The organism is Rhodococcus koreensis (assembly GCF_900105905.1).
Classification (GTDB): Bacteria; Actinomycetota; Actinomycetes; order Mycobacteriales; family Mycobacteriaceae; genus Rhodococcus_F; species Rhodococcus_F koreensis.
Genome location: NZ_FNSV01000005.1, coordinates 7100783 through 7155929, shown reverse-complemented (window position 1 = coordinate 7155929; position 55147 = coordinate 7100783). Strand labels below are relative to the sequence as shown.

The following is a 55147-nucleotide window of genomic DNA, read 5'->3' as shown; positions in this document are numbered from 1 at the left end:
AGCAGGAACGTGTACGCCACCAATTCCGAGTCGACGTCACTCAGATCCGCGTCTTCCGTTGCCGCGAGGATCCGCGGCGTCCAGTTCATCACCTCCGAGTGCGCGCCCCGGATGGCCCACAGGCCACCGAGCACCGGGAACACGATCGCAACCGTCTCGGCGTCGCCGCGTTCCACAGCCCAACGGAGCACGGCGAGGAAGTTGTCGTGGTCGGCGTCGATGTCGTCGGCGAGCGCGACCTGGTCGGCACGGCACCGCACCAGCGCCTCCGACGCGAACGCGTGTGCCCACACTCGCTGGCGGGCAAACACTTCCGGCTCCTCGGCAGCCTCGGCGAGTCGCTCCTCGCCGTATTCCCGCACCGTCTCGAGCATGTAGTAGCGCAGCGTGTCCGACGTCTCGGACACGGACAGCAGGGATTGATTCACGAGGCCCTCGACAGCCTCCACGACATCGTCGACGCCGTCCCATTCCGCGATCGTCCGGGCGGCGTCGAGGGTGAAACCGGCCGGGAACCGGCAGAGCCTGCGCAGCGCGATCTGCTGCTGCTCGCCCAGAAGCTGCCAGCTCCAATCGATGACGGCGTGCAGGGTGCGGTGCCGTTCGGGCGACGTCGGGTCGTGTGAGCGCAGCAGCGCGAACCGGTGCTCGAGCCTTCGTCCGATGTCCTCGACGCTCATGCTGCGTACCCGCGCGGCGGCCAGTTCGATTGCGAGCGGAAGGCCGTCGAGGGTGCGGCAGACACTGCGCACGGTCTCCGGGTCGAGACGCGCCGTGGGCCGTACGGCGCGGGCCCGGGCCGTGAACAGTTGCACGGCGGGCGCATCGTCGTCGTCGATCGCCAGCGGCGGCAGTGGGTACACCGCCTCGGATGCGAGCATGAGCGGTGATCGGCTGGTCGCGAGGACGGTCAGCTGATCGCCTGCGGCCACCAGATCGGCCACGATCTCGGAGCAGGCCCCGACGACGTGCTCGCAGTTGTCGAGAATCAGGAGCATCGGCCCCGCCGACAGCGCTTCCCGGAGCTTCTCCCGCGCGGAATGGATGCGGCCGAGGGTGAGCCGTCCCGGCGCGATGTCGATTTCGCTGAGACCGAGGGTGCTGCTGATCGCCGCGACGACGTCCTCACTGCTGCGCAACGACGCGAGTTCCACCAGGGCCACGGACGTCCGCGCGGCGGCCCGCGCACCCAGTTCGTGCGCGAGCCGGGTCTTGCCCGCACCGCCCGGTCCGAGGATGGTCACGACACGCGAGGACGTGAGCAGTCCCTCGATCTCCACCACGTCGATGTCACGCCCCAGCAAGGCGTTCGGTGCTGCCCGGAGGCCGATCGCCGTGCGGTCCGGCGCCGCGGGGCGCCTGCCGTCCGACTCGGGTGCGCCGTCGCCGCGCAGGATCTCGGCGTGCAGGGCGACGAGGGCGGGCGACGGGTCTGCCCCCAGCCGATCCACCAGCCGCCTGCGGAAGGTCGCGAACACATCCAGCGCCTCGTTGTCACGCCCGAGCCCGGCGAGCACGCGCATGAGGTCGGCGTGCGCCCGCTCGTCGAGGGGTTCCGCGGCCACGTGGGCCTGCGCCTTCGGCAGAGCGGTCGCCCAGTCTCCCGCCTCCACCAGCGCCGCCCGGTCCGCGGCCTCGAGCCGGCCCCGGATCACCGCGGCGTCCGCTGCGAGTTCCGTTGCGGCCGCACCCTCGGGCAGGTCGGCGCCCGGGTCGCCCCGCCACAGCGCGAGCGCGTCGCGGATCTCGTCCGGCCCGGCGCCGCCGACGTGACCCCGGCCCTGTAGTCGGCGGGCCACGTCCTCCGCGCGGGTCAGGTCGACGGCGTCCCGCGATACCGCCAGCCGGTATCCGGCCGGGCCGATCTCCAGCGCCCCATCCGGCAACGCCGCCCGCAGCCGGGAGACCTGCGTGTGCAGCGCGTTCATCGGGGACCGCGGCGGATCCTCGCCCCACACTTCGTCGATGAGAGCCTGCGCGGACCGGCTCCGGCCGGGCTCGCGGGCGAGGGCAACGAGCAGGCTGCGCGCGCGGGTGCCGGGGAGCGGTGCGAGCGCGCCCGATCGCCGCGTCGATACCTCACCCAACAAGGCGACCTGGATCGGTGCGCTTGCCGGTGCCACCGTCTCGTCCACGCTCATCTGCTGGTCCACCGCGTTCGATGGTATTGCACCGAGCGGACGCGAACTTCTCGAAGTTCGGTGTGGGTGCGGGCGCCTTCTCGCTCGGTGCAAAGATCGGTGCATGGCAACGGCTGCTCAATGGATCGAAGGCGCTCGTCCGCGCACCCTCCCGAACGCGATCGCCCCGGTGCTCGTGGGCACCGGCGCCGCGGCATCGCTCGGCGGCGCGGTGTGGTGGAAGGCGGTACTGGCACTGGTGGTCTCTCTCGCGTTGATCGTGGGAGTCAATTTCGCCAACGACTACTCGGACGGGATTCGCGGCACCGACGACGAGCGCGTCGGACCGCTGCGGCTCGTCGGGTCCAAGCTGGTGAAACCGTCGGCGGTGAAGGCGGCGGCCATCGCTTGCTTCGCGGTCGCCGCGGTGGCCGGCCTCGTCCTCGCGGTCACCACCGCGTGGTGGCTCGTGCTGATCGGCGCCCTGTGCATCGTGGGCGCCTGGTTCTACACGGGCGGCAAGAAGCCGTACGGGTACAGCGGCTTCGGCGAGGTCGCCGTCTTCGTGTTCTTCGGTCTCGTCGCCGTCCTGGGCACCCAGTACGTGCAGGCCGAGACGATCGATTGGGCCGGTGTGGTGTCCGCGGTCGCCGTCGGGTCGTTCTCGAGCGCGGTTCTCGTCGCCAACAATCTGCGGGACATTCCCACCGACACCGAATCCGGCAAACGCACGCTCGCCGTCCGGCTCGGCGACTCGCGTACCCGCATCCTGCACCTGGTCACGCTGACGGTCCCGTTCGTCGTGACCCTGGTCCTGGTGCTGCGCACCCCGTGGGCGCTCGTCGGACTGCTCGCGCTGCCCCTCGCCGTCCGGGCGAACGCCCCCGTCCGCTCGGGCGGCCTGGGTCTCGCACTGATTCCCGCGCTGCGGGATTCGGGGCTGGCGATGCTGATCTGGGGCGCCGCCACGGCCGTGGCACTGTCGGCCGCCTGACCCTCCGCGTCAGTCGCCGTCCGGCAGCAGGATGCCGAGGACGAAGTTGACGATCGAGATGATCAGGCCGCCCCACACGGCCGTCCAGAAGCCGTCGACGGTCAGGCCGTACTCGGTCTGGGAGCTCAGCCACGCGGTGAGCAGCAGCATCAGGGCGTTGATCACCAGGGTGAACAGGCCGAGCGTCAGGATCAGCAGCGGCAGCGACAGCAACTTCACCAGCGGCTTGACGAAGATGTTGACGACGGTGAACACCAGCGCGATGCCGAGCAGCACCACGATGTCCCAGCCGGTTCCGTTGCCCGAACTGGAGATGTCGATACCCGACACCCAGGCTGCCGCCAGCCAGATCGCGAACGCGTTGATGACGAGGCGTACCAAGAAGGTCATGCGTGCATGCTGGCACACCGATTGGACAAACGGGAACCGGGCGACCGGTCAGGCAGCGCGGTCGTCGAGCGCCGCGTGCACGCGGCGGCGGAGTTCGCCGACCCCGACCCGGACCTCGAGGATCTCCTTCGTCGTGCCCTCGGCGACGCGCAGCACCCCGAGGAAGATGTGCTCGGCGCCGATGTGATCGTCCTTGCGCGCCAGCGCCTCCCGCAGTGAGAGTTCGATCGCCTTCTTCGCGTCGCGGGTGAACCCGATGTGTCCCGACTTCCGGCCGAACCAACCGCGCTTCTCCGAGGGCTGTTCCGGATCGAGCACGCCCTTGCCGAAGTTCTGCTCGAGACTCTGCCGCACGGCGTCGAGGTCGATCCCGATCGATTCGAGTGCTTCCGCGTCGGCGTCACTCAGGGCGGTGCCGTGGGCCGCGACGGTTGATCGCGCGGTGTCCTCCTCGATGCCGGCGTCGGCGAGGATGCCGTGGACGGGTTCGGTTTTCACGGACAGCAGGGCGAGCACGAGGTGTTCGGGCCCGATCTGCGGTGACTTCACGTCGCGCGCTTGCTGCTGCGCGCCGATCACCACGGCCCGGGCGTCCGTCGAGAATCGTTCGAACATGCGCCGTTACCTCCCTCTCCGGTTGTGTTTCTGGTGGACGGCCTGCCTGCTCACCTCGAGGGAGTCGGCGATCGCCTGCCAGGACCAGCCCTGGGCGCGGGCGTTGGCGACCTGGATGGCCTCGAGCCGTTCGAGGAGACGCCGCAGCGCACGCACGGCCCGCAACCCCTCGGCGGGGTCGGGGCTGCCCGCCGCTGCGGCGAGCGTGGTTGCTTCGGTCATGCATGTCAATTTAGGTTGACACCGACCGGGCGTCAACCCTGATTGACAGATTTCGGGAAGGCCGTCAGTACGCGGCGACTGCCCCGTCGACGGCGATCTGCAGGTCCTTCTGCACGACGTGCGCGATGTCCATCGGTTTCGCCGGAAGGTCGAATACCGGCTCCGACACGAACACGCTGGCCGACTTCACGTTCTCGGGGTCGGGCCCGTGGGCGTCCGGCCCGTAACTGATGCCGATGGACAGCAGCACGGGCGAGACTCCGCGGTCCGCCGCACGTTTCGCGATGTGACCGATGCCGCTGTTGATGTGCTGCAGCCGGGTCGGATCGTCCTCGTTGCACGTGCCCTCGGGAAAGATCGCCAGGTTGTCGCCGCGACAGAGCCGCTCGGCGGAGATGTCCATCATGAGCCTGCCCGCATCGGCGACCGCCCGGAGCCCGTAGTTCTTACTGCGGAACACCGGGATACCGCCCATCATGTCGACCTTCTTGTGCAGGTCGGGGTCGACGAACAATTCGTCTTTCGCGAGCACCCGGGTGCGTCCGATCGCGCGGCGCAACGGCGTGTTCCAGGCCGTCGCCGCCAGCGTGTACTGATCGCTGTGGGTCACGTGATTGGCGGCGACGATCAGCACCCTGCCGGACTTCACCAGCCCGGCGAGCTGCGCCTTCGCGTCGTCCGCGTAGACGATCCGCGGCCGGTACTTCGCATACAGCGACGCGTACGCCAGCTTGGCGAGCACCCGATTCTGCCGGTGGTCGCGGTAGTACGCGTACACCGCTTCGTAGTTCTCGAGAGTCACCTCGGGCTTGTTCATGCGTATCCCCGCTCCGTCGTCCTCACGCCAGGCTACCAACCTACGGTTGCGTAGCCTACGGAGGAGTAGGTATTGGGAAAGTGCAGGGAAACTGTGCGAACAGCACGATTTCGGGTACAAAAGACCTGTGATCCGCCCGGCCATTTCCACCGACCTGCCCGCTCTGCAAGACATCGAAATCGCGGCGGGTGCGCCGTTCCGCGACATCGGCATGGACGCCGTCGCCGACGATCCCCCGTTCTCACTCGACGAGCTGACCGAATACCTCCAGCTGGAATGCATCTGGGTCGCGGTCGACGCAGACGATGCCCCGGTCGCCTACGCACTCGTCGCCGTCGTCGACGGCGGCGCGCACATCGAGCAGGTTTCGGTCCACCCCGGCCACGCCCGCCAGGGCCTCGGCGCCCTGCTGCTCGACGAGATCTCGTCGTGGGCGGCCGTCCGCGGACTGCCCGCCCTCACTCTCACCACGTTCGTCGACGTCCCGTGGAACGCCCCCTATTACGAGCGGCTGGGTTTTCGCCCCCTGCCGGAGACCGACCTCACTCCGGGCCTGTCACGCATCCGCGACGACGAGGCCCGGCACGGTCTCGCCGCGTGGCCGCGGGTCACGATGTCCCGCGCGGTGACCGCACCGGTGCGCACCGCCGCCACCGCGCCTCAGCCGGGCTGACCGGGCCACTCCCCGGTCGCCGCGAACCGGTCGAGCACCGCGGTCGGGCCTGAGAGGTCGATGCCCTCGCCTGCCACCCAGTCGTCGTCGAAGTAGGTGTCGGCGTACCGTTCGCCGCCGTCGCACAGGACGGTGACGACACTGCCCGACCGTCCGGCCGCGAGCATCTCCGCGACGACGGTGAACGCGCCCCACAAGTTCGTGCCCGTCGACCCGCCGACCCGGCGGCCCAGCACCGAACTGGCGTGCCGGGCCGTCGCGATGGACGCGGCGTCGGGCACCCGCATCATGCGGTCGATGACCTGCCCGACGAAGGACGGCTCCACCCGCGGCCGGCCGATGCCCTCGATCCGCGAGGGCATTCCTGTCGCGTATTCGCAGGAGTTGCTCTCGTAGCCGCCGAAGAACGCGGAGTTCTCGGGGTCCACGACGAGAAGGCGGGTCGCGTGCCTGCGGTACCGGATGTACCGGCCCAGCGTCGCGCTGGTGCCGCCGGTCCCGGCGCTCATGACGAGCCACTCCGGCACCGGGTGCTCTTCCTGAATCATCTGCTGGTAGATCGACTCGGCGATGTTGTTGTTGCCGCGCCAGTCGGTGGCCCGTTCCGCGTGCGTGAACTGGTCCATGAAGTGACCGTTCGTCTCCGCGGCGAGCCGACGGGCCTCGCTGTAGATCTCCGGCGGGTGGTCGATGAAGTGGCAGCGACCGCCCTGCGCCTCGATGAGGGCAATCTTCGCGCCGCTCGTGCTGCGCGGCACGACGGCCACGAAGTCGAGCCCGAGCATCTTCGCGAAGTACGCCTCACTGACGGCCGTCGATCCCGACGACGCCTCGATGACCGTCGTTCCCTCGGTGATCCAGCCGTTGCAGATCGCGTACAGGAACAGCGACCGGGCCAGCCTGTGCTTGAGGCTGCCCGTGATGTGGGTCGACTCGTCCTTCAGATAGAGCTGCACACCCCAGTCGACGGGCAGCGGGTACCGCAGCAGGTGCGTGTCGGCGCTGCGCTGCGCGTCCGCGTCGATGAGGCGGACAGCGTTGTCGACCCAGTCGCGCGGCAAGCTCCGGTCGATGACGACGCAGTCGTCGACCGTCACCGGGACGTGCCCTCACCACGGAGCCGGGCACGCAGGTCGGCCTGGTCGGCGCGGCGCTGCGCGTCGAATGTGGCGATCCCCTCGTTGACCCGCTTGCGGAGTTTCGCGAACAGCAGCAGCGACAGCGGGAGCGCGATGAGGACCGCGAAGATCGCGGCGACGAGCAACGGAACGGCGACCCCGACGAGTGCGGCCACCCCGAGGATGATGGCGCCGATGACGACGACCAGCAGCAGCCGGGCGATCGAATAGATCGCGACGTCGCGCGCCAGCTGCCCCTTGGTCACCCGCCCGTCCTGCTTCGCTTTCGCGCTCGAATTCGCGGGCTCGACCTGGTCTTCTGGCTTTTCGGATGACTCGCTCACGGTCCCAGGTTACCCACCGCCGAGGGGGCTCCTCACACGTCCGACTTATCCGATTTGTCTATTACCTCCCCTTTACCAACATTAGATCGTTCGAGTACCCGGGGTCTCGGATGTCACGATGACCGAGATCAGTCGCAACAGCGGCCGGCTTCAGCACAGACCAGTCGAAAGCAGTGGAGGATCGTCGATGAGCGCACCCACCTACAACGGACCCGGATTCAGCGGATCCAACGAAGCCCTCATGACCCCGGGCCAGGTGGCTGCCCTGTTCCATGTCGACCCGAAGACCGTGACGCGTTGGGCGCACGCGGGCCGGCTCGGATCGCTGCGCACCCCCGGCGGGCACCGCCGCTTCCGCGAGGCCGAGGTCATGCAGCTGCTCCGCTCCCTCACGACGGAGGCGGGCCGACCCTGACGCTGCAGGCGGGCCGACCCTGAGGTTCGCCGAGTAACACCGCACTGCCCGGACGCCCTGCGACCGGGTAGGTGCCCTCTGCTGCCGACGCGGCTACGCTCGAGGAATACCGGCTACCCTCGAGCGGTGTAAGGAGGTGCGCGGTGATCTATCTGTTGGCACTCATCGGGCTCGTGACAGTGGCGGTCCTGATGTGGAAGGCGTTCGGCCCGAATACGAGGCCCGTGCTGAGCACGCGGGTGCAGGGACCGGACGACGATCCGGATTTCCTGTGGAAGGTGGATCGGGAGACGCGTCGGAAGAAGTCCGACGAACCCGATGCCGGTCCGGCGGACCCGGCCGGATGAGAAACAGCCGTGGTGCCGGTTGGGCCGGCACCATCGGCGTCACTGCCTCAGCGACGGTCCTGTAGCGCGAAACTCGACGCCGGGAAGTCGGAGGCCACCGCGGCGGCCAGTTCGAGGAGTGCGTTGCGCGTCTTCGGACGCAGCCGCTCGAGTTCGATCTCGGCGCCCTCTTCGAGGTGCGGGTCGAACGGAATCAGCCGCACGAGGCGGCATCGCTGCTCGAAGTGCTCGACGACCTTCGGCAGATCCACCTTGCCCGACCTGGGGCGCACCGCATTGACGACGGCCACCGACCGGGCCACGAGTTCGCGGTATCCGTGGGCGTCAAGCCAGTCGAGTGTGGCGGAGGCGCTTCGGGCGCCGTCGACGGATCCCGAACTGACCACCACGAGTGCGTCGGCCTCTTCGAGGATGGTCTGCATCGCGGAGTGCATCAGTCCGGTGCCGCAGTCGGTGAGGACGATGCTGTAGAACTTCTCGAGCATCGTGACGGTCCGCGAGTAGTCGTCGGCGCTGAACGCCTCCGAGACGGCCGGGTCGCTGTCGGATGCGAGCACCTCGAGCCGGTGCCGGCTCTGCGACGTGTAACTGCGGACGTCGCTGTACTTTTCGATGCTCTTCTCGTCGCGCAGCAGGTTCCGCACCGTCGCGGGGGTCTCGAGCGGAATCTTCTGACTCAGCGTGCCGCGGTCGGGGTTGGCGTCGACGGCGATGACGCGGTCGCCGCGCAGTGATGCGAACGTAGAGCCGAGGGTCGCGGTGGTCGTGGTCTTGCCGACTCCGCCCTTGAGGCTGAGCAGCGCGATCTTGTAGCACCCCTGCAGCGGCTGGTTGACCTGCTTGGTCAGCTCGATCCGCCGCTGTTCCTTCGCGCTGTTCCCGACGTTGATGTAGCGGCCGGACAGTTGGTACAGCGCCTTGCGCCACCCGGTGGTGGGGGCGGGCTTGACCTGCTTGAGGAGCAGCGACGTCGACAGGTCACGGGCGGACACCGCGTACTGCTGATCGGCGTTCGTGTTGTGCGGACGATTCGCGGGCTGCTGGGGCGCGAACGCACCCGGCTGCGGCGGGGGTGTGTGCTGGACCGGCGGCTGCTGCGGGGGCGTGAACGCCGCCGGCTGGGGTGCCTGAGCCTGCGGTACGGCGGGGGCAGCCGGCGCCTGCTGCGGGGCGGGGGCCTGGGTCTGCGGCCGCACGGGTGCGGCCGCGGGGGCCTGGGCGGCGGGCTGTGCGAACGGATTGGGACCCTGCGGCTGAACGTACGGGGCCTGCCGCGCGGCGTTCCAGGCGACGGTCGATCCGGTGTCGTCCGCGGGCGGATTCGATGCAGGCCGTACCGGCTCCCACATGCCGGAGTTGTTTTCGGACATGGCTGAACGTCCCCCTCGTGAAGTCTCCATCGTCCCCACCGGATCTCACCGGTCGGAGACGTCGCGGCGGAAGGATATCAGTCGGTGGCGACCGTCAGTTCAGGCCCGCGTACGAGTGCAATCCCGACACCACCATGTTGATGATGAACAGGTTGAACAGCATTGCGACGAAGCCCGCCACGTTGATCCATGCGGCCTTGGTGTCGCGCCATCCGGACGTCGCGCGGGCGTGCAGGTAGGCGGCGTAGATCACCCAGGCGATGAACGACACCGTCTCCTTGGGGTCCCAGCCCCAGAATCGGCCCCACGCCGCCTCGGCCCAGATCGCGCCGAGGATGACTCCGGCACCGAACAGCGGGAACCCGATGATGGTGGTCTTGTATGCCAGGCGGTCCAGTGTCTGCGCGTCCGGCAACCGCTCCGCGATCCGCGCGAACAGGCTCGTCCCCTCCTCGCCGTGCGGGTACCGCATGCGCAGCAGGAACAACAGGCTCGCGATGCCCGACACGAGGAACACACCGGAACCGACGCTCACGATGGTGACGTGGATCGGCAGCCAGTACGACCGCAGCGCGGGCACCACGGGTGCCGCGTCCGCGTACAGCACGGTGGCGGCGAGGAACATCAGGATCAGGACGGGAACGAGCAGGAACACCCACATCGACCGGTACGCCGGCTTCGACAGCAGTGCGAGACCGACGACGAGCGCGGCGGCGCAGGCCATGGTCACGAACTCGTACATGTTGCCGAGCGGGAACCGCTCGGTCGCGAATCCGCGCAGCACGATCGACGCGAAGATCAGTACCGTGCCGACGACGAGCACGGCGGCGCCCATGCCGCCGAAACGCTCGGACAGGGGCTTCTTCGGCTGCTCGACCACCCGACCGGGGACGTCGGGCGCTTCGGACGGGCGAGCGCCGGATCCGGCCGACACGAGTTCCCGGTCCTGCACGGCCTGCGCACGGGTGGACGCGTACTGCACGATGAGCAGCACGAGCGCCAGCACCAGCACGGTGAAGGCTGATCGGAAGGCCCAGTCGCTGTATTGCGCCAGTGTCTCGTTGGTCGTCATCGTTGGCTCTCCTGCGCGTCAGGCTTCGTGTCGTCCGTGAGCAGACGGGTGCAGAGCCGGCCGAACTCGTCGCCCCAGCCGGCCTGATCGGTCCGGGCGAGTCCACCAAGCTCTACTACAGTACGTCGTGGCCCCGGCTCGGCGGCGTCCGCGGGGTAGATGCGGGCCCAGATCCGGCGGCGCTTGACCAGCAGTGAGACGAGCAGTCCCGCCATCATCGTCAGGGCCGACACCAGCACCCACTGCTGCGCCGGGTCGTGCGACACCTGCAGGTTCACGAAGTCCACGGCGCCGTCGAACCGTACCTGGGTGCCGTCGGACAGGGTCGAGCTCTCCCCTGGCTTCAGATTCACCCGGTCCTGCTTCACGAGCCGGCCCTGGTTGATCAGTTCCGTGTTGAGCGAGAACAGCGACTGCGGGTTGCCGGTGTCGAGGCCGGTGTCGCCCTTGTAGATGTCGATGGCGACGGCCGGGTCGTTCATCGCCGGGAAACTCGACGCCAGCAGGTTGCCGTGCAGCAGCGCGGTCGGGGCGAACAGCCCCTCGATCGCGATCTGGTTCTTCCGGCGCTCGTCGGTGTCGGTGTACATGCCGCCGGGCGGGTCGAACCGCATCGCGCCGCTGCTCAGGAATGTCGTCGCGTCGTCGGGACGCCACTGCAGCGTCTCGGTGCGGGTTTCCCCGTTCGGGAACGTGACGGTGAACGTCGGCGCATACCCGTGTCCCTGAAGGTAGACGCGGTCACCCTCGACGCGCAGCGGGTGGTTGACCTGCAACTGCCCGTCCCGCCAGGTGTTCGTCTCGAGGTCGTCGCCGGCCTGGTAGGCGATGTTGGACGTGAACATCTCGGCCTGACCGCTGTCGAGGTAGTCGGCGGCGAAGTCCTTCACCTTGATGCACAGCGGCGTCATGCCGGTGCCGTCCTGGGTGTTACCCGCCTTGAACGAGTCGAACACCGCGGGCGAGGTGGTGCAGAACCCCGGACCGTTGTTGGCGACGACGATCACGTTGCCCTCGTAGCCGAACAGCTTGCCGACGGCGATCGCGACGAGCAGCGCGACGAGCGACAGGTGGAAGACGAGGTTGCCGAGTTCGCGGAAGTAGCCCTTCTCCGCGGAGATGGTGATCTCGCCGTCGTGGGCGGCCCGTTCCCCGCCCGCGCGGGTCTCGACCCGCCACCCCTTCAGGTGGGTACGGATGCGCGCGGCGAGTTCCTCCGGTGTCTCGTCGACCCGGTCCTCGTGGTGGTGCGGCAGTCGCGCGAGGTTCCGCGGGGCGGGCACCGGACGGGTGCGCAGCGCCTTGGCGTGGTCGACGCAGCGCGGCAGGATGCAGCCGACGAGGGAGACGAAGAGCAGGACGTAGATCGCGGTGAACCAGAAACTGCCGAACACGTCGAACAGTTCGAGCTTGTCCATCCACGGACCGAGGGTCGGCCGGTTCGCGATGTACTCGTCGACCTTGCCGGCGTTGAGGCTGCGCTGCGGCAGCAGCGCGCCCGGGATCGCGGCGAGGGCGAGCAGGAACAGCAGCACCAGCGCCGTGCGCATGGACGTGAGGCCGCGCCACGTGTTGCGGACCAGCGCGAACGCGCGGCCCGGCAACGATTGACGGGGCACCGGTGCGGCTTCCGGGGCCTCGGGAGTCTGGATGTCGCTCATATCGGCAGGGTCACTTCCGAGATAAAGGCGTCGCGAACCCAGCCGACGAACTGGTCCCACGCGCCGGTGACGAGGGCGATACCCACGGCCACCAGCATGATTCCGCCGAAGATTTGAATCGTGCGCGCGTTGCGGCGCAGCCAGCCGACGCCGCGCAGCGCGCGGGACGAGCCGAGCGCGAGGATCACGAACGGCAACCCGAGGCCGAGGCAGTACGCGACGATCAGGGCCACTCCGCGGGCCGCGGTGGCACCGTCGGTGCCCGCGGCGAGGGAGATGACGCCCGCCAGGGTCGGTCCGAGGCACGGCGTCCAGCCCAGCGCGAAGACGGCACCGAGCAGCGGGGCCCCGGCCAGGCTGGAGATGCGCCGCGGCTCGAGCCGGGTGTCGCGCTGCAGGGCCGGGATCAGACCGATGAACACCAGGCCCATGGCGATGGTGACCACTCCGCCGACCCGCATCAGGACGTCGCGGTTGATCGCGAGGGCCGAGATGGCGCCGAACACCGACGCGGTGGCCAGCACGAACACCACAGTGAAACCGGCGACGAACAGGGCTGCGGCGCCCGCGACCCGCAACCGTCCGTCCGACACGGTCTTCGTCCGGGTGGCTGCTTCCTCAGCGGTGACGGCCGGGGCGTCCGCACCGACGACACCCGCGAGGTAGGACAGGTAACCGGGGACGAGCGGCACGACGCACGGCGACGCGAACGACACCAGACCGGCGAGGACGCACGCGCCGAGCGCGAGCAGCAGCGGTCCGGTGGCCGCGGTGGACTGGAAGGCGTCGCCGACGCCGCCGGCGAGAAGGGCAGTGCTGGTGTTCACGATTCCTGTGCCACCCGTTCGACCACCGGCATCAGGTCCTCGACGAGCAGTTCCTTCAGGAACACCGCGGCCACGCGGTGTTCCCGGTCGAGCACGATCGTGGTGGGGATGACGCTCGTGGGGTAGTTCTGACCCAGCGCGATCATCGTCCGCATGGCGGGGTCGTAGATCGACGGGTACGACACCTTGTTGTCGATCACGAAGTCCTGCGCCTTGTCCTGCTGGTTGTCCCGCACGTTGATCCCGAGGAACGACACGCCCTGGTCCTTGGTCTCCTCGTACACCTGCTCGAGGTCGTTCGCCTCACCCCGGCACGGGCCGCACCACTGCCCCCACACGTTGAGGACCACGACCTGACCTTCGAAATCGTCGATCGAGGTGGTCCTACCGTCGGTCATCAGATCGGGTCCGGACACCGTGCCGATGGTGCCGCGGTCGGCAGGCGGGTCGTAGAAGATCTCCGTCTGACCGCCCGGCGACACGAAGTCGAACGTGCCGCCCTGGGCCACGGCGTCGTCGCCGGACGCACACGCCGACAGCGACACCGCGGCCGTACAGATCACCGCGAGAAGCCCGGCGAAGCGCCCTCGGTTCATGCCCCGGTCACCCTCGGATCCGACGCGCCCGCGGGCTCCGAGTACACGATGTCGATGAGGGTGTCGCCCTCGTAGACGAGCGACGTCAGCGACGCGAGACCGCACTGCCGGTGGCGCGGATCGTGCCACAGCCGCTCCCCCTGCAGGAACCGGCGGAGGGTCCAGACGGGGAGTTGGTGGCTGACGACGACGGCCTCGTGTCCGACCGCCGACACGCGGGCGGTGTTGACGGCGGCCAGCATGCGGTGCGCGATCTGCAGGTACGGCTCGCCCCAGGACGGTGTGAACGGGTCGCGCAGTTTCCACCAGTGCCGGGGACGGGACAGCGCGCCGTCGCCGACGGAGACCTTGAGTCCCTCGAATTCGTTGCCGGCCTCGATGAGGTTCTCGTCCGTCGCGATGTCGACGCCGTGTGCGTCGGCGATCGGGGCGGCCGTCTCCTGCGCCCGCTGCAGCGGTGAGGACACCACGTGCGTGATGTCGTGCTTGGCCAGCACCGACGCCACCGCGCGGGCCTGCGCCTCACCCGTCACCGACAGCCGGAACCCGGGGAGCCTGCCGTAGAGGATCCCTCGCGGGTTGTGCACCTCGCCGTGCCGGAGCACGTGCACGATGGTGCGGGTCTGTGTGTGGTCGGGATGATCGGCTTCGGTCACGTTGCGGTTCCTCGGGTCGGGGCGGGAGGTCAGGTGGGTGTCGGCGGCGGGGCCGCCGGCCCCCGGAGGGGAAGACTCGTCAGGGCTGGACGGCCGCGGCGGCGGCCTTCGCGGCGTGCGGCAGGGCGTCGGCGATGATCGAGAACGCTCTGTCGTCCATGGCGGCGGAGACGAACCACGCCTCGAACGCGCTCGGCGGCGGGTACACCCCGCGGGAGAGCAGTCCGTGGAAGAAGGCCGGGAAGCGCCAGGTCTGGGCGGCCTTGGCCTCGGCGTAGTTGGTGACCGGGTCTTCGCTGAAGAACACGCTGAGCATGGTGCCCGCGGTCTGCACGCGGTGCGGCACGCTCGCCGCGGTCAGTGCGTCGGACAGCAGCGTCCGCAGGGTGGCGCTGTTGCGCTCGAGGGCGTCGTACACACCCTGGTCCGCGGCGCGCAGGCTGGCGAGCCCGGCGGCGACGGCGACCGGGTTCCCGGACAGGGTGCCTGCCTGGTAGACGGGTCCGGCGGGGGCGAGGTGCGCCATGACGTCGGCGCGGCCACCGAACGCGGCGGCGGGCAGACCACCGCTCATCACCTTGCCGAACGTGTAGAGGTCGCCGGCGACGCCGTCGAGCCCGAACCAGCCGGCGGAGCTGACCCGGAATCCGGTCATCACCTCGTCCATGATGAGCAGTGCGCCGTTGTCGCGGGTCAGCTTGCGCAGGCCCTCGTTGAATCCGGGCTGCGGCGCCACCGCGCCCATGTTGCCCGCGGCGGCCTCGGTGATGACGCACGCGATCTGGCCCTCGTTCGCGGCGAAGGCCTGGGCGACGGCGTCGAGATCGTTGTAGGGCACGACGATGGTGTCCTCGGCCTGCGCGCCCGTGACGCCGGGCGACGTGGGGAGGCCGAACGTGGCCAGTCCCGAACCGGCGTCGGCGAGCAGCGCGTCGACGTGTCCGTGGTAGCAGCCGGAGAACTTGAGGACCTTGGTCCGGCCGGTGAATCCGCGGGCGAGGCGGACGGCGCTCATGGTGGCCTCGGTGCCGGAGTTGACCAGCCGCACCTTCTCCACCGGTGCGACGCGGCGGACGATCTCCTCGGCCAGTTCGATCTCGCCCTCGGTGGGCGCGCCGAACGAGAGGCCGGTGGTGGCCGCCTTCTGCACGGCCTCGACGACGGCGGGGTGCGCGTGCCCGAGGATCATCGGTCCCCAGGAGCAGATGAGGTCGACGTAGTCGTTGCCGTCGACGTCGGTGAGCGTGTAGCCGGACGCTTCCCTGATGAACCGCGGGGTGCCGCCGACCGAGTGGAACGCCCGCACCGGGGAGTTGACACCGCCGGGAATGACCAGATCAGCCCTCTCGAAGAGCTGGGCGGAGCGGGAAGCGTGCACGTCGGGGTCACCGGAGGAAACAGTCACGGCCTCCAGTGTCCCAGTTCTGTCGAATTTGCCAACGACAGGGTGTAGTGGGTGGCCAGGATCACTCTGCCCGATCCGTCGCGCCGGGACGTTCCGGGACGAGCGAGGCGAACATCGCCCGCATCGCCATCATCGCCATCATCGCCATCCGTCGATGATGCACCGCGTGCCGACCGGAGCTCACAGATTGCCGCGGGCCGCCTGTTCGCGCTCGATGGATTCGAAGAGGGCCCGGAAGTTACCTGCCCCGAACCCCAGTGATCCGTGCCGTTCGATCACCTCGAAGAACACCGTCGGCCGGTCGCCGAGCGGTTTGGTGAAGACCTGCAGGAGGTACCCGTCCTCGTCGCGGTCGACGAGGATTCCGCGTTTCTGCAGTTCCCCCACCGGCACCCGCACCGTGCCGATGCGGGCTCGGAGTTGCGGATCCTCGTAATAGGCGTCGGGGGTGGCCAGGAACTCGACGCCCTCAGCCCGCAGCGCGTCGACGGTCGCGAGGATGTCGCCGGTGGCGAGGGCAAGATGCTGGCAGCCCGGCTCACCGTAGAACTCGAGGTATTCGTCGATCTGCGACTTCTTCTTCCCCACCGCCGGTTCGTTGAGCGGGAACTTCACCCGGTGGTTGCCGTTCGCCACGACCTTCGACATGAGCGCCGAGTACTCGGTGGCGATGTCGTCGCCGACGAATTCGGCCATGTTCGTGAATCCCATGACCCGGTTGTAGAACCGCACCCAGTGATCCATCCGGCCCATCTCGACGTTGCCGACCGCATGGTCGAGCGCCTGGAACAGGCGAGCCGGTTTCCCCGGCCGCGCCGCGCAACCGCTCGAGCGCGAGACGAATCCCGGTAAGTAGGGGCCGTCGTACCGGCTGCGGTCGACGAGGGTGTGCCGGGTGCTGCCGTAGGTGGCGATCGCCGCGAGCCGCACGGTGCCGTGCTGATCGGTGACGTCGCGCGGTTCCTCGAGGATGGTGGCCCCCTGGGAGCGTGCGTGTGCGATGCAGCGGTCGACGTCGAGCACCTCCATGGCCAGGTCCACCACGCCGTCGCCATGGGCCCGGTGGTGGTCGGCGAGCGGGCTCTTCGGGTCCACGGCGCCGTGCAGCACGAACCGCGCCGTTCCGGATTCGAGGACGAACGACTTGTGCGAGCGCTGCCCGGTCTCCGGCCCGGCATAAGCGACGAGGGTCATGCCCCAGGTGGAGACGAAGTACTGCATGCTCTGCGTCGCATTGCCGCACACGAACACCACGGCGTCCATCGCGACCACGGGAAACGGGTCCGCGGTGTCGTCGTGTTCGACGAGCCCGACCAGCTGCCGGAGCTCGTCGGTCTCCAGGTGTGCGGCCACTTCGTGCGGCGTCAGGCGGATGTCGGCGATAGTCATACCCCACTGTGATCCAGCACACACCGCTGCGCAACGGTGCTTCTTGACGCTGTTCACTCTGTACAGAATGCTGGATGAAGATACGGATCGACCCTACATATTGACCAGGGACGCCATGAACATCGATCAACTCGACGCCGCACTGCTCGACCTCCTCCACGCCGAGCCGAAGGTCGGCGTGCTCGAGGCCTCGCGACGCCTGGGGGTGGCCCGCGGCACCATTCAGGCGCGACTCGACCGACTCGAACGCACCGGCGTGATCACCAGTTCGGCACCGACCCTCGACCCGGAGGCGCTGGGGTTTCCCGTGGTCGCGTTCGCCACCCTCGAGATCGCCCAGGGCAACGGACACGCCGCCGTCGTCGAGCATCTGACCGCCATTCCCGAAGTGCTGGAAGCGCACACGATCACCGGCGCCGGCGACGTCCTGGTCCGGGTGGTGGCCCGCACCCACGCCGACCTGCAGCGGGTGATCAACTCGATCGTCGACGGGCACAACGTCCTTCGTTCGTCGACGGTCATCGCGACGCAGACCCAGATCGCGCTGCGGCACGACCAGCTGGTCCGCGCCGCGGTCCCACCACCGCGCGCCTAGGGATCCTCGGAACCCAGCTCGTCCAGCAGTGCACTGAGCAGGTAGCAGGCGTCGTCGAAACGGTCGTGGCCGACGAGGCTGCCCCAGTGGCGCTCGATCTCGGCGACCCGTATCGCGGCGTCCTGCAGCGCCTGCCGCCCCCGCGTGGTCGGGACGACGAGTTTCGCCCGCCGATCCCGCGTGTCCGGCACCCGCTCGACGTACCCGAGTTCCTCGAGATCGTTGATCAGTTCGGACGCGGCGGACAGACTCAGTTCGGCCCGGGCGGCGATCTCGGTCAGCCGCCGCCCGTCCCAGCCGATGTTGCCGAAGATCTGCAGATGCGGTAGCCGGATGTCGCCGTACCCGCGCTCCGCCATGGGTTCGCTCAACTCCCGGCGGAACTCGTGCAGCAGACGGACCAGCAACTGTCCCACCGCCGGCCGATCGGTCGGCAGACCTCTTGACCGTTCCATGACACAGGAGAATACTACGGTTACCGAAGTTTCGGTTTCCGAAGCAATTCTCGAGGCGTCACTCATCTGGGGCATCCCATGGACACACGAACGATCACCCGCACGATCCCGACGAGCGTCGGGAACCTCGCCGTCCACGTCACCGGCAGCGGACCGCCGACCGTGCTCTGGCACAGCCTTTTCGTCGACTCGACGACGTGGGCTCCCCTCCGCAGCCACCTGGTCGCGGATCGGCGGCTGATCTCGATCGACGGACCCGGCCACGGGGAGAGCACCGCCGTGCAGCGACGGTTCACGCTGGAGGAGTGCGCCGCGGCGGCCGTTGCCGTCCTCGACGCGCTCGACATCATCGAACCCGTCGACTGGGTGGGCAACGCCTGGGGTGGACACGTCGGACTCGTCGCGGCCGCCCACAGTCCCGACCGGTGCCGCACCGTCGTGACGATCGGGACACCGACCCAAGCCCTCACCCGACGGGAACGCGCCAGGATCGTGCCGATGGTGTGGGCCTACCGCATCGCCGGGCCGATTCCACCGCTCACGACCGCGGTGATGAACGTCCTTCTCGGCAAAGAGCTTTCACGGACGCACCCGCAGCAGTTCCAGGCCGTCTCCCGGACCTTCCGGCAGGCGCCGCGGCGTGGCATGCACGAGGCGATGCAGTCGATCATGCTGCACCGCGAGGGGCTGGACCCGCTTCTCCCCCGGATCGGTGCACCGACGCTGATGATCGTCCCCCGCGCAGACACGATGATCTCCCTCGAGCAGGCACGTGCCGCCGCGGCGACTTTGCCGCACGGCGCGGCCACCGCGGTGGACGGCGCCGGCCACGTCACCCCACTGATCGCGGATCCGGCCACCCTCGCCGACGTGATCACCGCGTTCTGGCGCGACCCGGTGCGATACCTGGCCGCGCTGTGATCACGTCGGCGGACCTCCCGTGACGAGCGGCCGTCCGGTGCCGGACCCCGTCGGTCCGGGACAGGAGTCGGTGTGGGACTACCCGCGACCGCCCGCGGTCCGGCGGAGCGACGAGCTGGTGGAGGTGTGGTTCGGCGGACAACTCGTCGCGCGCACCCGCACCCCGTTGCGAGTGCTCGAGACGAGCCACCCGCCGACGTACTACCTGCCGCGGTCGTGCTTCGCCGACGGCGTCCTGCGTCCGGTCGCCGGGAGCACGGTGTGCGAGTGGAAGGGGCGGGCGGACTATTTCGACGTCGTCGCGGGCGGACACGTCGCCGAGCGTGCGGCGTGGCACTATCCGCGGCCGGTTGCCGGCTACGACCTCCTTCTCGGGCACGTGGCGGTCACGCCCGGACCGATGGACGGCTGTTTCGTCGACGGCGAGCGGGCGCGACCCCAGGCGGGAGGGTTCTACGGCGGATGGATCACCGATCGGGTGGTCGGCCCCTTCAAGGGTGGGCCCGACAGTCGTTTCTGGTGATCGCCGCGGTCACAGCCTCACCCACTATCGTGAGACTCGTCCTTCTCCCACGGCGGCAAGTCGTCGACGATCAGGGCGACGAACCACGGCAGCGGAAGCGACACACTGATGATCGCCACAGCCGCCCACGGGTTGCCGGTGACTCCGTAGACCACCGCCGACAGCAGGAATGCGAAAGTCCTGCCGGACGCCACGACCAGGTACTTCCGCACCCGTCGCCGATGCTGTTCCTCGAGTGACACCGACGCCGTGGTGATGCTGATCGGGTGGCGTGCGGTGCCACTCGGCGCGGAGGCCCACCGAGCGCCTGCACCTGTGACGGCGGACCGTAGTGCGTGGGAAAAGCTCACCGCACGGGAGTACCCGATACCGTCCCGGTCAGTCGCGGATGCCGCTGCGAATCCAGTGCTGGATCCGCCAGATCACGTTGTACAGGTTGAAGGGTGCGACATCGGAGGTGTCCCACTCCTAGGCGACCGCAGATGCTTAGAGCAAGAATGCTTCTCGGCGGTATCGGTATCGCCGGTTCCGCGACCGACGCCGCGCGCCTCACAGCGACGGCTACTGTCGAGTCATGGCCACCACAGCTGACCACTTGAGAAGCACACTCGACGGACGCTGGCGGGAGGTACGCGAGCGCGTCAGGGCGGAATTGTCCGGCGCCCCCGACTTCGCCCCGCACTACACCCCCGACCTCGACGAGGCCCGCGCCAAGGCGCTGGCACAGTTGCGCGTGCTCGCGAGCAACGGCTACGCGGCCGCCGGATTCGCGAAAGACCATGGTGGCACCGGTGACGCCGGCGCCGCCGTCACGAGCATCGAGATGCTGGCGATGTCCGACCTGTCGCTGATGGTCAAGGCCGGCGTGCAGTGGGGACTTTTCGGCGGCGCGATCGAGAATCTCGGCACGGCGCGCCATCACGAGGCGTACGTGAAGCGTCTCGTCGACCTGGATCTGCTGGGTTGTTTCGCGATGACGGAGACGGGTCACGGCAGCGACGTGCAGGCGCTCGAGACCACCGCCACGTACGACCCGGAGACAGCCGAATTCGTCGTCCACTCCCCCACACCGTCCTCGCGCAAGGATTACATCGGCGGCGCGGCGCAGCACGCGACGACGGCCGCGGTGTTCGCGCAGTTGATCACGGGCGGCGAGTCCCGGGGCGTGCACTGCTTCGTGGTGCCGATCCGGGACGAGGAGGGCAACGACCTCCCCGGCGTCCACACGTCGGACTGCGGCTACAAGGGTGGCCTCCCCGGGGTCGACAACGGCCGGATCACGTTCGACCAGGTGAGAATTCCGCGGGAGAACCTGCTCAACAAGTACGCCGATGTCGAGCCGGACGGCACGTACACATCACCGATCGACAACGCGAACCGCCGCTTCTTCACGATGGTGGGCACTCTCGTGCGCGGACGCGTCACCGTCGGCGGGTCCGCGGGCGCCGCCGCCCGTGTCGCGCTGTCGATCGCGACCCGTTATGCCTTGCAGCGCAGGCAGTTCAACGCGCCTCAGGCCGAGGACGAAGTGCTGCTCATGGACTATCTCGTGCACCAGCGCAGGCTGTTCCCGCTGATCGCACGCTCCTACGCACTGCAATTCGCGCAGAACGAACTCGTCGCCACGATGCACGAGATCCAGAGCCGTGACGACGCCGACCCCCAGGAACAGCGCGAACTCGAGGGCCGCGCCGCCGGGCTCAAGGTGGCGAACACCTGGCACGCCACCCGCGCGATCCAGGAGGCCCGGGAAGCGTGCGGCGGCGCCGGGTACATGGCCGAGAACCGGCTCACGGCACTGAAGGCGGACACCGACGTGTTCACCACGTTCGAGGGCGACAACCACGTCCTGACTCAGCTGGTGGCCAAGGAACTCCTCACGTCGTATGCCGACGAGGTGCGCGGCATGAGCCCCGTCGAATGGATGCGGTTCGCGGCCACGACGGTCTCCGACGTCGTCAAGAAGCGCACCGCCGCACAGCAGATCATCCAGACGATCCTCGACACGAGGCAGGACAACGAGGAGGACGGCAGCCTCTTCAACCGCGGCACCCAGCTCACGATGTTCGAGGATCGGGAGCAGTACCTGCTGTCGACCGCCGCCCGCCGCCTGCAGGGTGCGCAGAAGCGCGAGGAGAACCCGTTCGACGCCTTCAATTTCGTGCAGGATCATGTGCTGCACGCCGCGCAGGCTCACATCGACCGGATCGTGCTCGAGGCGTTCGTCGCCGGCATCGACGAGTGCGAGGACGACGAGGCCCGCGACCTGCTGAGCGATGTCTGCGACCTCTACGCGCTGAGCGTGATCGAGGAGGACAAGGCGTGGTTCATGGAACACCGGCAACTGTCGGTGGAGCGGTCGAAGGCGGTGCAGAGGGGAATCAACGAGCGGTGCCGGTCGTTGCGGCCGCACGCGCAGACGCTCATCGAGGGGCTCGGGGTTCCCGAGGCGCTACTCGGCTCCGCGATGCTCGACGGTCCCGGGACCGACACCGTCCGCAAGACCCAGATCTTCCGGTGACGGGGCCGGCTCGGCGGGTTCGCCCGCCGGGCCGGGTCGTAGCCGGCGCACCGAATCGATCACCAGCAGTCCGGCGACCGCCACCAGTGCGGCGGCGACGGCGATCCACGACCCCGAATACGCGGTGCCCTCGAACGAGGGCGCACCCGGCGCGACGGGACCGAATTCCGACATGACCCGGGCGTGGATCCAGCACCACACTGCGACGGCGAGGGCGACCACGGCGCCGAGCCACTCCGCTGCCGCCGTCACGGTCCGGCGGTTCATTCGGAAGATCCTCCCGCCGACTTCGCGAGCAGCGATTCGAGTTGCGCGCGCAGTGCCACCTCGTCCTTCGCCCACGCCTGCACGAGGGCGCCGCCCAGCAGTCGCAGTCCGATGCCCTTCCGGCGTCGCGGAACCGCGGACAGTTCGCCCAGACTCCGGGCGGTTTCCCACGGCTGCTGCTCGTACGACTCGGGGTCGGCGGGGGGCATGATCTTCAGAATCTCAGTGATCGGCAGGTCTTCGGTGCCCTGCCGCAACGACGACGTCGTGAGTTCGACGCTCGCATGCCTGCGCGCGGCCACCACCTGCACGTAGACGAACCCGCTGAGCAGCACCGCGAACAGCGACAGCGCGAACCAGTGCACCACAGGGCCGGTCAGAAGTTCGATGATCAAGGCGATCAGGCAGAACACCGGACCGAACGCCAGCATCCGCCAGCGGGCGCCCGGCTCACTGAACAGGACGGCAGTTTCGCTCACACGCTCATCCTGCGACATCGCGGTCCGCGAGGAATACGTGGGGCTCGTCAGGACAGCACGCCGGGGATCACGACGAGCAACAGAGTCAGTAGCACGAAGGCCACGATGATCGCGAACATCATTGCTTCTTTGCGAGACCCGTGTGCTCGATCGTCAGCGCGCATGGAGAAAAGTCCTTCGGTCGAAATGAAGTCTGCCGTTCTACCCTTGTGACGTACTTCACGGTACATCTTTATATTTCACGAGCAAATCGAAGCTACTCGGCGGAGGGTGGCAACCTCAGGAAGTAGCTGTTGGAATCCTTCCGGTGCATCAGCACGACGGCGCCGACTGCCACCACGGCCTGCAGGATCTGCACGCCGCCGAGTGCGAGCGCGGAAGCGCTTCCGTCCGATCCGATACCGAAGAGCACCGGGATCGTCCACACCACCATCATCACGCACGCGATGGTGATCAGCATCCTGGCCCAGTTCCGGCCCTTCCGCATGAAGTGCACGAACAGGACGAAAAGCCCGGTGAGGATCAGAATGAGGACGACCGTGAACCCGATACCCACGTAGAACAGCTTCTCCACACCGTCGCGGGTCATATCGACCTCGCCGGACGTGAAGCTGGGGTTCTTCATCAGTTCGTCGACGAACGTCGACTTCTCCCCCACCACGAGAACCATCGCGGCCAGCGCCTGGACCAGACCGAGCACGGCCACCACCCACAGCAACTGGGCCGCGGTGCCGACGTCGACCGGTGCCGGACGTTCGGGCTTCGGCTGCGGCACCGGCGGGGGGTACGGGAAATTGTGCGGGGACGGGCTCTGCTGATGCGGGGCCTGGTGCGGCGGTGTCGGTGGCCACTGCTGGGTCATGGCACCACCGTATCCGCCTGCGAGGCGATCACAACCAGCCCGCCGCTTCGGTCGCCCAGTAGGTCAGCACGACGTCGGCGCCCGCGCGGCGGATGCTGGTGAGCGATTCGAGGATCGCGGCGTCCCTGTCGATCCAGCCGTTCTGCGCGGCGGCCGTGATCATCGAGTACTCACCCGAGATCTGATACGCCGCAACGGGCACCGGCGAGCGGTCCGCCGTCTCGCGCAGGATGTCCAGGTACGACATCGCCGGCTTCACCATCACCATGTCGGCACCCTCGTCGACGTCGAGGTCCACCTCACGCAACGATTCGCGGCGGTTCGCCGAATCCTGTTGGTACGTACGGCGATCGCCCTGCAACGACGAACCGACCGCCTCACGGAACGGCCCGTAGAACGCGGAGGCGTACTTCGCCGAGTACGCGAGCTGACCGACGTCGGTGTAACCCTCGCCGTCGAGCGCCTTCCGGATGGCGCCGACCTGGCCGTCCATCATTCCGCTCGGCCCGAGCAGATGCGCACCGGCCTCGGCCTGCGCGACCGCCATGTCGACGTACCGCTGCAGCGTGAGATCGTTGTCCACCGCACCGTTCGCGTCGAGAACACCGCAATGGCCATGGTCGGTGAACTCGTCCAGGCAGGTGTCCGCCATGATCACCGTCGCGTCGCCGACTTCGTCTGCGAGCCAGCGCAATCCGCGGTTCAGAATACCGTCCGGATCGGACGCACCCGAACCCTCGGGATCCTTGTCGTCGGGACGCGGCACCCCGAAGAGCATGAGCCCGCCGAGCCCCGCCTCGGCCGCTTCCGTGGCCGCCCGCCGCAGCGAGTCGGGGGTGTGCTGGAACACGCCGGGCATCGACGAGATCTCACGAGGCTCGTCGATCCCGTCCGCGACGAACATCGGCAACACGAGATGCCGTGGCTCGAGCGAAGTCTCGGCCACGAGCCGGCGAAGCGCCGGCGTCCGGCGGAGCCGTCGCGGGCGGTGGGTCGGAAACACGGACATGCCCTCCTTCGTCGGGCCTGTGAGTGGTTGACGAGTCCCTGGACTCCTCAACCACTCACAGGCGCGTAGCGCCTATCGCCGAGCGCGGGACTTCTTGCGCGGCGGGGGCAGTGCGCCCTCGGCGCGCAGGCGCGCGGCGTGCTCTGCGAGAGCCTCCACCAGCGGGCCGACCTGAGCGGTCTCCGGCTGCACGTCCACGCGCAGACCGAACTCGATGGCCGTCTCGGCGGTCTTGGGACCGATGCAGGCGACGAGGGTGCGCGCGTGCGGCTTTCCGGCGATACCGACGAGGTTGCGGACCGTCGAGGACGAGGTGAAGCAGACGGCGTCGAACCCACCGGTCTTGATCATCTCGCGGGTCTCGGCCGGCGGCGGCGCAGCCCGGACGGTGCGGTACGCGGTGACGTCGTCGATTTCCCAGCCGCGTTCGCGCAGGCCCTCGGCGAGCGTCTCGGTGGCGATGTCGGCGCGGGGCAGCAGAACCCGGTTGACCGGGTCGAAAACATCGTCGTACGGGGCGAATTCGGCCAGCAGGCCTTCGCTCGACTGCTCACCGGACGGCACGAGTTCGGGGTTGATTCCGAACGAGCGCACCTTGGCTGCGGTGGCCTCGCCGATGCAGGCGATCTTGACGCCGGAGAACGCGCGGGCGTCGAGCCCGAACTCCTCGAACTTCTCCCACACCGCACGCACCGCGTTGGTGGAGGTGAAGACCACCCACTGGTAGCGGCCGTCGACGAGGCCCTTCACGGACCGTTCCATCTGTGCCGGGCTGCGGGGCGGCTCGACGGCGATGGTGGGCACCTCGATCGGGATGGCGCCGTGGGTGACGAGGCGGTCGCTCATCTCGCCTGCTTGATCCTTGGTGCGCGGCACCAGGACCTTCCAGCCGTACAGCGCGCGCGACTCCCACCAGGACATCTTGTTGCGCTGGGCGACGACCTTGCCGACCGTCACGACCAGCGAACCGACCAGTTCCGAACCGGCCTCGTTCAGCGTCGCGAGGGTGGCTTCCACCGTGCGCTGCTGGCGGGTGGTGCCGCGGACAGTGATGGCGGCCGGGGTCTGCGGGGCCAGACCGTGCTCGACGAGGGCGCTCGCCGTCTCGGCGAGGTGACCCGACGTGGCGTGCAGGACCAGCGGTCCGGGTGCGGCGGCCAGGGCTGCCCAGTCGACCTCGCCGCGGACGTCGGCCTCGGTGTGTCCCGACCCCAGTGCCATACCGGCGTAGGAGGGGACGGCGGACGCGGACGGCAGGCCCGGCAGGACCTCGAACTGCACCTGGGTGCGGGCGACGGCGGTGACCTCGGCGATCACGGAGTCGGTGGTCAGCGGGTCGCCGGACACCAGACGCACGACGTCGTGGCCGTTCCTCGCCTCGTGGACGAGGGTCTTCGCGACCTCCGCCGGCTCCCCCAGTGCGGGACGGACCTCGGCGAGCGGCTCACCGGTCTCGGCGTCGACGCCCAGGTCGGTGCCCACCAGAACGGTGACGCCCTTGTCGACGTCGGGGTCGGTGAAGGCGAGGGTGGCTGCGGCAAGGACGTCCCGTGCGTGCACGGTGAGCAGTGCCGGATCGCCCGGTCCGGATCCCACGAACAGGATTCGTCCGGGGGTGTTCTTTCGGACTCGGCTCATCGGTAATTCTCCAGTGCGATCATGTGTCGAGATGGGTACAGGAAGCGGATCGGCCGATCAGTCGGCCTTCGCACATCAAACATCGGCATCACCGGCCTCGGTGACATTCATCAGCTCCCGCGCACCGAGCTCGAGAAGCTCCCGCGCGACGGAGCGGCCGAGTTCTTCGGCGTTCTCCGGGGAGCCCACGGCCCCCGTGCGTATGACGTCGGAACCGTCGATGGCCGCGGCGCAGCCCCGGACGGACAGTTCGTCGAAGATGCGGCCGTCGTCGTCGAGGGATTCGACGACCTCGGCGATGGCGCCGACGGGCGCGGTGCAACCGGCCTCGAGTTCCGCGAGCAAGGCACGTTCCGCCGTGACGGCGGCGCGGCTGTTCGGGTCGTCGAGCTCGGACAGGATCGCCACGAGGGCCGTGTTCACCGACAGGCATTCGACGGCGAGCGCGCCCTGCGCGGGTGCGGGCAGCATCTGGACCGGTTCGAGGGACTCGGTGATCAGGTCCAGTCGCCCGATCCGCGCCAGGCCCGCCCGGGCCAGGATCACGGCGTCGAGTTCACCGGATTCGACCTTGCCGAGGCGCCGCTGCAGGTTGCCGCGCAGCGGCTGGATGTCGAGGCCGAGGCCCAGCGCCCGCAACTGCGACGTGCGCCGAGGTGCGGACGTGCCGACCTTCGAACCGGCGGGCAGCTCACCGAGGACCAGTCCGTCGCGGGCCACGAGCGCGTCGCGGGGATCCTCGCGCGGCGGAATGGCCGCGATCGTGAACCGCTCGTCGCGGGCGGTCGGCAGGTCCTTGTAGGAGTGGACGGCCACGTCGACCCGGCCGTCGGCGAGCGCTTCCCGGAGTTCGGCGGTGAAGACGCCGACACCGATCTTCTCCACCGATTCCATGGACTGGTCGCCCTTGGTCTTGATGATGACGAGTTCGGCGTCGTGCCCGGCCGAGATCAGTGCGTCGCGCACGGTTCCGGCCTGGGTGGTCGCGAGCTCACTCCCACGGGTTCCGATCCGCAGCGTACGGGTGCCGACGGCGCTCATGCCTGCGATTCCTTCCCATGGTTGTCGTCTCCGACGAAGCGGCGCAGGCGCGGGTCCTGGCCTGCGATGAAGCCGTCGGTGATGTCGATGGCACCCAGGTCGGCGCCACCGAGTTCGGTGGGCTTCGCTACGGCCTCGACGGATCCGGGGCTGAGTTCGAACAATTCGCGCAGAGCGGCGGCGTAGGAGTCGCCACCGGGCGCGGAGGCGAGCTGTTTCACGCGGACGGTGGGCGCGTGCAGGAGCTTGTCGACCACTCGCCGCACCGTGCGGGCGACCTCGTCGCGCTCGGGATCGTCGAGTCCGGGCAGACGCGAATCCAGTCGCATGAGCTCCGCCTCGACCACGTCCGCCGCGCGCTGGCGCAGGGCCGTGACGGTCGGCGTGACCTCCGCCAGCCGCTGGCCTGCGAGGTAGTTGGCGAGTTCGGCGGCGACGATCGTCCGGGCGGCGTCGGCGTCGGATGCGGCCGCGCCCGCGGCGGGATCGCGCTGCAGCGATTCCATGTCGAGGACGGTGACCCCGGGCAGACCGGACACGGCGGGTTCGACGTCGCGGGGCAGTCCGAGGTCGCAGATGACGAGGGGGCGTTCGGGAGCGCGGCCGGGCTGCGCCAGCGCGCGGTGGGTGTCCGCGAGCGTGACGACGGCGCCGACCGCGCCGGTACAGGTCACGAGGACATCCGCCTGGGCCATCGCGTCCGCGAGTTCGGCCAGGTCGAGGGCCTCCGCCGCGACGCCGTTGGACCGGGCCGTGTCGGCGAGGTGTTCGGCGCGCTCCTTGGTGCGGTTCACGACGACGATGCGGCCGATCCCGGCACGCGTGAGGTGTGCGACGGACAATCCGCCCATCGATCCGGCGCCGACCACGACTGCGGTCCGTCCGGTCAGTCCGCCTGCGCCGACGATGCCGGCGGCGCGGTCGAGGGCCACGGACACGACGGACGCGCCCGCGGAGTCGATACCGGTCTCCGAGTGCACCCGCTTGCCGACGCGCAGCGCCTGCTGCGCGAGTTCGTGCAGCGTGCGGCCCGCGGCCTGCTGGGCGTCGGAGGACGCGTACGCGGTCCGGATCTGCCCCAGGATCTGCTGCTCGCCGATCACCATCGAGTCGAGACCACTGGCCACGGCGAACAGGTGCTCCGCCGCAGCCTCGCTGTAGCGGACGTACGCGTGCCGGTGCAGATCGGTCAGATCGAGCCCCGAATGGTCGGCGAGCAGTTCGCCGACCTCGGCCAGCGCACCGTGGAACGCATCGACGACGGCGTAGATCTCCACCCGGTTGCAGGTGGAGACGATCATCGCCTCCGAGATGTGCGACGACGCCAGAAGCTTGTCCGTCAACTTCGGGCGATCGGTGTCGGTGACAGCCACCCGCTCGAGAACCGGCACCGGGGCCGTCCTGTGCGAGACCCCGACAAGCAGAACACTCACGGCGCGATCACTGATCCGTTTCTTGGTGCGGTGGACGGGACAGCCGAATGTCCGATGCGGACGCGGGGAGCGGTGGGTACCGATTCCGTGTTGCGTGCGCTGTTGAACGACAGGACCTGCATTTCGACCGCGAGGTCGACGCGGCGCATCTCGACGTGATCGGGGACGTCGAGGGAGGTGGGCGAGAAGCTGAGGATGCAGCGCAGTCCGGCGCGCACGAGACGGTCGGCGACTTCCTGCGCCGCCTCGTCGGGGGTCGAGATGACTCCGATGGTGGCCTCGAGTTCGGCGCAGGCCTGCTCGAGTTCGTCGACGTGCCGCACGGTGAGGTCGCCCACCGGCGCACCGACCCGCGCCGGGTCGCTGTCGAACAGTCCGACCATGGAGAACCCGCGCCGGCCGAAACCGCCGTAGCCGGCGAGCGCCTGGCCGAGGTTCCCGACGCCGACGAGCACCACCTTGTGTCCGCGGTCCAGGCCGAGCGCCCGCTCGATGCGGGCCCGCAGGCGCGTCACGTCGTAACCGACGCCCCGCACACCGTTCGGGCCCAGGAAGGAAAGGTCCTTGCGAAGCTTCGCGGAGCCGACACCGGAGGCGGCGGCGAGTTCCTCGCTCGAGACGATGATCGTGCCGCGTTCGGTCAGCACTCCGAGGACCCGCAGGTATGTCGCGAGGCGCGTCACCGTAGCCTGGGGGATGTCCCGCGATTCGGCGAGCGGGGCCGCGCCGGTGCCCGAGGGGGCCGGCGACCCGACCACAGACTGCCCGACCGCCCCCGTGACGCCAGGGGCCACAGACCCATGCGTCTGGTGCGTTTCGGTCACGTCGTTGGCTCCTCGTCCGACCGGCATTCGATGCCGTTCTTCACGATGCTCCGGGGAATTGTTCACACCACGGTAACTGCTTGTGAACCCATGCACAAAGTCGCTGCGACTGCGCGACATGCGGTCCTACCTGCACGGCATCGGACGATCCCACTTTTAGGGTTCCCTTACTTGCGTAAATCCGAGCGAAGGCGCTCTTCGTCGACCTCCCAGTAACTGTGCTCACGTCCGTCGAGCAACACCACCGGCAACCGGTCGCCGAATTCGGCCCGGATTTCGGGGTCCGTGGCCGCCGCCGCGTCGACGTCTATGCACGTCAGTTCCAGCCCGAACTCCTCGCACAGAACCAGCAACCGCTCGCGGGCCGGCGCGCACGCACCGCACCCCGCCCTCGTGAGAAGCGTCACCTCGTGTCCACCCGTGCTCATGCCCCGCCACTTCCTTTCGACGCCTCCGGTGGAGTCACTGTGCCGTTTCGGGGTCCGCGGACGCCAATCGGCTCGGAGATGAACGTCACACAGTTCCCCCCGCGGGGCCATCCACCCGCCCCGTCCCCGATTCGGGGGATAGGCTGCTCCCAGAGGCTTCTGCGATACGGGAGGTGCGAGTGCCTGCGCGATCACTACCGAACGGCTCGGGTTTCGGTTCAGGTCTGGCGGGGATCATCCTCCCGGGCCGACGCCAGTTCAGGAATCCGCTGGGACCCAGCGAAGCCGAGGTACGTGCCAACGTCGCAGGTGAGGCGAGCGCCGACGCGGCCCTCGCACTTCACGTCGCGTCCGGCGAGGACACCGAACTGGTCGAACACGACGTTCCCCTCGACCTGACGGCCGCCGCGTTCTTCGACGTCGACAACACGATGGTCCAGGGCGCCTCGATCATCCACTTCGCGCGCGGGCTCGCCGCCCGCAAGTATCTGAAGACGTCCGACCTCCTCGACTTCGCGTGGAAGCAGGTCAAGTTCCGCGTCACCGGCAAGGAGAGCAGCGACGACGTCGCCTCCGGCCGGGAGAAGGCCCTGTCGTTCGTCTCCGGACGGTCGACGGCCGAACTCGCCCGGCTCGGTGAGGAGATCTACGACGAGGTGATCGCCGACAAGATCTGGCCCGGCACCCGGGCGCTGGCGCAGATGCACCTCGACGCCGGACAGCAGGTGTGGCTCGTCACCGCGACCCCGGTGGAACTGGCGCAGGTCATCGCGAAACGCCTCGGCCTCACCGGCGCCCTCGGCACGGTCGCCGAGAGCGAGGACGGGATGTTCACCGGACGTCTGGTCGGCGACATCCTGCACGGCCTCGGCAAGGCACACGCCGTGCGTGCCCTCGCGGTCCGCGAGGGCCTCAACCTCAAGCGCTGCACCGCCTACTCGGACAGCCACAACGACGTGCCGATGCTGTCGCTCGTCGGGACCGCGGTCGCGATCAACCCCGACACCGATCTGCGTGAGCTCGCCAAGAACCGGGGCTGGGAGATCCGCGACTTCCGGACCGGACGCAAGGCCGCCAAGATCGGCGTTCCCACCGCGCTGCTCCTCGGCGCGGCAGGCGGCGCACTCGCCGCCGTCGTCGCGCGCCGCCGCGAACAGGCGGCCTGAGCCGCCCGCCGCGGCTCAGCCCAGGAACACGTTCCGGCGCTTCGCGAGGAGCCGGTACAGCGTCTGCTGGATGGTCTCCCGGACGTGGTCGGTGACCTCGAACAGTTCCATCGGGTCGTCGGCCGCCGACGCGTCGTACGTGTCGGTGACGATCGGCTTGCCGAACTCGATGTACCACTTCGACGGCAACGGCACGAGCCCGAGCGGCCCGAAGTGCGGGAAGAGCGGGGTCACCGGGAAGTACGGCATCCCCAGCAGTCGGGCGAGCGTCCCGAGTTCACCGATCTTCGGGTAGATCTCCTCGGACCCCACGATCGAGCACGGAATGATCGGCGCACCGGTCCGCATGGCGGCGGACACGAAGCCACCGCGGCCGAACCGCTGCAACTTGTACCGTTCGCTGAACGGTTTGCCGATGCCCTTGAAACCTTCGGGGAACACGGCCGCGACCTCCCCGTCCTGCAGCAGGCGCACGGCGTCCGGGTGGCACGCGAGCGTGTGCCCGGCCTTGCGTGCGACACCACCGACGAGCGGCATCTCGAACGCGAGATCGGCGGCCAGCATCCGCAGCGGGCGATGCGCAGGGTGATGGTCGTGAACGGCGACCGAGGTCATCAGGCCGTCGATGGGCAGCACACCGGCATGGTTGGCGACCACCAGCGCACCGCCGGTCGATGGAATGTTCTCCAGACCGCTGACCTCCACGCGGAACCACTTGTCGAACAGCGGACGCAGGATGGGGAGCCACACGTTCTCGGCGAAGTGGGGGTCGTAGCCGAAGTCGTCGACGTGATAGTCGCCGGAGAGCCGGCGGCGCACGAACTCGGCGGTGTTGACGATCTGCTCGGCCAGGGCGTGGCGGACGGCGTCGACCGCCGAGGACTCGGTGACGGGCTGGGGTGGGGTGATCACGGAGGGCGGCGGCATCGCGGACGGATGTCTGCTCTCGCTCTGCTCACGCCTCGAACGTCCGATAGCGGTCCCGCGCGCGGCTGTCGCACCGTGCAACGGAATGACCTTCGCCACTTCGTTCACCTCTCCCCTTTCGCCGTGCCGGTAAGAGCGAGTAGTGCGTTCTCTGCTGCGTCGACCCATTCGTTCTTGATGATCGCCTTGACGCCGGCAGCACGAGCGAAGTCGTCGAGCGCCTGCATCGAGGTCCACCGTGGCTCGAAGGATAGTTCGGTTCGCATGCGCGTGGTGTCCAGTCCGCAACCGAAATGGAAGTACTCGAGTTGCTCGGTGGTGTACGACCGCATCACCGGCCCCATCAGCGCACGTCCGAGGTTGCGGAACAACCCGAACGGCATCGGGACCTCGATCCGCCCGGCGCGGCGGATGGCCTGCGACATCATCACGACGCCGTCGCCCGCGACGTTGAACGTGCCCGCCGGACCCGACACCGTGGCCCGTTCCAGCGCGGCCAGCGCGTCCTCTTCGTGCAGGACCTGCAGGCGTGCGTCCCGCCCGAGAATGGTCGGCACGACCGGTGAGGTGAGGTACTGCGCGACCGTCGCGTTGAGTCGCGGCCCGACCAGCGGTGCGAGGCGGACGATCGACACGCCGATGTCGGGGCGCCTGCGCCCCATTCCGCGCAGATACCCCTCGATCTCGATGCAGTCCCGCGCGTACGCGCCCGCCGGGCGGCGCCGGGCGCTCATCTCCTCGGTGAACTTGGCCGGGTCCTTGGCGCTGCAGCCGTAGACCACGGAGGCCGAACGCAACACGACCTTACGGACGCTCGGAGCCTTCTGGCAGACGGCGAACAACTGCATCGCGCCGATGACGTTCATGTCCTTCATGGCCGCGCGACTACCCGACTTCGGCGGGCGCGCCAGCGTCGACGCGTGCACGACGGTGTCGACCTCGGCGTTACGAATAACCTTGCCGATCAAGGGATTCCGGATGTCGGCGCGCACGAACTCGGCGCGGCCCATGCGGCGCAACATGTCCTTGCTCGGCGACACCGCGTCCACCGCGATGACCCGCTCGATGGCCGGATTCTGAGCGAGCCGGGTGACCAGATATCCACCCAGAAACCTGCTGGCCCCAGTGACCAGCACGACGCGCGGCACCGCCGTCCGCGTAGTACTGTCTTCGTCACTCACAACCACTCAGACCCCCGATCACGTAGCGAGTGACGTCAACGATACGTGCAGGAAGGGGATGGCGCTCCGCACAACGGCAATTGGCCGGTCGCCCGATACGCGACAGGCCCGCCGTGAAACGACGGATGCCCGCCACCGGAGGTGACGGGCATCCAGACGCAACTCTTTACTTACCGAGTTTCCTGCGCTGCACTCGGGTGCGGCGAAGCAGCTTACGGTGCTTCTTCTTCGACATGCGCTTGCGTCGCTTCTTGATCACTGAACCCATAGCGGGTGTCCCTCACGTTCTTCTCTAGCGTTCCTGCGCACGCCGATCACGTACGCTCGCGCCACTCTGGCGCCTGGGCCTCGTTTTAACTAGCTCAGCGCCTTACGACACCAGCTGGCTGGTACGACAGTCGCTAATCGTACCGGTGCGGGTCCTCTCCCCGAAAACGAGGTCGAAGTGACCCTCTTCGTGCCGATCGGTCAACCGGCGTCGAAGTACGAGGTTTCGAGGTAGTCGTGCACTGCTTTCGCATGCACTCTGAACGAGCGGCCCACGCGGACGGCGGGCAGTTCGCCGCTGTGCACCAACCGATACACAGTCATCTTGGACACTCTCATCAGCGTCGCTACCTCGGCGACGGTGAGAAATTGCGTTCCGGCCAGTGCCGGTTGTCCGTCCGGGGCCGAGCCCTTGGACGGCTTTTTTGCAGACGTCATCAACCACTTACCTCCGGCACGTCTCGCGCCGCCGGCTTCCCCTCCGGCGGAACAGACACGCACGTGCTACTTCGAGCTTAGCGGGACGGATGGGGTTACTGCGACGGGTGTGGGCAATCGAATATTCATTCGGTCGTCGTGCCGAGTTCGGCAGAACGAATTTTCGCGGCTTCGAGGGCGTCGAAAAATGCTGTTCGGAGACCGTTTCCCTCCAGCCGGCGGATCGCCGCCGCGGTGGTTCCGCCGGGCGAAGTCACGGCGGCACGAAGTTCGGTCGCGCTCTCCCCCGACCTGTCGAGCATGGCCGCGGAGCCGACCATGGTCTGCACGACCAGTTCGGTCGCGGTCGCCCGGGTCAGTCCGAGCCCCACGCCCGCGTCGATCATGGCCTCGGCGACCAGGAAGAAATAGGCCGGACCGGAGCCGGAGACGGCGGTGACGGCGTCGATCTGCGATTCGGGGACGACGACGACCTTGCCGACCGACGACAGGACGCCGCGGACCAGTTCGAGGTGTTCCTTCTTCACGTGCCTGCCGGGCGCGAGCACGCTGACGCCCTCACCGACCAGCATGGGCGTGTTGGGCATGACCCGGACCACGGGGAACCCGGCGGGCAGTCTCGTCTCGTAGAAGGCGGTGGGGATACCGGCAGCGAGCGAGACGAGCAGCTGCTCGCGCTCGCCGTCGAGTTCCACCTTGGACACCTCGGTGAGCGCGGATTCGACGTCTCCCGGCTTGACGGCCATCACGATGACGTCGGCGCCTTCGGCGGCGTCGGACGGGGTGGTGACCCGCACCGAGTACGCCGCTGCAAGCTCGTCGGCGCGCGCCGGGTGCTGCTCGGCCACCACCAGATCCTTGACGGCGTGACCTGCCTGCAGAAGCCCCGAGATGAGGGCCTCGCCGATCTTGCCGCCTCCGATTACCGCAATTCTCGTCATGGCGAACAGCCTGCCACGACGCTCTGCGGCGCCTTCCTAGCGGGGGATCATCGCCAGTTGCCGGCTCTGCACGACGATCGCCCCGGTGGAGTCGAGGACGGTGTGGTCCTCCTCGAACCATGCGCCGCCGAGCACCGTGCTGCTGGCCATCACGCGCAGCCAGCCCGGCGCGGGCTGCCTGCGCAGGTAGGTGGTCAGCTGGACCGTCGGCGCCCAGCCGAACATGCCGCGGTTCATCGTCACGGGGGCGCTGATGTCGCCGGTCATGATCGCGAACAGCGCCGCCGTGTCCGGGTCGCTCTCGTCGCCCGCGCGCGGTCGCACCCACATGCGGACCTCGGGTTCGCCCTGGTTGCCGGTCAGGAAGTGCGCCGACGTCCCGTCCACCCGCATGTCGCAGCCCTGGGCCACGTGGACGATTTGCCCCATCGGATGGTCGGCCGTGAGCACGACGGCGTCGGCGGGCGGTTCCACCGGGAGCTGCGCCAGGGCGTGGTCTCCGCTGTACTGCGGCTCCCCCACGTCGGGGACGCCGAGCGTGACCGACGCGTGGACGGCAACGCGGTCGCCCTGCGTCAGCTCCACGTCGACGAACGACACCTGCTTGCCCTGCTTGCGCACCGTCGTCGACAGCGTCACTTCGCCCGGGTCGGGGGCGGACAGGTAGTTGGCCCCGATCGCGAGGGGCTGCACCCGGGCCGGCCCGGCATCGCCGGTCTCGTCGAGCAGTCGCCTGCGGGCGGCGGCGGCGCAGAGCGACATCATCGAACCGCCGTGCACCTTGGGGCCGATGGTCCAGATCGGGTCGATCGACGCCCGGTACGTCCCGTCACCGGCAGCGGTGAGGACATTGAGATCGTGGAAGGGAGTTGAGCTCACTGCTGGTCCTGTTCTTCGGGGTTCCGGAGACGCTTCTGTGCGACGTCCTGGTGTGCGAGCCGGCGCATCGCGGCGATCACCGGTTCGTAGACGGCCGTGCCCAGCACCGCGTACCGGATCGCATCCTCGGCCGACGCGGTGGGCATGAGCCCGATGTCGATCTCGGCGATCCCGCGCACGTGGCGCCCGTAGGCGTCGAGTCGCTCCTCGGTCATCGGGATGCCGGCTTCCTCGAGTGCCACGAGGGCACGTTCGAGCTGACCGACCGCGACGTACCGGGGGTCGTAGACCTGCCCGAGCCTGTCGAGGACGGCGCGGGCCCGGGGGAACTCGTCGGCGTCGTCGGCGGGGGTGTCGAGGTAGGGCGGGAGTTGCGCGATGGCCTGGCCGAGCACGTCGAACAGTGAGCCGTCGGGATGGTCGACGAGGCGGAGTATCTCCCGGATGCGGGGAATCGGCAGTCCGGCTCCGGCCAGCGCCTTGACGAGGCCGAGGCGCTGCACGTGCTCCTCGCCGTACCGGGCCTGGGTGGCGCTCGTCGCCTCGCCGGGCATCAGCAGACCTTCGCGCAGGTAGTACTTCACCGTCGCGAGCGGAACGCCGGTACGGGCGACCAACTCGGAAACGCGCACGGCCCCTCCTTCGACAACCAGACTGGATACTGAAGCTATCCAATGTGGCCCCGAGCTTACCGCAGGAGAAACTCGGCAGACGCCTCAGGTGTCGTCGTGATCGCCACCGGAGTGGCTGCGTGGCGACCCCGACGCGGCGCGTCCCGGTTCGAGATGTTCACGGGCGAAGGCCAGCGCCTGCGCGAGCATCGACGACCGTTCCCGGCGGGTTCGGGCGTTCTGCGTGTTGATCTCGACCACGGCCTGCCCGTCGAACCCGGTGTCGACGAGGTGCCGGCACAGCTGCGCGCAGGGCTGGGCGCCGTGACCGGGAATGAGGTGCTCGTCCATCGACGCGCCCCGGCCGTCGGCGAGGTGGAGATGCGCGAGGCCCTCCCCCATCCGCTCCGCCAGTTTCATCGCATCCATCCCGGCCGTGGCCGTGTGCGACAGGTCGAGCGTGTAGTGGGCGTGCCCCGAATCGGTGGGGTCGTAGGACGGGCTGAACGCCGACAGCGCGGCCCCGGGTCCGCCCCGCCGCCGCAACCGCTCGGCGGATCTCTCCTTGCTGCCGAAGAAGCCGTCCGCCCGCATCGGGAACATGTTCTCCACCGCGACGATCACGTCGCTGCGCCGTTCCAGGTCGGCCACCTGATCGGCGAAGCCGTCGGCGTACCGGCGCTGCCAGCGGAACGGGGGGTGCACCACGACGCTCGTCGCCCCGAGCGATTCGGCGGTGCGGACGGAACGCTCCAGCTTCGCGACGGGGTCGGCGCCCCACACCCGCTGCGAGATGAGCAGGCACGGCGCGTGGATCGCCTGAACCGGGATCGCGTACCTGCGCACCAGCCCGGCCACGGCGGCGGCGTCCTGGCTGACCGATTCGGCCCACACCATCAGTTCGACGCCGTCGTATCCCAGATCGGCCGCGTACCGGAAGGCCGCCTCGGTGTTCTCCGGGTACACCGAGGCCGTCGACAGGCCCACCAGTACCTTCCGCCCACGCGGTGACCGTCGAACCTGCTCGTGCCCACTGTCCCCGACCATGAGCAACTCAGCCCGACGCAAGCATGAAGGCTAACGGCCCCAGAGTGACGATCATCCCGACGACGACGGCGATCACGAAGCTGGTGATGTCGTCGGTGCGGCGCAGGATGCGGACCATGGCGACCAGGCCCACGATGACGAGCAGCGCCAGAATCAGCGCGACCCACGGGAAGACGTCCCACAGCTTCTCGAAACCCTTGAAGAGCAGGGCCCCGGCGATCACGGCCACCACACCCTGGCCGATGAGAACGGCCCACTCACGGGTGGAGTTCTCGCCGGCCTCGTCCTTGCCTGTCTTCTCCGCTTTCGCGGCCTTCTCCGCCTTCGCCTCCTTGCGGGAACGGCGCGGGGTGTCGGACTTCTGCGTGTCGTCGTGCTGGCCGGTGTCCGCCTCGTCGGTGGCGGCCTCGATGAGGTCCGTCTCCTCGGCCGCGTTCGCCGCATCCGAGTCCCGGGACTGACGCATCAGGTCGCCGGCCAGCGTCGATCCGGACAGCAGCGCGGGCTCCGGCTTCGCCTTGGCGGGAGCCTCCGGCTTCGGCGTCTTCACGAACTTCGACGCGCCGTTCGACGCCGCTGCCGTACCCGACTTCGCTGCCGTACCCGACTTCGCTGCGGCGCCCGCCTTCGCCGGGGTTCCGGGTTTCGCCGGGGCCTCGGGCTTCGCGGGTGCGTCGGACTTCGCGGCCGGTTCGGCCTTGGCCGTTGTGTCGAGCTTGGCCGTTGTGTCGGGCTTGGCCGTTGTGTCGGGCTTGGCCGGGGGTTCGGCCTTCGGCGCCGGTGTCACCCGCGGAGCGGCGGCGGTCGGCTCCGGCTTCTTCACGATCGGGGCGGCCACCGTCGGAGCCGGCGTGGCGGCGGCCTGCGGCGCCGGCGGTTCCTTCCGGACGGACCGGCTGACCCAGGTTCCCTGGTTTTCGCGCGACGTCCCGCCCGACACCACGGCGCGGCCACGGCCGGCGGGGCGACTGGCGATGGGTTCGTCGTCGTCATCGTCGCTGTCGTCGAATGGAGCCTTGAAAGCGGCCGTGCGCTCGTCGGCCCTCGCCGACGGTGCTGCCGGCGCCGACGGTGCTGTCGGCGTGGGTGTGCGCGACGGCTCGGGCGCGGCCGGTTCCGGTTCGGGTTCGGATTCGAGTGCCCGCGATTCGGACGGATCCCGGACCACCGGAATTTCACCGGTCAACTCGGCGACGGAGATTCCTCCCGCGACGCCGCGCCGACGCCGCCCGCCCCGGGACTCCACCTGCTGCCCGTTGCGTTTGAGCAGTTCTGACACAGAGATCTGCTGACTGTCCTCGGTCATCGAGCACCCACCATCAATTCACCGCCCATTTCCGTATCGAGCTTGCGGAGGATCAATCCCTCGCGCAGAGCCCAGGGGCAGATTTCGAGTTCCTCCACGCCCAGTGCTCTCATGCTGGCCTCCGCAACGAGCGCTCCGGCCACGATCTGCTGCGACCTGTCGGAGCTCACCCCTTCTAATTCTGCACGGTCCGAGGCCGTCATCCGCGAAATGAAAGCTATGAGTTGCCTGAGACCGCTGGCGGTGAGCGTGCGCTTGACCCGCGGGCCCGCGCCGGACGGTGCGGCGCCCGTCAGCCGGGCCAGCGAGCGGAACGTCTTCGACGTGCCGACGGCCCGGTCCCACTGCCCCGCCGTGCGCAGTTCCTTCGCCGGGACGGTCAGTTCGGCGTCCAGCCAGTCCCTCAGCACCGCCACGCGACGCTTGCCCGGCGGGTCTGCCTCGAGCCAGTCCCGGGTGAGCCGTCCCGCGCCGAGTTGCAGCGACAGCGCGACGTCCGGGTCCTCGTCGCCGCCCGTCGTCAGCTCGAGGGATCCGCCGCCGATGTCGAGGTTCAGGATGCGGCCGGCGCTCCACCCGAACCAGCGGCGCACGGCGAGGAACGTCAGCCGCGCCTCGTCGACACCCGACAGGACCTCCAGCATCACGCCGGTCTCGTCGTGCACGCGCGCGAGCACGTCGTCCGAGTTGTTGGCGTCGCGGACGGCGGACGTCGCGAAGGCCATGAGTTCACCGCACCCGGATGTCCTCGCGATGCTGGAGAAGTCTGCCACCGTCGTGACCAGGCGATCTGCACCTTGAGCGGTGATGTCACCCCGATCGTCGGTGTTCTCCGCAAGCCTCAGAGTCGACTTGGTCGAACTCATCGGTGTGGGGTGGCCGCCCCTGTGGGCGTCCACTACGAGAAGATGGACGGTGTTGCTTCCGACGTCGAGTACCCCTAGTCGCACATTGACACGGTACTGGGTCTACCGTCGGGCTTTGTGACAGCACGTAAAGCAGGGCGTTCACACAAGATGACACCCAGCCCCGAAGTACCCCTCGACTTCGCTCGCGAATGGGTCGAATTTCCCGATCCCGACAACGCCGAGCACCTCATCGCCGCGGACATGACGTGGCTGCTATCCCACTGGACCTGCGTGTTCGGCACTCCGGCCTGCCAGGGCATCATCGGCGGCCGGCCGGACGACGGCTGCTGTTCGCACGGCGCGTTCCTCTCCGACGAGGAGGATTTGGAGAAGCTGAACAAGTCAGTGAAGCTGCTCACACCCGAGAACTGGCAGTTCATGGAGAAGGGGCTCGGCAAGAAGGGGTACATCGAGGAGGACGACCTCGAGGACGAGCCCGCGCTGCGCACCCGCCGGTATCAGGGGGCCTGCATCTTCCTGAACCGCCCCGGCTTCGAGGGCGGCGTCGGTTGCGCGCTGCACTCGATGGCGCTCGAGCGCGGGATCGAGCCGCTCGAGGTCAAGCCCGACGTGTGCTGGCAGCTTCCGATCCGCCGCACCCAGGAGTGGGTGGAACGCCCCGACGGCGAGCAGATCCTCAAGACCACCATCACCGAGTACGACCGGCGTGGCTGGGGTGAGGGCGGCTCGGACCTGGACTGGTACTGCTCGGGCTCACCCGACGCCCACGTGGGCGCCAAGGCCGTCTGGCAGTCGTACGCGCCAGAGCTGACGGAGCTGCTCGGCAAGGCCGCGTACGCGGAATTGGCGACGCTGTGCAAGCGCAGGGCCGGCCTCGGACTCGTCGCCGTGCATCCCGCGACCGTGGCCGCACAGAAGAGGGCCGCCGGGTAACGGATCGGACCTGCCGGTCGATTTAGCCGTCACGGCCCCATTCCGGGCACAGCCACGACGGGAGAGATCATGTTCGCTCGCATTCTGACCGGTGCCCTGCTGACCGCCGCCGCAACGCTCGCTCTCGCGCCGACCGCGTCCGCCGACCCGACCCCGGACTGGAACACCTTCTATGACAAGACGGCGAACTTCGTCGCACCGTTCGATCCGGGCGCCTTCGGCGACAAGGCTGACCGGGCCCTCGTCCTGAGCCCGTACGGAACCGGCAGGGTCATCGAGTGCAAGGGCGACGGACACTACGTCGCGGTCTACTGCAGGCAGTTCGACGACCAGGGCCGCGAGCACGCGATCACGCAGATCATCTCGGCGCCGTTCCGCGGCGTCTGGGTGTACAACCCGTTCTGACAGTCGCCCGTTCCGGCACACGCCCACGAATTCGTCAGCCGCACCGGCAATTGCCTGTGCGGCTGACGAATTCGTGCGCAACCGTGGCGGATCGGCGTCCGCTCACGCCTCCAGTTTGTAGCCCAGCCCGCGGACGGTGACGAGGTGTTCCGGCTTCGCCGGGTCGGTCTCGATCTTCGAGCGCAGACGCTTGACGTGCACGTCGAGGGTCTTGGTGTCGCCGACGTAGTCCGCGCCCCACACCCGGTCGATCAACTGTCCGCGGGTGAGTACCCGGCCCGAGTTCCGCAGCAGGTACTCGAGGAGGTCGAACTCCTTGAGCGGCAGCGTGACGGCGTCACCGTTCACCTGCACCACGTGCCGTTCGACGTCCATCCGGACCGGTCCGGCCTCGAGGACTGCCGAGTCCTGCGCGACGTCGAGTTCGCTGTCGACGCCGCGGCGCAGCACCGCGCGGATGCGGGCGATCAGTTCCCGCGCCGAATACGGCTTGGTCACGTAGTCGTCGGCGCCGAGTTCGAGACCCACCACCTTGTCGATCTCGCTGTCCCGTGCCGTCACCATGATGACGGGGACACCGGATCGGCTGCGGAGTTGCTTGCAGACGTCCGTGCCGCTCATGCCGGGCAGCATGAGGTCGAGGAGGACGATGTCGGCACCGGCCCGGTCGAACTCGGCGAGCGCGGACGGTCCGTCGCCGACGATCGTCGTCTCGAATCCTTCCTTGCGAAGCAGGAAGGCCAATGGGTCGGCCAGTGACTCCTCGTCTTCCACGATCAGCACACTTGTCATCGCTTGGCCTCCATACCGGTTTCTCTCCTCCCGACAGTTCCGCCGTCGGCGTCCCCGCCGTTCGTCTCTACTGTCTCGATGTGTGCAGGAATCTGCAGGGTAAACGTCGAACCCGTTCCTGGCTTGCTCCACAGGTCGATCGATCCGTTGTGGTTGGCGGCCACGTGCTTGACGATCGCGAGGCCGAGTCCCGTTCCGCCGGTCGCCCGGGCCCGCGCCTTGTCGACGCGGAAGAAACGTTCGAAGACGCGTTCCTGGTCGGCCTTGGCGATGCCTTCGCCGCGGTCGGTCACCGAGATCGCCACGTTGTCGCCGCGGATGGACCGGCTCACCGAGACCGGGGATCCCTTCGGCGAATAGGCGATGGCGTTCTGCACCAGGTTGGACAGCGCGGTGACGAGCAGCGCGCGGTCGCCGAGCACTTCGTAGCCGCTGTTGTGGTCCGTGGTGACGGCGATGCCTGCGGCTTCCGCGGAGATCTTGCAACGCTGCAGGGCCTCGTCCACCACCTCGTCGACGGCGACGGCCTCGAGGTCGGGCAGCTTCTCGGCGCCCTGCAGCCGGGACAGCGCGATCAGTTCGGTGACCATCTTGCCGAGCCTGACGGATTCACCGAGCACGCGTTCGCCGAAGTGCCGGACCGAATCGGGGTCGTCCGCCGATTCGAGAAGTGCCTCCGCGAGCAGTCCCATCGCGCCGACCGGGGTCTTGAGTTCGTGGCTGACGTTGGCGACGAAGTCGCGGCGGGTCGCTTCCATCCGCACCTGCTCGGAGTCGTCGTCGGCGAACAGGACCACGAAGTTGTGGTCTTCCTTGCTGAGCAGTCGTGCGGTGCCGCGCACCGCGATCCGGTCGCGCCCCCGCTGCGGGTTCTTGGTGCTGAGGTCGACCTCGACGGGTTCGCCGGTTTCGAGGACGCGGAGCGCCGCCACCCACGCACGGTCGTCGACGAGCCGGTTCCGCACCAGGCCCAGCTCTTCGGCGCGGGGGTTGAACAGGACGACGTCGTGGAACTGGTCGACCACGGCGATGCCGCTCTCGGATGCCAGCACGATCAGGTCGAGGACCTGCGACATCGTGAGCCCCGACGTTTCTTCCATTCGCTGCGCCTGCCGGGTAGACAGCATGGGGATCAGCACGCCACCGACGAAGCCGCCCACGATGGCAAGCAAGACGGCTTGAACAACACTCACGCCTGAATCGTACGTTCGCGCGGCGGGCCGGTTACGCAGGGTCCAGGCATTTCCGCGCACGTCACACGCGGCAACCGGAGTCTTCGTCCGCAGTTAACCTGCTGTTGGCCGGACGTCCCGCGAACGGGACGTCCGGCCGGTTGCACGGGTTACTTCCCGCCCTGGTTCGCGACCGCGGCGGCGCCTGCGGCGGCCGCCTCGGGGTCGAGGTAGGTGCCGCCGGGGTTGAGCGGCTTCAGGTTCTCGTCCAGGTCGTAGCGCAGCGGGATGCCCGTGGGGATGTTCAGCCCGGCGATGTCCTCGTCGGAGATTCCGTCGAGGTGCTTGACGAGGGCACGCAGCGAGTTGCCGTGCGCGGTGATCAGGACGGTCTTGCCGGCCTTCAGATCGGCCGAGATGGTGTCTTCCCAGTACGGGATCAGGCGGACGACGACGTCCTTCAGGCACTCCGTGAGCGGGACCTCGTCGAGGTTCGCGTAGCGGGGATCGGTGTCCTGGCTGTATTCGCTGCCGGCCTCGATCGTCGGCGGCGGGGTGTCGTAGCTGCGGCGCCACAGCATGAACTGCTCGTCGCCGTACTTGTCCTTGACCTGCGCCTTGTTGCGTCCCTGCAGGGCGCCGTAGTGGCGCTCGTTGAGACGCCAGTCGCGGATGACGGGAATCCAGTGCCGGTCTGCCGTGTCGAGCGCGATGTTGGCGGTGCTGATGGCGCGGCGCAGCAGCGACGTGTACAGCACGTCGGGGAGCAGGTTGTGCTCGAGCAGCAATTCGCCGGCGCGCTTGCCCTCGGCGATGCCCTTATCGGTCAGGTGGACGTCCACCCAGCCGGTGAACAAGTTGAGCGCATTCCATTCGCTCTCGCCGTGGCGGAGCAGCACAAGGGTTCCGGTACTCATGCCGTTCATCCTGGCATGCCTGCCGGAACCCTCGCGCCGTGAACCCCTGCCGTCAGCTCCGGCGGGCCTCGCCGGCCCGGAGATCCTTGCGGAGGATCTTGCCTGCGGCGGACTTGGGGACGAGGTCGATGAACTCGACCCTGCGGACCTTCTTGTGCGGGGAGACCCGTTCGGCGACGAACGCGATCACCGCGGCCTCATCCAGATCCTCGGCACCGGGCTGGGCGACGACGAACGCCTTCGGCACCTCCTCACCCTCGTCGTCGAGGACACCGATGACGGCGGCGTCGGCGATCTGCGGGTGCGTCAGCAGCAGCGCCTCCAACTCCGCCGGCGGCACCTGATACCCCTTGTACTTGATCAGCTCCTTCATCCGGTCCACGATCGTCACCACCCCCTCGGCGTCGACGGTCGCGATGTCCCCGGTGTGCAGGAACCCGTCCGCATCCAGGGTTTCCGCGGTGGCCGCCTCGTTGCCCAGGTACCCGGCCATGATGTTCGGGCCCGCACACCACAACTCCCCCGGCGCGCTGACCCCCTCGGCCGGGTAGGCGACCTCCTGCCCGGTGGCGGGGTCGACGAGCTTGCATTCCATGTTCGCGATCGTCGGGCCGACCGAGTCGAGGGCGATGTCGTCCCGGTCGAACGGGATCGCGTGCGAGACCGGGCTCATCTCCGACATCCCGTACCCCTGCCGGACCCGGCAACCGAGCCGGTTCGCGACGGCCCTGCCCAGTTCCTGATCCAGCGGGGCGGCACCGGAGAACACCGAATGCACCGAGGACAGGTCGTAGTCGTCGACCAACGGGTGCTTGGCCAACGCCACCGCGACCGGCGGCGCGATGAACACATACGTGCACCGCTGGGCGGAGACGATGCTCAAGAACTCGACGAGGTCGAACTTCGGCATCGTCACCAGGGCGGCCCGGTTGTAGAGGGCGGCGTTGAGCAGCACCGTCATCCCGTAGATGTGGAAGAACGGCAACACCGCCAGGAGCCTGTCGTCGGCGCCGATGCCCATCCGCGGGTTGATCTGACACACGTTCGCGACCAGGTTGCGGTGGGTGAGCATCACCCCCTTCGGGCGGCCGGTGGTCCCCGACGAATACGGCAGCACCGCCAGCTGCGTGGCCGGGTCGAACGACACCTCCGGCGCCGGGTGGCCCTCGGTGAGCAGATCGGTCAGCGACGGGTGCCCGTCGGCGCCGTCGAGGACGATCACATTCTCGGTGGGGATCCCGACCCTCGCCGCCGCGTCCTTCGCCTGCGGCAGCAGCGGGGAGACGGTGAACAGGAACTTCGCGTGCGAGTCGGTGAGCTGTTTGGCGATGTCCTCGGCGGTGTAGAGGGCGTTGATGGTGGTGGCGACGCCGCCGGCGCGCAGGATGCCGTGGAACACCGCGGCGAACGCGGGCACGTTCGGTGAGTGCAGGGCCACCACCTCACCGACCGCGAGGCCGCGGGCGGCCAGCGCCCCGGCGACCCCGTCGATCTGCCCGACCAGGGTTTGGTAGGTGGTGACCGCACCGGAGGCGCCGTCGACCAGTGCGGGCCGGTCCGCATCCGCCGGGTCGACCCGACCGAACAGGAAATCGTAGACACTGAGGTTCGGGATCTCGACGTCCGGAAACGGGCTCTTGAAGCTCACGTGGGTCTCTCCCTCGAAGTGTTGCAGCAGCAGTTGTGACACCAGTCACAGGTTCGCCGCAACTCTACCCGCGCGCAATTCCCGTCCGCGGGAGGTCAACCCACACTCAGGACTGCGAGTCCTCGATGAGATGTTCGAACGGCTTCAGGTTCGCCAGCGACTCGCCGCGCGAGACACGCCATTCCCACTCCCGCTTGATGGAACCGGCGAATCCGAGTTCGAGAAGGGTGTTGAAGTCGCCGTCGGCCGCCTCGAGCACCTGCCCGAGAATGCGGTCCAGTTCGTCCGCGGTCACCGCGTGCTCGGCGATCTGACCGACCAGGTAGATGTCGCCGATCTTGTCGATCGTGTATGCCACCGAATACAGCCGGCGGTTGCGCCGCAGCAGGTACTTGTAGACGCCTTCGAAGTTCTCGTCGGGCTTGCGGCAGACGAACGCCTCGACGCGCAGGCCGTGCTTTCCGACGGTCAGCAGCGTGGTGGTCTTGAGCTTGCGCTCGCCGGGCAACTCGACGACGAAGTGCGTCGCGTCCTTCCTCGTGAAGTCCAACTCCCGGTCGGTCAGGGCGGACTCGATCACCTCGGCCAAATCGGTCATGCGCGCACTCCCCCGACCCTGCGCAGCTTCCACAATCCGCGTCCGCGACGCGGGGAGAACTCGCTCGGGCCATGTCCGTAGTTGTAGTTGACGGTCGCCATCCGATAGCTCTCGAGGAGTCCGTCGGCGGTGTGTTCCCAGGAGAAGTTCTCGGCGTGCCGCGGAGCCTCGGCGGCCAGCGCGGCCAGCCTGCCGGGCGCAGACACCAGCGACTGCAACGCCGTCGCCCAGTCCTCGGTGCGGTGCCCGTCCACGAGGAGCCCCGTCTCTCCGTGCCGGACCGCGACGCCGAGTCCGCCCACGTTCGCGGCGATCACCGGTGTGCCGCAGGCTTGCGCCTCGATGGCGACCAGACCGAACGATTCCGAATAGCTGGGCACCGCAACGAGATCCGAAGCCCGGTACACATCGGCGAGCCGATCGGGTGCCTGCGGCGGGAGGAACGTGACCCGCGCGGCGATGCCGAGCGAGGACGCGAGTTCGATCAGCGCGTCCGGCCGGGCCAGTCCGGATCCGGACGGACCCCCGACCACGAGCACCCGCAGCGACGACTCGGGATCCCGGGCGATCAGTTCGGCGGCGGCGCGGAGCAGGACGTCGGGAGCCTTGAGCGGCTGGATGCGTCCGACGAACGTCACGACGGTCTCGCGGGGGTCGAGCCCCAGCTTCGCGCGGGCGGCGTCCCGGTCGCCGGGGCGGTAGCGCGTCAGGTCGGCGCCCGGCGCCACCACGTCGATCCGGTTCGGGTCGGCGCCGTAGTGGCGGACCAGCTGATCGGATTCGTCGGTGGTGTTCGCTACGAGCCGGTCGGATTCGGCCACCACCTGCTGTTCGCCGATCTGGCGGGCGGCCGGTTCCGGGGTGTCCCCCTCGGCGAGCGACAGATTCTTGACCGCGGCGAGCGTGTGCGCGGTGTGCACGAGCGGCACGCCCCACCGGTCGCGGGCGAGCCAGCCGACCTGCCCCGACAGCCAGTAGTGCGAGTGCACCAGGTTGTAGTAACCCGGTTCGTGGCGGGCCTCCTCGCGGAGCACCCCGGCCACGAACGCACAGAGCTGCGTGGGCAGATCCTGCTTGTCGAGCCCCTCGAACGGGCCGGCGACGACGTTGCGGACGAGGACCCCCGGCGCCGCTTCCTGGACCGGGGCGTCGGCGGACGACGTGGCCCGGGTGAAGATCTCCACCTCCACGCCACGGCGGGCCATCTGGATGGCGGACTGCAGCACGTAGACGTTCATGCCGCCCGCGTCTCCGGTACCGGGCTGCGCCAGGGGTGAGGTGTGGACCGAGAGGACGGCCACCCTGCGGGGGCGCGAGTTGTGCAAGGGCGTCACCACTCCATACTGCTCCCCCACCGATCGGCCCCTTTAACCGAGGTTGTCGACGAACGCGCCGACCTCCTTCACGAAGCGGCCGGGATCCTCGACGAACGGTCCGTGGTCGCAACCTTCCCAGAACGAGGCCCGCGCCTGCGGGATCAGGTCTGCAGCGTGCCTACCAGCCGAGACGTCGACGACGGAGTCCTCGGTCCCGTGCAGGACGAGTACCGGGACGTCGAGCGACCGGAGCAGGTCGTCGTGGCTCGCGGAGCGGTTGAACAGGGCGGCCCGCACGTGTGGCGGGGTGGCGAGGCCGGCGCCGAACAACGCCTGCGACTGCGCGCCCTTGCCTTCGGTAGGTCCGGTGAGCGCGGTGCCGAACGCGCCCAGCGCGCGGATCGCCTCGCGCGGCTCCTCGGACATCGCGCCGGGGATCGCGGCGCGCATCGCCGCACCGACCTTGCCGCCGGCCTCCCCGCGACCGATGCTGGTGATGGCCCCGACGAGGACGACGCCGTCGACGGCGGACGTGCCGTGGGACGCCAGGTAGTCGCAGATCACGAGGCCGCCATAGGACCAGCCGAGGAGCACCGCACCGGACGTGACGCCTTCCGCCGTGAGCACCGCGTCGACGTCCCCGGCCCAGATCGCGGAGTCGTCGTAGCCGGCGGCCGGGGCACCCGAGTAGCCGTGTCCGCGAAGGTCGACGGCGATGACGCGGTAGCGGGCGGCGAGTTCGTCGAGCACGCCGGCGCCCCAGCACTTCGACGACTGCGCCCAGCCGTGCAGGAGAACCAGGGCCCGCGCGTCGGGGTCACCGGTCACCGAGTAGACGAGGGGCGTTCCGTCGACGCCGACTGCTTCACGAATAGCCATGGGGTCACCATAGAGGCCAGCAGCGCAGCGACCGCCGCCACCGCGTACCCGGCGGTCGTGCCGAATTCGTCGATCATCCGGCCGGCGAGTGCCGATCCCACGGCGACGCCGACACCGAGTCCGGTGACGATCCAGGTGATGCCCTCGGTGAGCGCGGCCGCAGGCACGATCTGCTCGACCAGACCAGTGGTGACGATCATGATCGGCGCCACCGTCATCCCCGCCACCGCGTAGGCGACGGCGAGCGCCGGGATGCTGCCTGCCAACAGCAGCGGCACCATCAGCACCGCGACCGCGAGGACCGCGACCATCAGCTGTTTCCGGAGCGACGCCGACACCCGGACCGCGCCGAACACGAGGCCCGCCACCGCGGACCCGGCCGCGAACAGGGCCAGCACCACCGTGGCGGAGGCGGGTGCGTCGTGGCTCCGGGTGAAGGCGATGGCACCGACGTCGATGACGCCGAAGATCGTGCCCATCGACACCATGACGGCCACCAGGATCCACAGCGCGGGGGTCCGGACGACGGACGGGCGGCCGCCGTCCGGCGACGAGTGCACGGGCGGCTCGGTGCCACGCTGAGCGACGAGCGCGAGGGTGCCGACCACCAGCAGCACGAGTCCCGCGAGCGGTCCCGCCTCGGGGAACACCGTGACGGAGAGCCCGACGGAGACCACCGGTCCCGCGATGAAGCACAGTTCGTCCACCACCGCCTCGAATGCGAACGCCGTCCGCAGCAGTGGCGTCCCGCGGTACAGCTCGGTCCAGCGGGCGCGCACCATCGCACCGATCGTGGGCATGCAGCCGGCCGGGACGGCCCACACGAACAGCACCCAGTCGGGGGTCCCGAACCGCACGCACAGCAGCATCGCGGCGAGGGATGTCGCGCTGATCCCCGACGCGACGGGCAGCACGCGGGACTGCCCGTAGCGGTCGACCGCCCGGGACACGACCGGCGTGATGAACGCGTAGGTCAGCGCGAACACCGCGGCCAGGGCGCCGGCGAGCGCGTAGTCCCCGCGCAGTTCGGACAGCATCGTGACGATGCCGATGCCGACCATGGCGATCGGTACGCGCGCGACGAATCCCGCTGCCGAGAACGCTGCGGAGCCGGGGGCGGCGAAGATCTGACGATAGGTACCGAGCACGCGTCGAGCCTCACAGATCGTGGCCGCGACTTCCAGCACGTGCAAGTATTGCGCTCATGAGTGTCCTGGTGTGTTTCCACGCCCATCCCGACGACGAAGTGTTCACCACCGGCGGCGTGATGCGTCAGGCCGCCGACGCCGGTCACCGCGTCGTCGTGGTCACCGCGACGGACGGGGCTCTCGGCGAGGCGCCCGAGGGGATCCTGATCGACGGCGAGTCGCTCGCCGAGCGTCGGCGCCGCGAACTCGAGGAGTCGACGTCGCTGCTCGGCGCCCAGCGTGTGGTGTTGCTGCACTACGCGGATTCCGGGATGGCGGGATCGCCGGAGAACGAGAATCCGGCGGCGTTCTGCAACGTCGACGTCGAGGAGGCCGCTGCCCGGCTGGCCGCGATCCTCGTCGAGGAATCCGCCGACGTGGTCACCATCTACGACCCCAACGGTGGTTACGGGCACCCCGATCACGTCCAGGTTCATCACGTGGGCCTCCGGGCCGCCAAACTGGCCGGTGTGCCGCACGTGTACGAGGCCGCCGTCAGTCGCGACCACATCCGGCGACTCATGGCCGCGAATCCGGAATGGTCCGAGAACGCCCAGCCACCGGACCTCGACACGTTCGGTCTTCCGGACTCCGAGATCACCACGGTCGTGGACGTCACCTCGGCGATGGGCGCCAAACGCGCCGCGATGCACGCGCACGCCACCCAGATCGGGGACTTCGGCCCGTTCCTGCAGATGCCCGAGGAGCAGTTGCAGGCGGCGTTCGGTCAGGAATGGTTCCGCCGGCGCGGGGCGCCCGCGGGGCTCGCGGAGTCGTCGCTGCCGCTCTGACCGGAACTGCCTACGCGGGTTCGGGTCCGCGCCTAGCATCCACGGGTATGGATCCCGCTGATCTCGTCGCGACCATGCCGTTCGCCGTGCACACCGGGGTTCGCCTCACCAAGGCCGCACCCGAGGAGGTCGTCGGGCACCTCGAGTGGGACCGGCACCGCACCACGGCGGGAAACGGCATGCACGGCGGGGCCCTGATGACCCTCGCCGACAGTGTCGGCGCCGTCTGCGCGTTTCTGAATCTTCCGGCGGGGGCGTCCACGTCGACCACGAGTTCGAGCACCGTGTCCACCCGCGGCGTCCGCAAGGGCACCGTCACCGCGACCGCGCGTCCGCTGCACGCCGGACGCACCACGGTCGCCGTCGTCACCGAACTGCGGGACGACGAGGACCGACTGGTGGCGCAGGTGACGCAGTCGCAGGCGGTGCTGCACCCCCAGCCGGGAAGCTGACCCCGTGTCGAGACTGCTGCGGGCGTACCGGTCCACGGGCGCGGATCTGCCGTTCGGCAACGTCCTCGCCGCGCACGACGTCGCGATGGAAGGCTATTTCTGGCGGTTCACCCAGCCCGCGACCGGACAGGTCGTCATCGCGCTGGCCGGAATCAACAGGGCCGCGGACGGCCACTGGGCGACGCTCGGTCTGGCCGGTCACCCCACGAGGTTCCTGCGGACCGCCGCGCATCCGGAGGGCTACGCCAACCCGGCCGGACTCGGCGCGTTCGCCGGCGACGCGTTCCGCGGGTCCGTCGACCGCGTGCGGGTGGATCTCGGACCGGACGCCCGCCTCGACGTCCGGATCGGCGCCCAGGTCCCGTGGCCGCGGCGCAGGCTCGGCGGGTCGAGCGTGTTCCAGACCGTGCCCGCGCTGAACCAGTACTGGCATCCGTGGTTGCTCGGCGGACGGGCCGAGGGAACCGCGGTTCTGGGCGGCACCGAGATCGACCTCGACGGCGCCCAGGTCTACGGCGAGAAGAACTGGGGCAGGGGCGGATTCCCCGACTCCTGGTGGTGGGGCCAGGCCCAGGGATTCGCCGACCGGCAGGCGTGCGTCGCGTTCGCCGGCGGCGAGATCACCGCGGGCGGGCTGCGCACCGAGGTCACGGCAGTCGTCGTCGCGCTGCCCGACGGCATGGTGTTCCGCCTAGGCAACCCGGTCACCTCCCCCGTCCGGGCGTACGTGACGGACGAGCGGTGGTCGCTGCGCGGCCGCGGCCGCACGTGGAGCGTCGAGATCGAGGGCGCCTCCCCGCTGGGCTCGGCCCACGTGCTTCCGGTTCCGCTCCCCGCCGAGCGTCGCAACATTCCCGGCGCCCTCGAGCATCTGGCGGGTTCGATGAGTGTCACGGTCCGCCGTCGTGGTGAACTCGTCTGGGCGGACGAATCGCCGCTCGCCGCGTTGGAGCACGGCGGGATCGAGCGGGCGCGTGCGGAACTGCGCAGACGGGGTGCGCCGCCGGACGCTACGTCGGCTCCGCCCCTCAGCTGATCACCTCGAGTTCGGGTGGCTGCAACGCCTCGACGATCTCGTCGGTCTCCGCGTGCAGAACCCCGATCCGTCCGGCCTCCTCCAGGTGACGCGCGTCGACGCCCGAGATCCCATCGGCGGCGACGAGCACCTTGTAGTCCCGTTCGCTGGCGTCGACGATCGTGGCGCGCGGACAGTTGGGGTAGTTGCAGCCCGCGATCACCACGGTGTCGACCCACCACCGGCGCAGGTGCTCGTCGAGCCCGGTGCGGTAGAACGCACTCCACCGCGGCTTGAACAGGACGTGTTCGGTGGGCGAGACGGCCTGGACGTCACCGGCGAGGAGCGATTCGGGGTCGAGTCCCGGCACTCCCAGCTCGGGCGCCACCTGGGATCCGGGGGTGCCCGGCCTGGCCAGATCCAGCCCGGCGGCGATCACGCGGCGCCGGCACAGGTCCACGTCGTCGCCCTCGTACAACCGGACTGCGTGCACGATCGGGGCCGAGGACTCCCGGTAGGCGTCCACGAGACGTGCGATCGCGGGCAGCACCGCCGACGTGCCCGGGATCGGGGCCCTCCCGCCGTCCACGAAGTCCACCTGCATGTCGACGACGAGCAGCGCGGACCGGCCGAGATCGGGCGCGAGGAACGGATCCGAGTTCTGCCGCCAATGCGTCACGCAGCAAATCTAACGCTCACGCGGACTCTGTAGCCGGAATCACAGGGACCGGACCATGGGCATGGAACGCGGGTTTGGGACCATGGAACGGGTGGGGTAGTGCGAGAAGGGTCCCGACCGATGACTGTGAGCGATGAGAACTGGCCGATGATCGGCGCGACAGGGGCGCGCTTCGGTTCGGCCGGCCGACGCCGAAGCGGCAGGAAAGAGCAGTCGCCGACGGCAGAGCCGAGCCCGTCGCAGTCGGTCGAGTGGGTGGAGCCCGGCCGGGCCGAGGCCGTTCCCGAGCAGGCAGAGGCCGTGTCCGGACCCGCCGATCGAGCGCCCCGGACTTCCGAGGCCACCGAGTGGGCGGAACCCGAGGAGACCGTCTCCATCGTCCGGCCGTTCATTCTCACGGGCGGGCGGACGGAGTCCGGCGTCGATCTGCCGTTGGAGGCGGTCATCGTCGCCCGCGCGGACGGGGTCGCCGTCGTGGACGCGATGCCGGCGCCGGACGAACTGCGCCGCGTCTTCGCGCTGTGCTCGGAACCGCGGTCGGTGGCCGAGATCGCGTCGCTCGCGTCGATCCCGCTCGGGGTCGCTCGCGTGCTCGTCGGCGACCTCGCGGCGGCCGGCGCGGTCACCGTGAACGAGACGGCCGGATCCACCGGCCCGGATCGGAAGCTGATGGAACGCGTCCTCGACGGGCTGCGCAAGCTCTGAAGCCCCGCTCGCCGGGACAGATGCCCACGAATTCGTCAGCCGCACAGGCTATTTCCTGTGCGGCTGACGAATTGCTGTGACGCTACGGCGACGTGCGGCGCATCGCTCCGACTGGGTCGGAGTAGATGGTGCTCAGCGACACCACCGTCGACGCGTACTCCTGCACCCGGTTGCCGAATCCGGAGATTCGAATGTCCCTGCGCTCCAGCGACGATGCCTGCGCGAAGGCCTCCGCGACATGCGGGATTCCGGCCGGGTACTCGGTGAACGCCTGACCGCCGAGGATCACGCGGTCCGGGTTGAACAGGTCCCGCAGCATCGCGACCGTCTTCCCGAGCACCTGCGCGCGTTCCACCAAAATCTCGTGCGCGGGAACGGAACCCGAGGACGCCGCCTTGTAGAGCGCGCTCATCGTCGGACGCTGGTTCGACTCGGGGAGGATGCCGGCGTCGAGCGCGGCGGAGATGACCGCGCGATCGCTGATCGTCGCCTCGAGGCATCCGCGTGAACCGCAGGAGCACTGCGCCGACGAACCGGTCGGCAGGTGCGCGATGGAACCGGGGCCGCTCGACGGCGTGTGGACGCGGCCGTCGATCGTGATCGCGATTCCGGCCGTCTCACGGGCGTAGAAGTACAGACCCGTTTCGCCTTGCGCGACACCGTCTTCGCTGTCCGGGCTCAGCAGCAACTCGGATGCGGCCATCGCCTCGACGTGCGCCGCGACGGAGACGGGCAACCCGAGTCCGGTCGCGATGATGGCGCCGACCTGAGCGGACTTCCACCCCAGCCGGGGGTGGTCGACGACACCGGTCTGCGCATCGACGCGCCCGCCGAGCGCGACACCCGCCCACAGCGGGCGACGCCGGTGCCAGCGGGACGCGAAGGCCCGTGCGCTGCGGGCGATGCCGGTCAGCGCGTCGGCGGACGCGCCCTGCGGGGTGGGCACCTCGACCGCGCCGAGGACCTTCCCGCGGAGGTCGCTGGCGATGATGCTGGTCACGACCGCACCGATGTGGATGCCCACGGTCAGGTACGGCTCGTGGTTGACCTCGAACGGAACACGCGGACGACCGATCGCGCCGGACGGCGTGAGGTCGCCGCGTTCGCGCAGCAACCCGAGGTCGAGGAGCGCCGACACCTGACGGTTGACGGTGGCGATGCTCAGTCCGGTCGCCTTCGCGGCGACGTCCCGGGACAGCGGCCCGCGGGACCGGGCCACCCGCAGAACGCCGGCGGCGGGGCCGTCGCTGATCCGCAGTTCGGGAGGAACGATGTGGAGACGGGGTCGGGACACGGGCCGCTGGAATCGAGATGCGGATCCGGTCCGGGTGGGGCTGGAAAGGGTGGGGGTAGACACGTGGCAGTCCTTGCATGCGGAGGCGGTGCGCACCTTCGTCCGAACGCTGCATCGGTCCCGGGTGGAGATGGGGACGATCGAGGACGATCGATCAGGAGAAGGCGGCGCGAATTAGCTGCAGATGCTGAGACAGCGACAACACAGTTCCCGCGCCAAGGGCAGCCGCGAACCCAGCGCGGAGGTCACGTAGGTGACCCGCGGAGCGGTCGACTGGCCTGAGGACATGTCACGAAAGTAGCAGCTTCGGTCGGTTTCACCAATCCGAAGGCGTGACGGCGTGTACTGGCGCGCCACCCCTCTTCCCCAGTTCCCGCTGCTGCGGGGCGGCGGCACCCGCAGCAGCGGGAGACCGACGCCACTCTTGACGGGCAACCGTGTTTCACGACACAATACGTCGAGATACCAACCGAACGTACGGTTATAGGAGTGAGATGTATCGATGTGATCGTCACTGGTCGGCACCCCGGGCCCGGAGTTGTCGATGAAGACGACGAGAGCGGTGCTCGCCCTCGGAGTGGGACTCACCGTGCTGCTGACGGCCTGCACGGCCACCGGAACACAGGAGTCCACCGCAGCCGGAATCACCGTCAAGCGGGACGGCTACGGAATCCCGCACGTGTACGCCGACACCACGCGCGCGCT

Annotated in this window: 62 protein-coding genes (2 of these 62 cut by a window edge); 16 read left to right on the top strand and 46 right to left on the bottom strand. The window is 68.9% G+C overall.

Features of this window, described 5'->3' with window-relative positions:
* A protein-coding gene (locus BLV94_RS37115; protein WP_072940427.1) for an AfsR/SARP family transcriptional regulator crosses the window boundary here: on the bottom strand, positions 1–2141 show its 5' portion. 1162 nt of this gene lie to the left of the window's left edge; only the first 2141 of its 3303 coding nucleotides appear in the window; the start codon lies at positions 2139–2141; the stop codon falls past the left edge of the window.
* A 103-nt stretch (positions 2142–2244) separates the two neighbouring features.
* Between BLV94_RS37115 and BLV94_RS37110 the strand changes: the two genes are divergently transcribed.
* On the top strand, positions 2245–3114 hold the full coding sequence (locus BLV94_RS37110) for a 1,4-dihydroxy-2-naphthoate polyprenyltransferase (protein ID WP_072939946.1): 870 nt from the start codon (positions 2245–2247) through the stop codon (positions 3112–3114).
* A gap of 9 nt (positions 3115–3123) precedes the next feature.
* Here BLV94_RS37110 and BLV94_RS37105 read toward each other — a convergent pair whose 3' ends face one another.
* The 4 genes from BLV94_RS37105 to BLV94_RS37090 all read right to left on the bottom strand — a co-directional run bounded on the left by BLV94_RS37105 (position 3124) and on the right by BLV94_RS37090 (position 5158).
* On the bottom strand, positions 3124–3504 hold the full coding sequence (locus tag BLV94_RS37105; protein ID WP_072939943.1) for a phage holin family protein: 381 nt from the start codon (positions 3502–3504) through the stop codon (positions 3124–3126).
* Between the two features lie 48 nt (positions 3505–3552).
* Complete coding sequence (locus BLV94_RS37100; protein WP_072939940.1) at positions 3553–4119, bottom strand: Clp protease N-terminal domain-containing protein; 567 nt, start codon at positions 4117–4119, stop codon at positions 3553–3555.
* Between the two features lie 6 nt (positions 4120–4125).
* Entirely contained in the window at positions 4126–4341 is a 216-nt protein-coding gene (locus BLV94_RS37095) for a hypothetical protein (RefSeq protein WP_005258323.1), read from the bottom strand.
* 64 nt (positions 4342–4405) lie between these two features.
* Entirely contained in the window at positions 4406–5158 is a 753-nt protein-coding gene (locus BLV94_RS37090; protein ID WP_072939937.1) for a lysophospholipid acyltransferase family protein, read from the bottom strand.
* A gap of 127 nt (positions 5159–5285) precedes the next feature.
* Between BLV94_RS37090 and BLV94_RS37085 the strand changes: the two genes are divergently transcribed.
* Positions 5286–5831 carry a GNAT family N-acetyltransferase gene (locus BLV94_RS37085; RefSeq protein ID WP_072939935.1) on the top strand — a complete coding sequence of 182 codons (546 nt, stop codon included), beginning with the start codon at positions 5286–5288 and terminating at the stop codon, positions 5829–5831.
* Here BLV94_RS37085 and cds1 read toward each other — a convergent pair.
* The gene (cds1, locus tag BLV94_RS37080) at positions 5819–6928 is read right to left on the bottom strand and encodes an L-cysteine desulfhydrase Cds1 (protein ID WP_072939932.1); all 1110 of its coding nucleotides are present in this window, start codon (positions 6926–6928) and stop codon (positions 5819–5821) included. The two genes, BLV94_RS37085 and cds1, sit on opposite strands and share 13 nt — an antisense overlap.
* Positions 6925–7293: a DUF4229 domain-containing protein gene (locus tag BLV94_RS37075; RefSeq protein ID WP_072939929.1), complete on the bottom strand. Its 369-nt coding sequence runs from the start codon at positions 7291–7293 to the stop codon at positions 6925–6927. The genes cds1 and BLV94_RS37075 overlap by 4 nt, the downstream gene beginning before the upstream one ends.
* A 187-nt stretch (positions 7294–7480) precedes the next feature.
* Between BLV94_RS37075 and BLV94_RS37070 the strand changes: the two genes are divergently transcribed.
* Together BLV94_RS37070 and BLV94_RS37065 are read left to right on the top strand one after the other, a co-directional pair.
* The gene (locus BLV94_RS37070) at positions 7481–7708 is read left to right on the top strand and encodes a BldC family transcriptional regulator (protein ID WP_005252019.1); all 228 of its coding nucleotides are present in this window, start codon (positions 7481–7483) and stop codon (positions 7706–7708) included.
* Positions 7709–7851: 143 nt separating this feature from the next.
* Positions 7852–8055 carry a hypothetical protein gene (locus BLV94_RS37065; protein ID WP_072939927.1) on the top strand — a complete coding sequence of 68 codons (204 nt, stop codon included), beginning with the start codon at positions 7852–7854 and terminating at the stop codon, positions 8053–8055.
* A gap of 47 nt (positions 8056–8102) precedes the next feature.
* On the opposite strand, the gene BLV94_RS37060 is transcribed toward BLV94_RS37065, so the two are convergent.
* From BLV94_RS37060 to hppD, 8 genes are all read right to left on the bottom strand, one after another.
* A complete protein-coding gene (locus tag BLV94_RS37060; protein WP_072939924.1) occupies positions 8103–9425 on the bottom strand; it encodes a MinD/ParA family ATP-binding protein in 1323 nt (440 codons plus the stop codon).
* A gap of 94 nt (positions 9426–9519) precedes the next feature.
* Positions 9520–10497 carry a c-type cytochrome biogenesis protein CcsB gene (gene ccsB / locus BLV94_RS37055; RefSeq protein WP_072939922.1) on the bottom strand — a complete coding sequence of 326 codons (978 nt, stop codon included), beginning with the start codon at positions 10495–10497 and terminating at the stop codon, positions 9520–9522.
* Complete coding sequence (gene resB / locus BLV94_RS37050; protein ID WP_072939920.1) at positions 10494–12158, bottom strand: cytochrome c biogenesis protein ResB; 1665 nt, start codon at positions 12156–12158, stop codon at positions 10494–10496. The genes ccsB and resB overlap by 4 nt, the downstream gene beginning before the upstream one ends.
* Entirely contained in the window at positions 12155–12985 is an 831-nt protein-coding gene (locus tag BLV94_RS37045) for a cytochrome c biogenesis CcdA family protein (protein WP_072939917.1), read from the bottom strand. Before BLV94_RS37045 ends, resB begins: the two co-directional genes overlap by 4 nt.
* Entirely contained in the window at positions 12982–13581 is a 600-nt protein-coding gene (locus tag BLV94_RS37040; RefSeq protein ID WP_072939914.1) for a TlpA disulfide reductase family protein, read from the bottom strand. Before BLV94_RS37040 ends, BLV94_RS37045 begins: the two co-directional genes overlap by 4 nt.
* Positions 13578–14237 (bottom strand): histidine phosphatase family protein, encoded by a 660-nt coding sequence (locus tag BLV94_RS37035; protein ID WP_043826371.1) that lies wholly within the window; start codon positions 14235–14237, stop codon positions 13578–13580. Before BLV94_RS37035 ends, BLV94_RS37040 begins: the two co-directional genes overlap by 4 nt.
* A gap of 79 nt (positions 14238–14316) precedes the next feature.
* A complete protein-coding gene (gene hemL / locus BLV94_RS37030) occupies positions 14317–15642 on the bottom strand; it encodes a glutamate-1-semialdehyde 2,1-aminomutase (protein ID WP_072939911.1) in 1326 nt (441 codons plus the stop codon).
* Positions 15643–15822: 180 nt separating this feature from the next.
* Positions 15823–17031, bottom strand: a complete 1209-nt coding sequence (gene hppD / locus BLV94_RS37025; RefSeq protein WP_072939908.1) for a 4-hydroxyphenylpyruvate dioxygenase — start codon at positions 17029–17031, stop codon at positions 15823–15825.
* Positions 17032–17146: 115 nt separating this feature from the next.
* On the opposite strand from hppD, the gene BLV94_RS37020 reads away from it, so the two are divergent.
* Positions 17147–17626: an Lrp/AsnC family transcriptional regulator gene (locus BLV94_RS37020; RefSeq protein WP_072939906.1), complete on the top strand. Its 480-nt coding sequence runs from the start codon at positions 17147–17149 to the stop codon at positions 17624–17626.
* Here BLV94_RS37020 and BLV94_RS37015 read toward each other — a convergent pair.
* Positions 17623–18081 (bottom strand): MarR family winged helix-turn-helix transcriptional regulator, encoded by a 459-nt coding sequence (locus tag BLV94_RS37015; RefSeq protein WP_174705473.1) that lies wholly within the window; start codon positions 18079–18081, stop codon positions 17623–17625. The two genes, BLV94_RS37020 and BLV94_RS37015, sit on opposite strands and share 4 nt — an antisense overlap.
* Positions 18082–18159: 78 nt before the next feature.
* Here BLV94_RS37015 and BLV94_RS37010 point away from each other — a divergent pair, with 78 nt between their 5' ends.
* A complete protein-coding gene (locus BLV94_RS37010; protein WP_072939900.1) occupies positions 18160–19002 on the top strand; it encodes an alpha/beta fold hydrolase in 843 nt (280 codons plus the stop codon).
* 19 nt (positions 19003–19021) lie between these two features.
* The gene (locus BLV94_RS37005) at positions 19022–19525 is read left to right on the top strand and encodes a DUF427 domain-containing protein (RefSeq protein ID WP_072939897.1); all 504 of its coding nucleotides are present in this window, start codon (positions 19022–19024) and stop codon (positions 19523–19525) included.
* 17 nt (positions 19526–19542) lie between these two features.
* Here BLV94_RS37005 and BLV94_RS37000 read toward each other — a convergent pair whose 3' ends face one another.
* A complete protein-coding gene (locus tag BLV94_RS37000) occupies positions 19543–19875 on the bottom strand; it encodes a DUF3099 domain-containing protein (protein ID WP_072939893.1) in 333 nt (110 codons plus the stop codon).
* A 224-nt stretch (positions 19876–20099) separates the two neighbouring features.
* On the opposite strand from BLV94_RS37000, the gene BLV94_RS36995 reads away from it, so the two are divergent.
* Positions 20100–22046, top strand: coding sequence for an acyl-CoA dehydrogenase family protein (locus tag BLV94_RS36995; RefSeq protein WP_072939890.1), 1947 nt, complete (start codon positions 20100–20102; stop codon positions 22044–22046).
* Here the strand turns inward: BLV94_RS36995 and BLV94_RS36990 are convergent.
* The 9 genes from BLV94_RS36990 to BLV94_RS36950 all read right to left on the bottom strand — a co-directional run bounded on the left by BLV94_RS36990 (position 21978) and on the right by BLV94_RS36950 (position 30027).
* Positions 21978–22313 (bottom strand): hypothetical protein, encoded by a 336-nt coding sequence (locus BLV94_RS36990; protein ID WP_072939888.1) that lies wholly within the window; start codon positions 22311–22313, stop codon positions 21978–21980. The genes BLV94_RS36995 and BLV94_RS36990 overlap by 69 nt on opposite strands.
* Complete coding sequence (locus BLV94_RS36985; RefSeq protein ID WP_072940424.1) at positions 22310–22792, bottom strand: hypothetical protein; 483 nt, start codon at positions 22790–22792, stop codon at positions 22310–22312. The genes BLV94_RS36990 and BLV94_RS36985 overlap by 4 nt, the downstream gene beginning before the upstream one ends.
* Before the next feature lie 256 nt (positions 22793–23048).
* The gene (locus BLV94_RS36980; protein WP_072939885.1) at positions 23049–23654 is read right to left on the bottom strand and encodes a hypothetical protein; all 606 of its coding nucleotides are present in this window, start codon (positions 23652–23654) and stop codon (positions 23049–23051) included.
* A gap of 28 nt (positions 23655–23682) precedes the next feature.
* Positions 23683–24657, bottom strand: coding sequence for a porphobilinogen synthase (gene hemB, locus BLV94_RS36975; RefSeq protein ID WP_072940421.1), 975 nt, complete (start codon positions 24655–24657; stop codon positions 23683–23685).
* A 78-nt stretch (positions 24658–24735) separates the two neighbouring features.
* Positions 24736–26301, bottom strand: a complete 1566-nt coding sequence (locus BLV94_RS36970) for a bifunctional uroporphyrinogen-III C-methyltransferase/uroporphyrinogen-III synthase (RefSeq protein WP_005251986.1) — start codon at positions 26299–26301, stop codon at positions 24736–24738.
* Positions 26302–26376: 75 nt separating this feature from the next.
* The gene (gene hemC, locus BLV94_RS36965) at positions 26377–27342 is read right to left on the bottom strand and encodes a hydroxymethylbilane synthase (protein ID WP_072939883.1); all 966 of its coding nucleotides are present in this window, start codon (positions 27340–27342) and stop codon (positions 26377–26379) included.
* Positions 27339–28775, bottom strand: coding sequence for a glutamyl-tRNA reductase (locus tag BLV94_RS36960; protein WP_072939879.1), 1437 nt, complete (start codon positions 28773–28775; stop codon positions 27339–27341). Before BLV94_RS36960 ends, hemC begins: the two co-directional genes overlap by 4 nt.
* Entirely contained in the window at positions 28772–29626 is an 855-nt protein-coding gene (locus BLV94_RS36955; RefSeq protein WP_072939876.1) for a redox-sensing transcriptional repressor Rex, read from the bottom strand. The genes BLV94_RS36960 and BLV94_RS36955 overlap by 4 nt, the downstream gene beginning before the upstream one ends.
* A 140-nt stretch (positions 29627–29766) precedes the next feature.
* On the bottom strand, positions 29767–30027 hold the full coding sequence (locus BLV94_RS36950) for a glutaredoxin family protein (protein ID WP_072939874.1): 261 nt from the start codon (positions 30025–30027) through the stop codon (positions 29767–29769).
* Between the two features lie 179 nt (positions 30028–30206).
* On the opposite strand from BLV94_RS36950, the gene BLV94_RS36945 reads away from it, so the two are divergent.
* Positions 30207–31193 (top strand): HAD family hydrolase, encoded by a 987-nt coding sequence (locus tag BLV94_RS36945; RefSeq protein ID WP_072939871.1) that lies wholly within the window; start codon positions 30207–30209, stop codon positions 31191–31193.
* A 15-nt stretch (positions 31194–31208) separates the two neighbouring features.
* On the opposite strand, the gene BLV94_RS36940 is transcribed toward BLV94_RS36945, so the two are convergent.
* The 10 genes from BLV94_RS36940 to BLV94_RS36895 all read right to left on the bottom strand — a co-directional run bounded on the left by BLV94_RS36940 (position 31209) and on the right by BLV94_RS36895 (position 39740).
* A complete protein-coding gene (locus BLV94_RS36940; protein WP_072939868.1) occupies positions 31209–32228 on the bottom strand; it encodes a lysophospholipid acyltransferase family protein in 1020 nt (339 codons plus the stop codon).
* A complete protein-coding gene (locus BLV94_RS36935) occupies positions 32225–33268 on the bottom strand; it encodes an NAD-dependent epimerase/dehydratase family protein (protein ID WP_083395791.1) in 1044 nt (347 codons plus the stop codon). The genes BLV94_RS36940 and BLV94_RS36935 overlap by 4 nt, the downstream gene beginning before the upstream one ends.
* 199 nt (positions 33269–33467) lie before the next feature.
* Positions 33468–33569 carry a 30S ribosomal protein bS22 gene (locus tag BLV94_RS36930; RefSeq protein WP_003402602.1) on the bottom strand — a complete coding sequence of 34 codons (102 nt, stop codon included), beginning with the start codon at positions 33567–33569 and terminating at the stop codon, positions 33468–33470.
* Between the two features lie 200 nt (positions 33570–33769).
* The gene (locus tag BLV94_RS36925) at positions 33770–34006 is read right to left on the bottom strand and encodes a helix-turn-helix domain-containing protein (protein ID WP_005258384.1); all 237 of its coding nucleotides are present in this window, start codon (positions 34004–34006) and stop codon (positions 33770–33772) included.
* Between the two features lie 125 nt (positions 34007–34131).
* Positions 34132–34947 carry a pyrroline-5-carboxylate reductase gene (gene proC / locus BLV94_RS36920; protein WP_072939866.1) on the bottom strand — a complete coding sequence of 272 codons (816 nt, stop codon included), beginning with the start codon at positions 34945–34947 and terminating at the stop codon, positions 34132–34134.
* A 36-nt stretch (positions 34948–34983) separates the two neighbouring features.
* Positions 34984–35826, bottom strand: a complete 843-nt coding sequence (locus BLV94_RS36915) for a thioesterase family protein (RefSeq protein ID WP_072939863.1) — start codon at positions 35824–35826, stop codon at positions 34984–34986.
* The gene (locus tag BLV94_RS36910; RefSeq protein WP_072939861.1) at positions 35823–36458 is read right to left on the bottom strand and encodes a MerR family transcriptional regulator; all 636 of its coding nucleotides are present in this window, start codon (positions 36456–36458) and stop codon (positions 35823–35825) included. The genes BLV94_RS36915 and BLV94_RS36910 overlap by 4 nt, the downstream gene beginning before the upstream one ends.
* 84 nt (positions 36459–36542) lie before the next feature.
* Positions 36543–37484 (bottom strand): sugar phosphate isomerase/epimerase family protein, encoded by a 942-nt coding sequence (locus BLV94_RS36905; RefSeq protein ID WP_072939858.1) that lies wholly within the window; start codon positions 37482–37484, stop codon positions 36543–36545.
* Positions 37485–37491: 7 nt separating this feature from the next.
* On the bottom strand, positions 37492–38790 hold the full coding sequence (locus BLV94_RS36900) for a hypothetical protein (RefSeq protein WP_072939855.1): 1299 nt from the start codon (positions 38788–38790) through the stop codon (positions 37492–37494).
* Positions 38787–39740 (bottom strand): Ppx/GppA family phosphatase, encoded by a 954-nt coding sequence (locus tag BLV94_RS36895; RefSeq protein WP_072939852.1) that lies wholly within the window; start codon positions 39738–39740, stop codon positions 38787–38789. The genes BLV94_RS36900 and BLV94_RS36895 overlap by 4 nt, the downstream gene beginning before the upstream one ends.
* A gap of 66 nt (positions 39741–39806) precedes the next feature.
* On the opposite strand from BLV94_RS36895, the gene BLV94_RS36890 reads away from it, so the two are divergent.
* Positions 39807–40592 carry a DUF3109 family protein gene (locus BLV94_RS36890; RefSeq protein WP_072939849.1) on the top strand — a complete coding sequence of 262 codons (786 nt, stop codon included), beginning with the start codon at positions 39807–39809 and terminating at the stop codon, positions 40590–40592.
* Positions 40593–40661: 69 nt separating this feature from the next.
* The gene (locus BLV94_RS36885; RefSeq protein WP_072939847.1) at positions 40662–40997 is read left to right on the top strand and encodes a hypothetical protein; all 336 of its coding nucleotides are present in this window, start codon (positions 40662–40664) and stop codon (positions 40995–40997) included.
* Between the two features lie 102 nt (positions 40998–41099).
* Here the strand turns inward: BLV94_RS36885 and BLV94_RS36880 are convergent, their stop codons facing one another.
* The 8 genes from BLV94_RS36880 to BLV94_RS36845 all read right to left on the bottom strand — a co-directional run bounded on the left by BLV94_RS36880 (position 41100) and on the right by BLV94_RS36845 (position 49467).
* Positions 41100–41789: a response regulator transcription factor gene (locus BLV94_RS36880; protein WP_072939844.1), complete on the bottom strand. Its 690-nt coding sequence runs from the start codon at positions 41787–41789 to the stop codon at positions 41100–41102.
* Complete coding sequence (locus BLV94_RS36875) at positions 41786–42982, bottom strand: sensor histidine kinase (RefSeq protein WP_072939841.1); 1197 nt, start codon at positions 42980–42982, stop codon at positions 41786–41788. Before BLV94_RS36875 ends, BLV94_RS36880 begins: the two co-directional genes overlap by 4 nt.
* A 149-nt stretch (positions 42983–43131) precedes the next feature.
* The gene (locus tag BLV94_RS36870) at positions 43132–43887 is read right to left on the bottom strand and encodes a phosphoglyceromutase (RefSeq protein WP_174705472.1); all 756 of its coding nucleotides are present in this window, start codon (positions 43885–43887) and stop codon (positions 43132–43134) included.
* 43 nt (positions 43888–43930) lie between these two features.
* Positions 43931–45526, bottom strand: a complete 1596-nt coding sequence (locus BLV94_RS36865; RefSeq protein ID WP_072940416.1) for an AMP-binding protein — start codon at positions 45524–45526, stop codon at positions 43931–43933.
* Positions 45527–45632: 106 nt separating this feature from the next.
* Complete coding sequence (locus tag BLV94_RS36860) at positions 45633–46124, bottom strand: type III secretion system chaperone family protein (RefSeq protein WP_072939835.1); 492 nt, start codon at positions 46122–46124, stop codon at positions 45633–45635.
* Positions 46121–47479 carry a D-inositol-3-phosphate glycosyltransferase gene (gene mshA / locus BLV94_RS36855; RefSeq protein ID WP_174705471.1) on the bottom strand — a complete coding sequence of 453 codons (1359 nt, stop codon included), beginning with the start codon at positions 47477–47479 and terminating at the stop codon, positions 46121–46123. The genes BLV94_RS36860 and mshA overlap by 4 nt, the downstream gene beginning before the upstream one ends.
* Positions 47480–47491: 12 nt before the next feature.
* A complete protein-coding gene (locus BLV94_RS36850; RefSeq protein WP_072939829.1) occupies positions 47492–48319 on the bottom strand; it encodes an alpha/beta fold hydrolase in 828 nt (275 codons plus the stop codon).
* Positions 48265–49467 carry an MFS transporter gene (locus BLV94_RS36845; RefSeq protein WP_072939827.1) on the bottom strand — a complete coding sequence of 401 codons (1203 nt, stop codon included), beginning with the start codon at positions 49465–49467 and terminating at the stop codon, positions 48265–48267. Before BLV94_RS36845 ends, BLV94_RS36850 begins: the two co-directional genes overlap by 55 nt.
* A gap of 56 nt (positions 49468–49523) precedes the next feature.
* Here BLV94_RS36845 and BLV94_RS36840 point away from each other — a divergent pair, with 56 nt between their 5' ends.
* The 3 genes from BLV94_RS36840 to BLV94_RS36830 are packed head-to-tail and all read left to right on the top strand — an operon-like array spanning position 49524 to position 51785.
* Positions 49524–50297: a PIG-L family deacetylase gene (locus tag BLV94_RS36840; protein WP_072939826.1), complete on the top strand. Its 774-nt coding sequence runs from the start codon at positions 49524–49526 to the stop codon at positions 50295–50297.
* 47 nt (positions 50298–50344) lie between these two features.
* On the top strand, positions 50345–50749 hold the full coding sequence (locus tag BLV94_RS36835; RefSeq protein ID WP_072939824.1) for a PaaI family thioesterase: 405 nt from the start codon (positions 50345–50347) through the stop codon (positions 50747–50749).
* A 4-nt stretch (positions 50750–50753) separates the two neighbouring features.
* On the top strand, positions 50754–51785 hold the full coding sequence (locus BLV94_RS36830; RefSeq protein ID WP_072939822.1) for a tocopherol cyclase family protein: 1032 nt from the start codon (positions 50754–50756) through the stop codon (positions 51783–51785).
* Here the strand turns inward: BLV94_RS36830 and BLV94_RS36825 are convergent.
* Positions 51778–52443 (bottom strand): cysteine hydrolase family protein, encoded by a 666-nt coding sequence (locus tag BLV94_RS36825; RefSeq protein ID WP_072939819.1) that lies wholly within the window; start codon positions 52441–52443, stop codon positions 51778–51780. The genes BLV94_RS36830 and BLV94_RS36825 overlap by 8 nt on opposite strands.
* Before the next feature lie 120 nt (positions 52444–52563).
* On the opposite strand from BLV94_RS36825, the gene BLV94_RS36820 reads away from it, so the two are divergent.
* Entirely contained in the window at positions 52564–53148 is a 585-nt protein-coding gene (locus tag BLV94_RS36820; RefSeq protein WP_072939816.1) for a DUF742 domain-containing protein, read from the top strand.
* Positions 53149–53230: 82 nt separating this feature from the next.
* On the opposite strand, the gene BLV94_RS36815 is transcribed toward BLV94_RS36820, so the two are convergent.
* The gene (locus BLV94_RS36815; protein WP_072940413.1) at positions 53231–54505 is read right to left on the bottom strand and encodes an ROK family transcriptional regulator; all 1275 of its coding nucleotides are present in this window, start codon (positions 54503–54505) and stop codon (positions 53231–53233) included.
* Positions 54506–54986: 481 nt separating this feature from the next.
* Between BLV94_RS36815 and BLV94_RS36810 the strand changes: the two genes are divergently transcribed.
* Positions 54987–55147, top strand: the start of a protein-coding gene (locus BLV94_RS36810) for a penicillin acylase family protein (RefSeq protein WP_072939813.1). The gene runs 2275 nt beyond the window's last position; 161 of the gene's 2436 nt are visible here — the first part of the coding sequence; it begins with the start codon at positions 54987–54989; the stop codon falls past the right edge of the window.

What these genes read in the sequence shown, in the direction of transcription:
- BLV94_RS37070 (WP_005252019.1), top strand. Translation starts at nt 7,481, where the DNA reads ATGAGCGCACCCACCTACAACGGACCCGGATTCAGCGGATCCAACGAA.
- ccsB (WP_072939922.1), bottom strand. Translation starts at nt 10,497, where the DNA reads ATGACGACCAACGAGACACTGGCGCAATACAGCGACTGGGCCTTCCGA.
- BLV94_RS36890 (WP_072939849.1), top strand. Translation starts at nt 39,807, where the DNA reads ATGACACCCAGCCCCGAAGTACCCCTCGACTTCGCTCGCGAATGGGTC.
- BLV94_RS37100 (WP_072939940.1), bottom strand. Translation starts at nt 4,119, where the DNA reads ATGTTCGAACGATTCTCGACGGACGCCCGGGCCGTGGTGATCGGCGCG.
- proC (WP_072939866.1), bottom strand. Translation starts at nt 34,947, where the DNA reads ATGACGAGAATTGCGGTAATCGGAGGCGGCAAGATCGGCGAGGCCCTC.
- BLV94_RS36950 (WP_072939874.1), bottom strand. Translation starts at nt 30,027, where the DNA reads ATGAGCACGGGTGGACACGAGGTGACGCTTCTCACGAGGGCGGGGTGC.
- BLV94_RS37060 (WP_072939924.1), bottom strand. Translation starts at nt 9,425, where the DNA reads ATGTCCGAAAACAACTCCGGCATGTGGGAGCCGGTACGGCCTGCATCG.
- BLV94_RS36925 (WP_005258384.1), bottom strand. Translation starts at nt 34,006, where the DNA reads ATGACGTCTGCAAAAAAGCCGTCCAAGGGCTCGGCCCCGGACGGACAA.
- BLV94_RS37095 (WP_005258323.1), bottom strand. Translation starts at nt 4,341, where the DNA reads ATGACCGAAGCAACCACGCTCGCCGCAGCGGCGGGCAGCCCCGACCCC.
- BLV94_RS36860 (WP_072939835.1), bottom strand. Translation starts at nt 46,124, where the DNA reads ATGACCGATTTGGCCGAGGTGATCGAGTCCGCCCTGACCGACCGGGAG.
- BLV94_RS37105 (WP_072939943.1), bottom strand. Translation starts at nt 3,504, where the DNA reads ATGACCTTCTTGGTACGCCTCGTCATCAACGCGTTCGCGATCTGGCTG.
- BLV94_RS36840 (WP_072939826.1), top strand. Translation starts at nt 49,524, where the DNA reads ATGAGTGTCCTGGTGTGTTTCCACGCCCATCCCGACGACGAAGTGTTC.
- resB (WP_072939920.1), bottom strand. Translation starts at nt 12,158, where the DNA reads ATGAGCGACATCCAGACTCCCGAGGCCCCGGAAGCCGCACCGGTGCCC.
- hppD (WP_072939908.1), bottom strand. Translation starts at nt 17,031, where the DNA reads ATGACTATCGCCGACATCCGCCTGACGCCGCACGAAGTGGCCGCACAC.
- BLV94_RS36990 (WP_072939888.1), bottom strand. Translation starts at nt 22,313, where the DNA reads ATGAACCGCCGGACCGTGACGGCGGCAGCGGAGTGGCTCGGCGCCGTG.
- BLV94_RS36970 (WP_005251986.1), bottom strand. Translation starts at nt 26,301, where the DNA reads ATGAGCCGAGTCCGAAAGAACACCCCCGGACGAATCCTGTTCGTGGGA.
- BLV94_RS36900 (WP_072939855.1), bottom strand. Translation starts at nt 38,790, where the DNA reads ATGACCGAGGACAGTCAGCAGATCTCTGTGTCAGAACTGCTCAAACGC.
- BLV94_RS37090 (WP_072939937.1), bottom strand. Translation starts at nt 5,158, where the DNA reads ATGAACAAGCCCGAGGTGACTCTCGAGAACTACGAAGCGGTGTACGCG.
- BLV94_RS37040 (WP_072939914.1), bottom strand. Translation starts at nt 13,581, where the DNA reads ATGAACCGAGGGCGCTTCGCCGGGCTTCTCGCGGTGATCTGTACGGCC.
- BLV94_RS36870 (WP_174705472.1), bottom strand. Translation starts at nt 43,887, where the DNA reads ATGAACGGCATGAGTACCGGAACCCTTGTGCTGCTCCGCCACGGCGAG.
- BLV94_RS36955 (WP_072939876.1), bottom strand. Translation starts at nt 29,626, where the DNA reads ATGCCGGTCGGACGAGGAGCCAACGACGTGACCGAAACGCACCAGACG.
- BLV94_RS37110 (WP_072939946.1), top strand. Translation starts at nt 2,245, where the DNA reads ATGGCAACGGCTGCTCAATGGATCGAAGGCGCTCGTCCGCGCACCCTC.
- BLV94_RS36880 (WP_072939844.1), bottom strand. Translation starts at nt 41,789, where the DNA reads ATGACAAGTGTGCTGATCGTGGAAGACGAGGAGTCACTGGCCGACCCA.
- BLV94_RS36930 (WP_003402602.1), bottom strand. Translation starts at nt 33,569, where the DNA reads ATGGGTTCAGTGATCAAGAAGCGACGCAAGCGCATGTCGAAGAAGAAG.
- BLV94_RS36850 (WP_072939829.1), bottom strand. Translation starts at nt 48,319, where the DNA reads ATGGCTATTCGTGAAGCAGTCGGCGTCGACGGAACGCCCCTCGTCTAC.
- BLV94_RS36995 (WP_072939890.1), top strand. Translation starts at nt 20,100, where the DNA reads ATGGCCACCACAGCTGACCACTTGAGAAGCACACTCGACGGACGCTGG.
- BLV94_RS36835 (WP_072939824.1), top strand. Translation starts at nt 50,345, where the DNA reads ATGGATCCCGCTGATCTCGTCGCGACCATGCCGTTCGCCGTGCACACC.
- BLV94_RS37015 (WP_174705473.1), bottom strand. Translation starts at nt 18,081, where the DNA reads ATGGAACGGTCAAGAGGTCTGCCGACCGATCGGCCGGCGGTGGGACAG.
- BLV94_RS37020 (WP_072939906.1), top strand. Translation starts at nt 17,147, where the DNA reads ATGAACATCGATCAACTCGACGCCGCACTGCTCGACCTCCTCCACGCC.
- BLV94_RS37010 (WP_072939900.1), top strand. Translation starts at nt 18,160, where the DNA reads ATGGACACACGAACGATCACCCGCACGATCCCGACGAGCGTCGGGAAC.
- hemC (WP_072939883.1), bottom strand. Translation starts at nt 27,342, where the DNA reads ATGAGCGCCGTCGGCACCCGTACGCTGCGGATCGGAACCCGTGGGAGT.
- BLV94_RS36885 (WP_072939847.1), top strand. Translation starts at nt 40,662, where the DNA reads ATGTTCGCTCGCATTCTGACCGGTGCCCTGCTGACCGCCGCCGCAACG.
- BLV94_RS36820 (WP_072939816.1), top strand. Translation starts at nt 52,564, where the DNA reads ATGACTGTGAGCGATGAGAACTGGCCGATGATCGGCGCGACAGGGGCG.
- BLV94_RS36980 (WP_072939885.1), bottom strand. Translation starts at nt 23,654, where the DNA reads ATGACCCAGCAGTGGCCACCGACACCGCCGCACCAGGCCCCGCATCAG.
- BLV94_RS36905 (WP_072939858.1), bottom strand. Translation starts at nt 37,484, where the DNA reads ATGGTCGGGGACAGTGGGCACGAGCAGGTTCGACGGTCACCGCGTGGG.